Annotated in this window: 56 protein-coding genes (2 of these 56 running past the window's edge); 28 read left to right on the plus strand and 28 right to left on the minus strand. The window is 70.8% G+C overall.

The genetic code is table 11. The features are described from left to right. Together SHK19_RS11750 and SHK19_RS11755 are read right to left on the minus strand one after the other, a co-directional pair. Positions 1-725, minus strand: the 5' portion of a protein-coding gene (locus tag SHK19_RS11750; RefSeq protein WP_322936321.1) for an SCO6745 family protein. 109 nt of this gene lie to the left of the window's left edge; the window shows 725 of its 834 coding nt (coding positions 1-725); its start codon is at positions 723-725; its stop codon lies off the left edge, out of view. A 17-nt stretch (positions 726-742) separates the two neighbouring features. After that, complete coding sequence (locus tag SHK19_RS11755) at positions 743-1,267, minus strand: SixA phosphatase family protein (protein ID WP_322455150.1); 525 nt, start codon at positions 1,265-1,267, stop codon at positions 743-745. Positions 1,268-1,317: 50 nt separating this feature from the next. Between SHK19_RS11755 and SHK19_RS11760 the strand changes: the two genes are divergently transcribed. Then, positions 1,318-2,031, plus strand: coding sequence for a YwaF family protein (locus SHK19_RS11760; protein ID WP_322455151.1), 714 nt, complete (start codon positions 1,318-1,320; stop codon positions 2,029-2,031). Here SHK19_RS11760 and fabI read toward each other — a convergent pair. The 3 genes from fabI to SHK19_RS11775 all read right to left on the minus strand — a co-directional run bounded on the left by fabI (position 1,976) and on the right by SHK19_RS11775 (position 3,897). Continuing rightward, complete coding sequence (gene fabI / locus SHK19_RS11765; protein WP_322936322.1) at positions 1,976-2,770, minus strand: enoyl-ACP reductase FabI; 795 nt, start codon at positions 2,768-2,770, stop codon at positions 1,976-1,978. The two genes, SHK19_RS11760 and fabI, sit on opposite strands and share 56 nt — an antisense overlap. Before the next feature lies 1 nt (position 2,771). Beyond that, positions 2,772-3,497, minus strand: coding sequence for a 3-oxoacyl-ACP reductase FabG (gene fabG / locus SHK19_RS11770; RefSeq protein WP_322936323.1), 726 nt, complete (start codon positions 3,495-3,497; stop codon positions 2,772-2,774). A gap of 187 nt (positions 3,498-3,684) precedes the next feature. After that, positions 3,685-3,897, minus strand: coding sequence for a dodecin (locus SHK19_RS11775; RefSeq protein WP_322455154.1), 213 nt, complete (start codon positions 3,895-3,897; stop codon positions 3,685-3,687). A 224-nt stretch (positions 3,898-4,121) separates the two neighbouring features. On the opposite strand from SHK19_RS11775, the gene SHK19_RS11780 reads away from it, so the two are divergent. Next, a complete protein-coding gene (locus SHK19_RS11780) occupies positions 4,122-4,409 on the plus strand; it encodes a DUF3099 domain-containing protein (protein ID WP_322455155.1) in 288 nt (95 codons plus the stop codon). Next, positions 4,406-4,615 carry an acetone carboxylase gene (locus SHK19_RS11785; protein ID WP_322455156.1) on the plus strand — a complete coding sequence of 70 codons (210 nt, stop codon included), beginning with the start codon at positions 4,406-4,408 and terminating at the stop codon, positions 4,613-4,615. Before SHK19_RS11780 ends, SHK19_RS11785 begins: the two co-directional genes overlap by 4 nt. A 15-nt stretch (positions 4,616-4,630) precedes the next feature. Here SHK19_RS11785 and moaA read toward each other — a convergent pair whose 3' ends face one another. Next, positions 4,631-5,623: a GTP 3',8-cyclase MoaA gene (gene moaA / locus SHK19_RS11790; protein WP_322936324.1), complete on the minus strand. Its 993-nt coding sequence runs from the start codon at positions 5,621-5,623 to the stop codon at positions 4,631-4,633. A gap of 56 nt (positions 5,624-5,679) precedes the next feature. Here moaA and SHK19_RS11795 point away from each other — a divergent pair, with 56 nt between their 5' ends. Next, on the plus strand, positions 5,680-6,519 hold the full coding sequence (locus SHK19_RS11795) for an SURF1 family cytochrome oxidase biogenesis protein (protein WP_322936325.1): 840 nt from the start codon (positions 5,680-5,682) through the stop codon (positions 6,517-6,519). On the opposite strand, the gene SHK19_RS11800 is transcribed toward SHK19_RS11795, so the two are convergent. Next, positions 6,451-7,218 carry an SDR family oxidoreductase gene (locus SHK19_RS11800; protein WP_322936326.1) on the minus strand — a complete coding sequence of 256 codons (768 nt, stop codon included), beginning with the start codon at positions 7,216-7,218 and terminating at the stop codon, positions 6,451-6,453. The two genes, SHK19_RS11795 and SHK19_RS11800, sit on opposite strands and share 69 nt — an antisense overlap. 21 nt (positions 7,219-7,239) lie before the next feature. Between SHK19_RS11800 and SHK19_RS11805 the strand changes: the two genes are divergently transcribed. Beyond that, positions 7,240-9,192 (plus strand): hypothetical protein, encoded by a 1,953-nt coding sequence (locus SHK19_RS11805; protein WP_322936327.1) that lies wholly within the window; start codon positions 7,240-7,242, stop codon positions 9,190-9,192. A 10-nt stretch (positions 9,193-9,202) separates the two neighbouring features. On the opposite strand, the gene SHK19_RS11810 is transcribed toward SHK19_RS11805, so the two are convergent. From SHK19_RS11810 to SHK19_RS11825, 4 genes are all read right to left on the minus strand, one after another. Continuing rightward, on the minus strand, positions 9,203-10,957 hold the full coding sequence (locus tag SHK19_RS11810; protein ID WP_322936328.1) for a glycerol-3-phosphate dehydrogenase/oxidase: 1,755 nt from the start codon (positions 10,955-10,957) through the stop codon (positions 9,203-9,205). Positions 10,958-10,985: 28 nt separating this feature from the next. Then, positions 10,986-12,155 carry an ATP-binding protein gene (locus SHK19_RS11815; protein ID WP_322936329.1) on the minus strand — a complete coding sequence of 390 codons (1,170 nt, stop codon included), beginning with the start codon at positions 12,153-12,155 and terminating at the stop codon, positions 10,986-10,988. 81 nt (positions 12,156-12,236) lie between these two features. Beyond that, entirely contained in the window at positions 12,237-13,709 is a 1,473-nt protein-coding gene (gene glpK / locus SHK19_RS11820) for a glycerol kinase GlpK (protein WP_405030497.1), read from the minus strand. Between the two features lie 68 nt (positions 13,710-13,777). Continuing rightward, entirely contained in the window at positions 13,778-15,478 is a 1,701-nt protein-coding gene (locus SHK19_RS11825; protein ID WP_322936330.1) for a glycoside hydrolase family 9 protein, read from the minus strand. A 76-nt stretch (positions 15,479-15,554) separates the two neighbouring features. Here SHK19_RS11825 and SHK19_RS11830 point away from each other — a divergent pair, with 76 nt between their 5' ends. The 4 genes from SHK19_RS11830 (at position 15,555) to SHK19_RS11845 (ending at position 20,768) form a co-directional block, all read left to right on the plus strand. Further along, the gene (locus tag SHK19_RS11830; RefSeq protein WP_322936332.1) at positions 15,555-16,277 is read left to right on the plus strand and encodes an SDR family NAD(P)-dependent oxidoreductase; all 723 of its coding nucleotides are present in this window, start codon (positions 15,555-15,557) and stop codon (positions 16,275-16,277) included. 1 nt (position 16,278) lies between these two features. Further along, a complete protein-coding gene (locus SHK19_RS11835) occupies positions 16,279-17,385 on the plus strand; it encodes an S-adenosylmethionine:tRNA ribosyltransferase-isomerase (protein ID WP_322455166.1) in 1,107 nt (368 codons plus the stop codon). A gap of 63 nt (positions 17,386-17,448) precedes the next feature. Further along, entirely contained in the window at positions 17,449-18,222 is a 774-nt protein-coding gene (locus SHK19_RS11840; protein ID WP_322455167.1) for an ABC transporter ATP-binding protein, read from the plus strand. A 2-nt stretch (positions 18,223-18,224) separates the two neighbouring features. Continuing rightward, complete coding sequence (locus SHK19_RS11845; protein ID WP_322455168.1) at positions 18,225-20,768, plus strand: ABC transporter permease; 2,544 nt, start codon at positions 18,225-18,227, stop codon at positions 20,766-20,768. An 88-nt stretch (positions 20,769-20,856) separates the two neighbouring features. On the opposite strand, the gene SHK19_RS11850 is transcribed toward SHK19_RS11845, so the two are convergent. Beyond that, complete coding sequence (locus tag SHK19_RS11850) at positions 20,857-22,455, minus strand: ABC-F family ATP-binding cassette domain-containing protein (protein WP_322455169.1); 1,599 nt, start codon at positions 22,453-22,455, stop codon at positions 20,857-20,859. A 67-nt stretch (positions 22,456-22,522) separates the two neighbouring features. Between SHK19_RS11850 and ypfJ the strand changes: the two genes are divergently transcribed. Further along, positions 22,523-23,482, plus strand: a complete 960-nt coding sequence (gene ypfJ, locus SHK19_RS11855; protein WP_322455170.1) for a KPN_02809 family neutral zinc metallopeptidase — start codon at positions 22,523-22,525, stop codon at positions 23,480-23,482. A gap of 134 nt (positions 23,483-23,616) precedes the next feature. Here the strand turns inward: ypfJ and SHK19_RS11860 are convergent, their stop codons facing one another. The 3 genes from SHK19_RS11860 to SHK19_RS11870 form a co-directional block, all read right to left on the minus strand. Further along, entirely contained in the window at positions 23,617-25,431 is a 1,815-nt protein-coding gene (locus tag SHK19_RS11860) for a CehA/McbA family metallohydrolase domain-containing protein (RefSeq protein ID WP_322936334.1), read from the minus strand. Positions 25,432-25,504: 73 nt separating this feature from the next. Then, positions 25,505-26,440, minus strand: a complete 936-nt coding sequence (locus SHK19_RS11865) for an exonuclease/endonuclease/phosphatase family protein (RefSeq protein ID WP_322455172.1) — start codon at positions 26,438-26,440, stop codon at positions 25,505-25,507. A gap of 20 nt (positions 26,441-26,460) precedes the next feature. Continuing rightward, positions 26,461-27,360 (minus strand): phosphotransferase, encoded by a 900-nt coding sequence (locus tag SHK19_RS11870; protein WP_322936335.1) that lies wholly within the window; start codon positions 27,358-27,360, stop codon positions 26,461-26,463. A gap of 85 nt (positions 27,361-27,445) precedes the next feature. Between SHK19_RS11870 and SHK19_RS11875 the strand changes: the two genes are divergently transcribed. The 3 genes from SHK19_RS11875 to SHK19_RS11885 are packed head-to-tail and all read left to right on the plus strand — an operon-like array spanning position 27,446 to position 29,392. After that, positions 27,446-27,904 (plus strand): GNAT family N-acetyltransferase, encoded by a 459-nt coding sequence (locus SHK19_RS11875; protein WP_322455174.1) that lies wholly within the window; start codon positions 27,446-27,448, stop codon positions 27,902-27,904. Positions 27,905-27,932: 28 nt separating this feature from the next. Continuing rightward, a complete protein-coding gene (locus SHK19_RS11880) occupies positions 27,933-28,670 on the plus strand; it encodes a hypothetical protein (RefSeq protein WP_322455175.1) in 738 nt (245 codons plus the stop codon). Between the two features lie 8 nt (positions 28,671-28,678). Continuing rightward, positions 28,679-29,392 carry a flavodoxin family protein gene (locus SHK19_RS11885; RefSeq protein WP_322455176.1) on the plus strand — a complete coding sequence of 238 codons (714 nt, stop codon included), beginning with the start codon at positions 28,679-28,681 and terminating at the stop codon, positions 29,390-29,392. A 157-nt stretch (positions 29,393-29,549) separates the two neighbouring features. On the opposite strand, the gene SHK19_RS11890 is transcribed toward SHK19_RS11885, so the two are convergent. Further along, positions 29,550-30,158 carry an acVLRF1 family peptidyl-tRNA hydrolase gene (locus tag SHK19_RS11890; protein WP_322936336.1) on the minus strand — a complete coding sequence of 203 codons (609 nt, stop codon included), beginning with the start codon at positions 30,156-30,158 and terminating at the stop codon, positions 29,550-29,552. Positions 30,159-30,201: 43 nt separating this feature from the next. On the opposite strand from SHK19_RS11890, the gene SHK19_RS11895 reads away from it, so the two are divergent. After that, entirely contained in the window at positions 30,202-30,714 is a 513-nt protein-coding gene (locus SHK19_RS11895) for an SRPBCC family protein (RefSeq protein ID WP_322455178.1), read from the plus strand. An 87-nt stretch (positions 30,715-30,801) separates the two neighbouring features. On the opposite strand, the gene SHK19_RS11900 is transcribed toward SHK19_RS11895, so the two are convergent. From SHK19_RS11900 to SHK19_RS11950, 11 genes are all read right to left on the minus strand, one after another. Beyond that, positions 30,802-31,080 (minus strand): metal-sulfur cluster assembly factor, encoded by a 279-nt coding sequence (locus tag SHK19_RS11900; RefSeq protein ID WP_405030498.1) that lies wholly within the window; start codon positions 31,078-31,080, stop codon positions 30,802-30,804. Positions 31,081-31,198: 118 nt separating this feature from the next. Then, the gene (gene sufU / locus SHK19_RS11905; protein WP_322455599.1) at positions 31,199-31,657 is read right to left on the minus strand and encodes a Fe-S cluster assembly sulfur transfer protein SufU; all 459 of its coding nucleotides are present in this window, start codon (positions 31,655-31,657) and stop codon (positions 31,199-31,201) included. Between the two features lie 2 nt (positions 31,658-31,659). Further along, positions 31,660-32,940, minus strand: a complete 1,281-nt coding sequence (locus SHK19_RS11910; RefSeq protein ID WP_322455180.1) for a cysteine desulfurase — start codon at positions 32,938-32,940, stop codon at positions 31,660-31,662. 2 nt (positions 32,941-32,942) lie between these two features. Beyond that, positions 32,943-33,704 (minus strand): Fe-S cluster assembly ATPase SufC, encoded by a 762-nt coding sequence (gene sufC, locus SHK19_RS11915; protein WP_322455181.1) that lies wholly within the window; start codon positions 33,702-33,704, stop codon positions 32,943-32,945. Further along, positions 33,701-34,036 (minus strand): non-heme iron oxygenase ferredoxin subunit, encoded by a 336-nt coding sequence (locus SHK19_RS11920; RefSeq protein WP_322936337.1) that lies wholly within the window; start codon positions 34,034-34,036, stop codon positions 33,701-33,703. Before SHK19_RS11920 ends, sufC begins: the two co-directional genes overlap by 4 nt. After that, on the minus strand, positions 34,033-35,244 hold the full coding sequence (gene sufD, locus SHK19_RS11925) for a Fe-S cluster assembly protein SufD (protein WP_322936338.1): 1,212 nt from the start codon (positions 35,242-35,244) through the stop codon (positions 34,033-34,035). Before sufD ends, SHK19_RS11920 begins: the two co-directional genes overlap by 4 nt. Then, a complete protein-coding gene (sufB, locus tag SHK19_RS11930) occupies positions 35,241-36,659 on the minus strand; it encodes a Fe-S cluster assembly protein SufB (RefSeq protein WP_322455184.1) in 1,419 nt (472 codons plus the stop codon). The genes sufD and sufB overlap by 4 nt, the downstream gene beginning before the upstream one ends. Beyond that, entirely contained in the window at positions 36,656-37,333 is a 678-nt protein-coding gene (locus SHK19_RS11935; protein ID WP_322455600.1) for a helix-turn-helix transcriptional regulator, read from the minus strand. The genes sufB and SHK19_RS11935 overlap by 4 nt, the downstream gene beginning before the upstream one ends. Before the next feature lie 73 nt (positions 37,334-37,406). Then, entirely contained in the window at positions 37,407-38,372 is a 966-nt protein-coding gene (locus tag SHK19_RS11940) for a carboxypeptidase-like regulatory domain-containing protein (RefSeq protein WP_322936339.1), read from the minus strand. 92 nt (positions 38,373-38,464) lie between these two features. Beyond that, a complete protein-coding gene (locus SHK19_RS11945; protein WP_322455186.1) occupies positions 38,465-38,896 on the minus strand; it encodes a hypothetical protein in 432 nt (143 codons plus the stop codon). After that, on the minus strand, positions 38,893-39,255 hold the full coding sequence (locus tag SHK19_RS11950) for a hypothetical protein (RefSeq protein ID WP_322455187.1): 363 nt from the start codon (positions 39,253-39,255) through the stop codon (positions 38,893-38,895). Before SHK19_RS11950 ends, SHK19_RS11945 begins: the two co-directional genes overlap by 4 nt. Before the next feature lie 93 nt (positions 39,256-39,348). Between SHK19_RS11950 and SHK19_RS11955 the strand changes: the two genes are divergently transcribed. From SHK19_RS11955 to SHK19_RS11995, 9 genes are all read left to right on the plus strand, one after another. Further along, positions 39,349-39,987 (plus strand): hypothetical protein, encoded by a 639-nt coding sequence (locus SHK19_RS11955; RefSeq protein WP_322455188.1) that lies wholly within the window; start codon positions 39,349-39,351, stop codon positions 39,985-39,987. A gap of 24 nt (positions 39,988-40,011) precedes the next feature. Beyond that, positions 40,012-40,740, plus strand: a complete 729-nt coding sequence (locus SHK19_RS11960; protein ID WP_322455189.1) for a hypothetical protein — start codon at positions 40,012-40,014, stop codon at positions 40,738-40,740. Positions 40,741-40,946: 206 nt separating this feature from the next. Then, a complete protein-coding gene (locus SHK19_RS11965; RefSeq protein ID WP_322455190.1) occupies positions 40,947-41,585 on the plus strand; it encodes a hypothetical protein in 639 nt (212 codons plus the stop codon). Continuing rightward, positions 41,582-43,651 carry a GAP1-N2 domain-containing protein gene (locus SHK19_RS11970; protein WP_322936340.1) on the plus strand — a complete coding sequence of 690 codons (2,070 nt, stop codon included), beginning with the start codon at positions 41,582-41,584 and terminating at the stop codon, positions 43,649-43,651. Before SHK19_RS11965 ends, SHK19_RS11970 begins: the two co-directional genes overlap by 4 nt. 1 nt (position 43,652) lies before the next feature. Beyond that, the gene (locus tag SHK19_RS11975; RefSeq protein ID WP_322936341.1) at positions 43,653-45,239 is read left to right on the plus strand and encodes a TRAFAC clade GTPase domain-containing protein; all 1,587 of its coding nucleotides are present in this window, start codon (positions 43,653-43,655) and stop codon (positions 45,237-45,239) included. After that, the gene (locus SHK19_RS11980; protein WP_322455193.1) at positions 45,236-45,403 is read left to right on the plus strand and encodes a hypothetical protein; all 168 of its coding nucleotides are present in this window, start codon (positions 45,236-45,238) and stop codon (positions 45,401-45,403) included. The genes SHK19_RS11975 and SHK19_RS11980 overlap by 4 nt, the downstream gene beginning before the upstream one ends. 78 nt (positions 45,404-45,481) lie before the next feature. Beyond that, a complete protein-coding gene (locus SHK19_RS11985) occupies positions 45,482-46,411 on the plus strand; it encodes an ABC transporter ATP-binding protein (RefSeq protein ID WP_322455194.1) in 930 nt (309 codons plus the stop codon). After that, positions 46,408-47,190 (plus strand): ABC transporter permease, encoded by a 783-nt coding sequence (locus SHK19_RS11990; RefSeq protein ID WP_322936342.1) that lies wholly within the window; start codon positions 46,408-46,410, stop codon positions 47,188-47,190. Before SHK19_RS11985 ends, SHK19_RS11990 begins: the two co-directional genes overlap by 4 nt. Further along, positions 47,181-48,083 (plus strand): COX15/CtaA family protein, encoded by a 903-nt coding sequence (locus SHK19_RS11995; RefSeq protein WP_322936343.1) that lies wholly within the window; start codon positions 47,181-47,183, stop codon positions 48,081-48,083. Before SHK19_RS11990 ends, SHK19_RS11995 begins: the two co-directional genes overlap by 10 nt. A 303-nt stretch (positions 48,084-48,386) precedes the next feature. Here SHK19_RS11995 and SHK19_RS12000 read toward each other — a convergent pair whose 3' ends face one another. Beyond that, a complete protein-coding gene (locus SHK19_RS12000; RefSeq protein ID WP_405030421.1) occupies positions 48,387-49,373 on the minus strand; it encodes a heme o synthase in 987 nt (328 codons plus the stop codon). A 99-nt stretch (positions 49,374-49,472) separates the two neighbouring features. Here SHK19_RS12000 and tkt point away from each other — a divergent pair, with 99 nt between their 5' ends. The 5 genes from tkt to SHK19_RS12025 all read left to right on the plus strand — a co-directional run. After that, a complete protein-coding gene (tkt, locus tag SHK19_RS12005) occupies positions 49,473-51,584 on the plus strand; it encodes a transketolase (protein ID WP_322936344.1) in 2,112 nt (703 codons plus the stop codon). Positions 51,585-51,648: 64 nt separating this feature from the next. Then, the gene (gene tal / locus SHK19_RS12010; protein WP_322455198.1) at positions 51,649-52,743 is read left to right on the plus strand and encodes a transaldolase; all 1,095 of its coding nucleotides are present in this window, start codon (positions 51,649-51,651) and stop codon (positions 52,741-52,743) included. Next, on the plus strand, positions 52,740-54,377 hold the full coding sequence (pgi, locus tag SHK19_RS12015) for a glucose-6-phosphate isomerase (protein WP_322455602.1): 1,638 nt from the start codon (positions 52,740-52,742) through the stop codon (positions 54,375-54,377). Before tal ends, pgi begins: the two co-directional genes overlap by 4 nt. Then, entirely contained in the window at positions 54,374-55,108 is a 735-nt protein-coding gene (pgl, locus tag SHK19_RS12020; RefSeq protein WP_322936345.1) for a 6-phosphogluconolactonase, read from the plus strand. The genes pgi and pgl overlap by 4 nt, the downstream gene beginning before the upstream one ends. A 169-nt stretch (positions 55,109-55,277) precedes the next feature. Continuing rightward, positions 55,278-56,208 carry the 5' portion of a type IV toxin-antitoxin system AbiEi family antitoxin domain-containing protein gene (locus tag SHK19_RS12025; RefSeq protein ID WP_322936346.1) on the plus strand. It continues 38 nt past the right edge of the window, so 931 of the gene's 969 nt are visible here — the first part of the coding sequence; its start codon is at positions 55,278-55,280; the stop codon falls past the right edge of the window.

Below are 56,208 nucleotides of genomic sequence, written 5' to 3' on the forward strand. Positions count from 1 at the left end.
TCGGTCAGCGACTCGATCCGGTCCTTCGTCGCGCGGCCCGCGTCGGTCAGCCGGCCGGAGACGTCGACCAGGCAGCGGTCACGCAGGCCGTCCATGACCTCGACCAGCCGAGCCTTGGGAAGGTGGTGGATCCGGCCGAACGACTCGGCCGGGTAGATGCCCGCGGCCAGGGCGCTCAGCACATGGGCCTCGGTGCCGCCGACCTGCTCGGAGACCAACGCGACCGTGTGACCGTCCCCGCGGTGCTCGCGCAGCATGTTGGCCGCGTGCCAGAGCCGTGCCACCGGCTGCTCGGGCACCGGGAGCGAGCGAAGCCCGGCGTACATGACCCGTCCCTCGATCGGGGCGCTGATCGACGCCTGGGCGAGGAGCTCGGCGGCGCGTGCGAGCCCGGGCGTCTCCACGAGGTCAGCGAGGATCCGCCGCAGCGCCGCCACGCATCCCCTTTCCCGCGCGGCGTGCGCCGCCTCGGGCGTGGTCGTTTCCCAGACCTTCGGGATGTGGCGCGCGACCTCACCGTCGGCGAAGCTGTAGAACGCCGCGTGGACCACCTCTGCCGGCGCCCTCCCCAGCGGAGCAGCACGTCCGGCGAAGTAGCCGTCCCAGTAGTTGTCGAAGCCGAGCTCCGCCATCGCCTCGTTGGGCTCGTCCGAGAAGAAGTTGACCAGGGATATCGGCTCGGTGAGGTCGAAGAGGCGGCGCGCTACCGGCTGGGGATGTTTCATCCTGCGCACCCAGGCGGCTACTCGGCGGCGCCGCGGCCCACGGCGAACGCCGTCAGCCGGGCTCGTCCCATGGCGATTCGCGACCACGCGCCGGGGAGCTCGAAGATCGCGGTCGCGCTGGTCGGGTAGCCCTGCATCAGCCGGTCGACCGCGTCCGGGGGGCCCTCGCCGTCGTCGAGCAGCTGGGCCAGCATGCCGACCGTGGGGTTGTGCCCCACGACGACGAGGGTGCCGACGGCTTCGTCCGTCATGGCGACCACGTCGAGCACGCCGTCCTCGTCGGCACCGTAGAGCGCCCGGTCGAAGGTCGCCTCGGCCGACCAGCCGGCCGACTCCGTGAGGATCTCCCAGGTCTGCCGCGTACGAACTGAGGCGGACACCAGCCCGGCGTCGGCGGTCACACCCTGCTCGGCCAGCCAGGCACCCGCTGCCGCCGCGTCACCCCGGCCCCGCGCCGACAGCTCGCGCTCGAAGTCGGACGGGCCGTAGCCCTCGGCCTTCGCGTGCCGGACCACGACGAGCCGATGCGGGCTGCTGACCATGGCTGAATGCTAGGGGGTCGGTAGCGGCCCCTTTGAGGGAGGATGAACAGGTGTCGTCGTACGGACCCACCCACCTGGTGCCGCTGGTGCTCTTCGTCATCGGGCTGGTCGCCGCCGTGTGGCTCGGCCGGCAGCACCGGGCGGTCGACGGCCCGACCCGCTTCAGCCGCGCCGCCGCCGTGCTGGTGCCACTGGCGACGGTGCCGTTCCTGGTGATCGACCTGATCTTCAACTTCGACATCGCGGTAACCCTGCCGTTGCACCTGTGCGACCTGGCATGGATCGCGGCGAGCTGGGCCCTGTGGACGCACAAGCCGTTCCCGGTGGCACTGACCTTCTTCTGGGGGCTGACGCTGACCATCCAGGGCGTGATCACCCCGGCGCTCGGCGAAGACATCCCGCACCCGCGCTACTTCGCGTTCTGGGCCCTGCACCTGCTGATCGTCTGGGCCGCCGTCTACCTGGTGATCGGGCTCGGCAAGGTGCCGCGCTGGCGGGACTACGGCACGACGGTGGCGACGACGTTGGGCTGGGCGGCGGCGACGTACTGCCTGAACCTGGTCGCGGACACCAACTACGGCTACCTGATGCGCAAGCCGCGCAGCTCCATCCTCGACTTTTTCGGCCCTTGGCCGTGGTACGTCGTGCAGGAGATCGCCCTGATCGTGGCGGTCTGGGCGCTGATGACGTGGGTAGCGCAGCGAAGTGTCAAGCACCCATCGCGTGGAAGCCGCCGTCCACGTGCACGATCTCTCCCGTCGTAGCCGGGAACAGGTCGGACAGCAGCGCGCCGACGGCGCGCGCGGTCGGCTCGGTGTCGGAGTTGTCCCAGCCGAGCGGAGCGCGGGTCTTCCACAGGTCCTCGAGGTCGCCGAAGCCGGGGATCGCCTTGGCGGCCATCGTCCGGAGCGGCCCCGCCGACACCAGGTTGACCCGGATCCCGTGCGGACCGAGGTCGCGCGCGAGGTAGCGCGAGCAGGACTCGAGCCCGGCCTTCGCCACGCCCATCCAGTCGTACGCCGGCCACGCCACCGTCGCGTCGAAGGTGAGTCCGACGATCGACCCGCCGGCGGGCATCAGCGGTCGGCAGGCGACGGCCAGCGACTTCATCGAGTACGCCGAGACCTGCACCGCCTGCGCGACGTCCTCCCAGGGTCCGTCGAGGAAGTTGCCGCCCAGCAGCGTCTCCGGGTTGCCGTAGGCGATCGAGTGCACGACGCCATGGAGGACTGCATCCTCGCCGAGGTGCTCGCGCACCATCGCTGGCAGCGCTGCGAGATGGTCGACGTCGGTGACGTCGAGCTCGAGCACCGGGGGCGCCTCGGGAAGCCGCTTGGCGATCCGTCGGGTGATGCCGAGCGCCCGGCCGAAGTTGGAGATCAGGACCGTGGCGCCCTGCTCCTGTGCAAAGCGGGCCACGGCGAAGCCGATGGAGGTGTTGTGGGTGACACCGGTGACCAGGATGTTCTTGCCCGCGAGCAGTCCAGAACCATGGGCAGTCATGTCAGTGCCCCATCCCGAGACCGCCGTCGACCGGGATCACGGCGCCGGTGACGTAGCCCGACGCGGGGTCCGCCAACCACGTCACCGCCGCGGCGACCTCCTCCGGCCGTGCGTAACGGCCGAGGGGGATCTGGGTGCGGATCGCGTCCTTCTGCTCGTCGGTCAGCACCGACGTCATGTCGGTCTCGACATAGCCGGGAGCGACGACGTTCGTCGTGATCGACCGGGAGCCGAGCTCCCGGGCCAGCGACCTCGCCATGCCCACCAGGCCGGCCTTGGACGCCGCGTAGTTGACCTGTCCCGGCGACCCGAGCAGACCGACGACGCTCGAGATGAAGATGATCCGACCACGCTTGAGCCGGAGCATGCCCTTGGCTGCCCGCTTCGCCAGCCGGAAGGACCCGGTGAGGTTGGTTTCGATGACCGAGGACCAGTCCTCCTCCGACATCCGGAGCAGGAGCGTGTCGGCCGTGATCCCGGCGTTGGCGACGAGGATCTCGACCGGTCCGTGGGCCTCCTCCGCCGCGGTGAACGCCGCGTCGACGTCGGCCGGCACGGTGATGTCCGCCTTGATCTCGAGCGCGCCGTCGGGAGCGCCACCGCTGCGGGTGGTCACGGCGACCCGGTCGCCCTGGGCGAGGAAGGCTTCGGCGATCGCGCGGCCGATGCCACGGTTGCCGCCGGTGATCAGGACCGAGCGCGGCTCGGGAGCGGTCGCGGAGTTCACGCCTACGACGCTATCCGTCCGGTGGGGCGGCCTCGCCTCCAGTACCGAGCAACTTCTTCGGCTTCTTTTGTAAGAACCCGACAAATTGAATTGGCCGAGCGCGTCTCCGGTGCGGCGGTGGAGGCAGCAAGCTGCCGGGGCGCACCTCCCGCCGCGCTGCCGGCTGAAGCGCTAACCGTGCTGCGGGTTAGTCGTCTTCCAGACGGAAGCCGACCTTCATCGTGACCTGGAAGTGCTCGACCCGGCCGTCCTTGATCTGACCGCGGGTCCCGATCACCTCGAACCAGTCGAGATGACGCAGCGTCTTGCTGGCGCGCTCGATGCCGTTCTGGACTGCCTGGTCGACGCCGTCGGGTGACGTGCCGACGATCTCGGTGACCCGATAGGTGCGGTTGCTCATGCGGTTCAGCCTAGGGCGTGTCGCCCCGGTCTGTGCCGTTGCGAGCGGAGTTTCCGTCCGATCTGGCAAGGCGGCGGAGCGCGGGCATGCTGGGCGCACGTCAAGCGACGCCAACACAGCCAGATCGAGGCGGAAACGCCGCGGAGTAGGCGCAGGGCGGGGTGACGCGCCCTCGACCTGCCCTAGACCTGCTCACAGCGACCGGCGCGGCGTACGCTGAAGGCATGTCCGACACCCCGATCCGGATCACCACTGCCGGATCCGGCCCCGACGCCGACCTCGCCCGGCGGCAGCGGCGCTACGTCATCTCGATGTCGATCCGGACGGTGTGCTTCATCGGCGCCGCGATCGCCGGGATGGCCGGGATCAACTGGTTGTGGCCGATCCTGATCCTGGCGGCGCTGGTGCTCCCCTACGTCGCCGTGGTCAACGCCAACGCCGCCAACTCGCGCACCGACGCGCTGCCGCTCACGGACGGCGGCCGCAGCGACCGGCAGCTGGGCTCGAAGTGAGCCAGGCTCCCGCCAGCGAGCCCGACTACTGCTCCGCCAAGGGCTGCCGCGCCGACGCGACCTGGCAACTGCTCTGGAACAACCCGCGGATCCACACGCCGGACCGGCGCAAGGTGTGGCTCGCCTGCGACCAGCACAGGGAGTCGCTCGAATCGTTCCTCGGTGCCCGGGGCTTCCTCAAGGACACCGTGCCGCACGGCGCCTGACCGGCGCCTGGAATGTCAGCCGCCGATGGCCGACATCGGCCGGTCGGGCTGGAGGAACGTGGGGTCGTCGATCCCGTGACCCGCGGCCTTGCCGGCCATCGCGACCAGCCAGCGCTCGGCGAGATCCTCGTCGGTCGCTCCCCGGCGCATCGCCGTGCGCAGGTCGGACTCCTGCCGGGCGAACAGACAGTTGCGGACCTGGCCGTCAGCGGTGAGCCGCACGCGGTCGCAGTCACCGCAGAACGGCCGGGTCACCGATGCGATCACGCCGACCGTGGCGGGGCCACCATCGACGAGGAACAGCTCCGCCGGTGCGCTCCCCCGCGGCTCGGACGCCGGAGCCAGCGTGAACGCTCCGTCGAGGCGACCGAAGATCTCGTCGGCGGTGACCATTCCCTCCCGCGACCACCCGTGCTGGGCGTCGAGCGGCATCTGCTCGATGAACCGCAGCTGGTAGCCCCGCTCGAGACACCAGCGGAGCAGCTCGGGTGCCTGGTCGTCGTTGACGCCGCGGAGCAGCACGGCGTTGACCTTCACCGGACCCAGACCCGCCGCCTCGGCGGCGGCGAGGCCCTCGACGACGTCGTCGAACCGGTCGCGCCGGGTGATCTCCAGGAACGTGTCGGGACGCACGGTGTCGAGGCTGACGTTGACCCGGTCGAGACCCGCCTCGGCGAGCGAAGCGGCAGTGCGGGCGAGGCCGATCCCGTTGGTCGTGATCGACAGCTCGACGCCGGGGCCCACCGCGCGGGTGCGGCGGACGACGTCGACCAGGCCGCGTCGTACGAGGGGCTCGCCGCCGGTGAAGCGGACCTCACGGACTCCCAGCCGCTCGATCGCGATCGCGATCAGCCGCACCACCTCGTCGTCGGTGAGCTGGTCGTCACCCGGCAGCCAGTCGAGCCCTTCGGCAGGCATGCAGTAGGAGCAGCGCAGGTTGCAGCGGTCGGTCAGCGACACCCGGAGGTCGGTCGCCACCCGGCCGTAGCGGTCGACGAGGGGCTGCATCACCCCAGGATAGGCCGGATGTGGGCGGGTGCCCCTCACGCCCTACGGTGATCTCTGTGGGTGAGTGGCTGGCGTCGTGGCGATTCCTACTCAGCCGCCGGTGGCTGCTGTTCTTCGTCGCGATCGTCGTCCTCGCCTGCGGCACCTGGTGGCTCGGCGAGTGGCAGTTCGGCCGGCTCGACGACCGCGAGGCGCGCAACGCCGTGATCGAGGACAACGCGCACGCCGACCCGGTGCCGGTGGACGAGGTGCTGGCTCCCGGGGACGCCGTGTCGTCCGACGAGGAGTACACCGTCGTCGAGGCGACCGGCAGCTACGACGTCGACGACACCCTGATCGTCCGGTACCGCACCCGGGACGGCGCACCAGGGGTGCAGGTCGTCGTACCGCTGGTCACGGCGGACGGCACCGCCCTCGTCGTCGATCGCGGGTGGCTGCCGGACGAGGATCCGTCGGTGGACCCGCGCGACGCGGCACCGCCTCCTCCGGACGGCGAGGTGACCATCACCGGCTGGGTGCGCGCCGACGGCGAGGGCGACAGCACCGAGGTGTCGGACGGCGGGATGCGGGCGATCTCGAGCGAGGCGATCGGGGATGCCCTCGACCGGGAGGTCTACGGCGGGTTCGTGGAGCTCCTCTCCGAGGACCCCGCTCCCGCCGAGGCGCTCGAGCCCCCCGAGGAACCGGACACCGGCGAGGGCCCGCACTTCTTCTACGGCCTGCAATGGTGGTTCTTCGGAGTGCTCGCCCTCGGCGGCTTCGGCTACCTGGCCTGGGACGAGCGGAAGCACGGTCCGCGAGGCGAACGACGGCGGAGCCGCACCGGCTCAGAGCGAGCGGGTCATCCCGCCATCGACCGGCACCATCGCGCCGGTGACGAAGGACGCGGCCGGTGAGAGCAGGAACGCTGCCACCCGTCCGAACTCGGCGGGCGCGCCGTACCTGCGCAGCGGGATCTGCTCCTTCCAGTACGCACGCGCCGCGTCCTGGTCCCCCGTCGCGGCGTCCAGCTCGGCGACCCGCTCGGTGTTGACCCGCCCCGGCAGCAGCCCGTTGACGCGCACCCCGCGCGAGCCCAGCTCGTCGGCGAGGCCCTTGGCGACCATCGCCAGACCCGGCCGGAAGCCGTTGGACACCGTGAGACCCGGGACCGGCTGGCGGACGCTGGTGGAGAGCACCAGCGCGATCGAGCCGTCCTCGCCGAGCGCGGCGCCGATCTCACGGGCGAGCCGGACGCTGCCGAGGAAGACCGACTCGAATGCCGCGGTCCACTGCTCGTCCGTGATCGCACCCAGCTCACCGGGCGGTGGACCTCCGACGCTCACCAGGGCCCCGTCGAGACGGCCCCAGCGCTCCTGCGCGGCCGCGATCAGCCTTCCTGGCGTCGTGGGATCCGCGTTGTCGGCTGCCACGCCGAGTCCCCTGTTCTCACCGAGCACGCCAAGGGCGGTGACTGCCGCATCGACGCTCTCCTGGGAGCGACCCGAGACGACGACGCGCGCCCCTTCGGCCGCCAGCGCTTCCGCGGTGGCCCGGCCGAGGCCTCGCGTGCCACCGGTAATGATGAAGACGCGGTCGCGGAGTTCCAGGTCCATGGCGCCAGATTAGGACGTACTGTGACCGCCATGCTCCGCGGCGTGCAGACCCGCCGGGCGTCGATCTCGGGCGTCGCTCTCGTGATGGCGCTGCTCCTCTCCCTCCTCGTCGCTGCGCCTGCCCACGCCGTCAACGGGACACTGAGCGGCACGCTCACCGGACCGGACGGCGACCTCTACGACAAAGGCTTCAAGGTCGAGGTCTTCCAGGCCGACGGCGACCACTGGCAGCTCGCGGCGTCGCAGACGGTCTGGTCGGGCAGCGTGTTCGCGGTCTCACTGCCGCCGGGCAGCTACCGAGCGTGCTTCAGCGCAACCGTCGATGCCTGGGCCGAGGAGGCCGGGCAGCGGTGCTGGTCCGACGGCTACGACGTCCGGGGCGCGACCGACATCCTCATCACCGACGGCAGTACGACGACGATCGACCCCTCGCTCCCCAAGGAGGCGAAGGTGGTGCGGGGTCGGATCGTCGGGCCCGGCGGGGTCGGCATCCAGGCGTTCGTCGCGCCGTACCGGCAGCTGCCGAACGGGACCTGGGAGTGGCGCGGCGGCGACCAGAGCGACCCGGCGGACGGCACCTTCGCCCTGCGGGACCTCGACCCCGGTACCTATCGGTTCTGCCTCCTCGACGTGCCGCGCGACTACGTCTCGGAGTGCTGGGAGGAGGTCGCCAACCTGGGCGATGCGCAGGACGTGACGCTGGAGCCGGGCAACGTCTCCGCTCTCCACTTCCGCCTCGCCCGCAAGGCCGCGATCTCCGGAACGGTGACGCGCCCCCCAGGCTCGACGGAGCCCATGAGCGTCATCGCCTACCACCTCCGGTTCGGACAGTGGGCGTTCGCCGAGGCCGCCGGAGTGGCCCCGGACGGCAGCTACCGGATCGGTGCGCTGCAGGCCGAGGCCTACCGCGTGTGCGTCAACGGGTACGACGTCATCGGCACCTGTTGGCAGCAGGGCTCCGACCCCGCGCAGGCCTCGGACATCGTGCTGACCGCGACCCAGCAGCGCGCCGGCATCGACCTCGCGCCCGGACCGGCCGGCTTCGTCTCCGGCACCCTGCCCGACGTCTACCTCGGTGCCCAGGGCTACCCGAGCGTCACCGCGTGGCGCCAGGTCGGGGACACCTGGGCGGGCGTGGGAGGCGGCGAAGCCGTCCAGACCGGCATCGGCAGCGACTGGACCTACGAGATCGGCTCGCTCCCGAGCGGCACCTACGTCGTCTGCGTGGAGCACTCCGAACCCGAGTTCGTGACTGCGTTCCCCCGCACGTGCAACGGCGGTAGCCCGTCGCCGCAGGGCGGTGTCCCGTTCGAGGTCGTGGCCGGGACCACGACCAGCGGAATCGACATCGACACGGGACAGGCGGGCGAGATCCGTGGCGGTGTCTCGGGGGCACCGGGACGGGTCCGTGTCGACCTCTACGCGCCGACCGGCCGGCTGGCGCTGAGCCAGTGGACCGGGCCGAACAACCGCTACCGGTTCGGCGAGCTCCCTGCGGGTGACTACCGCGTCGGCTTCCACCGCGCGGTCGCCCGGACCTCGCTCGCGGCCGAGTGGTGGCACAACCGCGGCGACGGACTCGGTCACTCCGGGGCGACGCCGGTGCCGGTCGACGGTGACGTCGTGGAGGGGATCAGGGCGACCCTCGACGAGGGCGGCACCATCGACGGCCGGCTGCTCGGCAGCGCAGGCGAGCCGGTGCAAGGCTGCACCGTCCAGGCACGCGCCCGGGACCGCTCACTGGCTGTCCGGACGGCGATCAGCGACGTGACGGGCGCGTTCTCGATCGGCGGGCTCAGCACCGCGTCGTACGTCGTGCTCGTCCCGAAGGCCTGCAGCGGCGAACCGAGCGGGATCTTCTACGACACCGGCTCCCCCGACGGCACGACATCCCGAATTCGGCACGCCGACGACGTCGCCGTGACCCGCGGGCAGACCGCGGACCTGGGCGTCGACCTGCACACCAGCGGCTGAGGCGACCCGGTCAGCCGACGACGTCGTCGATCGCGTCGGCCACGTGCGACACCGGCACCACGTCGGGCGCACCCTTGCGCGCGGCGTCGGCAGTGTGGTCGTCCGGCTGCCGCTGGCTCTCCCGCTCGGCCTCGACCCGCTTGAGGTAGTGCTCGACCTCGCGGGCGCGCTGCTCGGAGTCCCAGCCGAGGTAGCCGCGGGCCAGGTCGGCGACGTAGGGCGCCGCACCGACGCCACGGTCGAAGGTCTCGATCGACACCCGCAGCCGTCGGGTCAGCACGTCGTCGAGGTGCCGGGCGCCCTCGTGGGTCACCGCGTAGACCGCCTCCGCCTGGAGATAGTCCTCGGCACCGGGCAACGGCTCGGCCAGGTCGGGCTCGGCGGCGACCAGGTCCAGCACCTCCAGCACGAGGGAGCCGTACCGCTCCAGCAGGTGCTCGATCCGGTTGATCGCGAGACCGGACTGGGCGGCGAGGCTGCGCCGCTGGTTCCACAAGGCCTGGAAGCCGTCGGCGCCGACCAGCGGGATCTGCTCCGTGACGCAGGGGCCTACCGCCTTGCCCTGCGAGATCTCCAGGCCGCGCACCGCCTCGTCGACGGCGTCGGCGGCCATCACCCGGTAGGTCGTGTACTTGCCACCGGCGACCACGACGAGTCCCGGCACGGAGTGCGCGACCGCGTGCTCGCGGGACAGCTTGGACGTCGCCGCGTCCTCGCCCGCCAGCAGCGGTCGCAGGCCGGCGTAGACGCCCTCGACGTCGTCGCGGGTCAACGGCACCTCGAGCACCTTGTTGACGTGCTCCAGCAGGTAGCCGATGTCGCGGGAGCTGGCGGCCGGATGGTCCTTGGACAGCTCCCAGTCGGTGTCGGTGGTGCCGATGATCCAGTGCCGCTTCCACGGGATGACGAACAGCACCGAGCTCTCGGTGCGCAGGATCAGCCCGGCCTCGCCGCGGATCCGGTCCCGCGGCACGACCAGGTGGATCCCCTTGCTGGCCCGCACCTTGAACTGACCCCGCTCGCGGGCCATGGCCTGGGTCTCGTCGGTCCAGACCCCGGTGGCGTTGATGACCTGGGAGGCACGGATCTCGAAGCGGTTGCCGGTCTCGAGGTCGATCACCTCGGCGCCGACGACCCGCTCGCTCTCCTTGATCAGCCCGACGACGCGGGTGCGGCTGGCGACCGCGGCGCCGTAGGTCGCGGCGGTGCGCGCCAGGAACATCGTGTGCCGCGCGTCGTCGACCTGCGCGTCGTAATATTTGATCGCCCCGACCAGAGCGTCCTTGCGCAGCGAAGGGAAAGCCTTGCGGGCGCCGTGCCGGGTGAGGTGGCGGTGCACGGGCGTGCTGGCGCCGTACCCGCTGGCCTTGGCGAGAGCGTCGTACATCGCGATCCCGGAGCCGGCGTACCACCGCTCCCAGCCCCGGCCGGTCAGCGGGTAGAGGAACGGGACCGGGCGGACCAGGTGCGGCGCCAGCCGCTGCATCAGCAGGCCGCGCTCCTTGAGCGCCTCCGCCACGAGCCGGAAGTCGAGCATCTCCAGGTAGCGCAACCCGCCGTGGACCAGCTTGGAGCTGCGGCTGGACGTGCCGGACGCGAAGTCGCGGGCCTCGACGAGACCGACCGTGAGGCCGCGGGTGGCGGCGTCCAGGGCGCAGCCGGCACCGACCACGCCGGCACCGATCACGAGCACGTCCAGGTGTTGGCCGGAGAGTCGCTTGAGCGCCGCGGAGCGCGCACGGGGCGAGAGTGCGGCCGGCGTCATGCTGTCCTCCTGGGGCGGCTCGGTCGGGTCAGTCTCCCTGATCGAGCGCGCGGATCCACGCGCCCATCCCGGGGGTGATGAAGTGGAGACCTCCGCCGGCCTCCCGGTAGATGGTGCCCTTCCGCAACAGTCTCGCCCGCAGGTACGACACGCTCGTCACCGGTTCCCCCAGTTCCGCCGCCACCAGGCCCCCGCGTGGGAGCTCACCCCGGCCGGCGACTGCGGCCATCGCGCGCAGGTACTCCTGCTCGCGCGGGCTGGCGTCATCCCACCGCGACCGGAACAGGTTCGCGAGGTCGGCCTCGATCTTCGGTACGGCGGCTCGGGCGTGATCCACCCCGATGGCGCGACTCGCGTGCGAGGCGCGCCAGGCGAAGTGGCCCGCGACCTGGATCGCGTAGGGATAGCCGCCCGCGTGGTCGAGCAGGACGTTTGCGGCACCGGGCGTCATCGGCCGGCCCGCTTGCTGCGCCGGACCGACGAGGGCCTCGCGGGCCTCGTTGGGCGGCAAGGTGTCCAGGTCGTGCCACTCGGCGCGCTCGAGGTAGGTCGGCAGCCGGCGGCGGCCTCGGCTCTCCCGCAGCGTCGGCAGTGCGGCGAGGGCGATGACGAGCGGCCACCCGTGGGGGACGTGCTCCTGGACCACGCCGAAGAACAGCGAGATGTCGCCGGGCTCGGCGTTCTGCAGCTCGTCCACCGTCAGCACCAGACCGGAGGACCGTCCGGCCGCGATCTGCATCGTCTCGGCGAGCGTGCCGCCGAGGGTGGGTGCCGCTCCGTCGGGCCGCTCCGCGTCGAACTGGAGCTCACCGCCGACGCCGAAGGCCTTCGCCTCGACCTTGCCGCCGGTCACGCGCAGCCGGCTCTTGCGTTGATCCAGGTCGGCGCCGGCCAACAGCCGACCCGCGCCGACCAGCCCGGCCTCGAGGTCCTCCAGGAACGGCCCGAGCACCTTTGCCTCGACGTGGACGGTCGGCCACCCGTGTCGCTCCGCGGCGAGGGTCGCGATCTCGCCGAGCGTCACGGTCTTTCCGACACCCCGCGGCCCCAGCAGGATCAGCGGCCGCGGCGTGCGGCCGTCGTACGCCGCGATGTCCAGCGCCTCTGCCGCACCGTCGAGGACGTCGGCGCGGCCGGCGAACACCAGCGGTGGCTGGTTGAACCCCGGACGGTATGGATTCTGCTGCCGCGCCGTCATCACGCCCCCTCTGGATCGGACCTTTGCGCGTTAGAGCACTTATAGCATCCTGACGCCGTTATAGCATGTTATAGCAAACGGTCAGACGTCGACCCAGTCGAGGGTGCGCTGCACGGCCTTCTTCCACCGCGCGTAGCCCTCCTCGCGCTGCGTCTCGTCCCAGGTCGGCTCCCAGCGGGTGTCCTCCGCCCAGTTGGCACGCAGCTCGTCGGTGTCGCGCCAGAACCCGACGGAGAGGCCGGCGGCGTACGCCGCGCCCAGGGCCGTCGTCTCGGGCACGACGGGCCGGCTCACGGGGACCCCCAGCACATCGGCCTGGATCTGCATGCAGAGGCTGTTGAGGGTCACGCCGCCGTCGACCTTGAGCACCTCGAGCTGGACTCCGGAGTCCTGGCACATCGCCTCGGCGACGTCGCGGGACTGGTAGCAGATCGCCTCGAGGGTCGCCCGGGCCAGGTGGGCGTTGGTGTTGAAACGCGAGAGCCCGACGATGGCGCCGCGCGCGTCCGAGCGCCAGTACGGCGCGAACAGGCCGGAGAACGCAGGCACGAAGTAGACGCCGCCGTTGTCGTCGACCTGCCGGGCCAGCGACTCGGACTCGGCCGCGCCGCTGATGATGCCGAGCTGGTCGCGCAGCCACTGGACCGCGGAGCCTGTGACGGCGATCGAGCCCTCGAGCGCGTAGACGCAGTGCTCGTCGCCGAACCGGTAGGCCGGCGTCGTGAGCAGCCCGGCCTTGGAGCGGACGATCTCGGTGCCCGTGTTGAGGAGCATGAAGTTGCCGGTGCCGTAGGTGTTCTTGGCCTCGCCGGGCGCGAAGCAGACCTGACCGACGGTGGCCGCCTGCTGGTCGCCGAGGATCCCGGTCAGCGGCACCTCACCGCCGAACGGGCCGTTCGCCCGGGTGACGCCGAACGGGCCGCCGGACTCCGAGGCCGACGACTCCCGGATCTGCGGGAGCATCTCGCGCGGCACCCCGAAGAACCCGAGCAGCTCGTCGTCCCAGTCGAGAGTCTCGAGGTCCATCAGCATGGTGCGGCTGGCATTCGTCACGTCGGTGACGTGCACCCCACCGTCGGGACCTCCGGTCAGGTGCCACAGCAGCCAGGTGTCCGACGTACCGAAGAGGGCGTCGCCGCGTTCGGCCGCTTTACGCGCACCGTCGACCTGCTCGAGGATCCACTGCAGCTTGCCGCCGGCGAAGTACGTCGCCGGCGGGAGCCCCGCGCGGTGACGGATCGTGTCGCCGCGCCCGTCGCGGTCGAGCGCCGCCGCGATCGCGTCGGTGCGGGTGTCCTGCCAGACGATCGCGTTGTGCAACGGACGCCCGGTGCGCCGGTCCCAGACGAACGTGGTCTCGCGCTGGTTGGTGATGCCGACGGCGGCGAGGTCGCCGGCGTCGATACGGGCCTTGCCGAGTGCGGTCTGCACGACGGCGGACGTCCGCTCCCAGATCTCCACTGGGTTGTGCTCGACCCAGCCGGCCCGCGGCAGTACCTGCTCGTGCTCCAGTTGGTGCCGGGCCACCTCGGCCCCCGCATGGTCGAACACCATGAACCGGGTGCTCGTCGTGCCCTGGTCGATGGCCCCCACGTATTCCGCCACGGACCCACTCTGGCACGTCACTCCGGAGACACGAGCGCGAAGTGCAGCGCGGCGGGCGCGGAGTAGCCGATCCCGACCTCGTTCATCACGTAGTCGTCCGCCAGGTCGCGGTAGGTCTGCTGGCGGGTGTCGAACGGGCCGAGGGTCAGGTCGGCTCCGCGGTTGTCGTTGATGTCGACGAGTGGTGCCGGGCCGCCGACGACGGCTCCGCCCAGGTCGAGGTCCACGGCCTGGACCCAGTGGTAGGGATCCTCGATGCCGCCGACCTCGGCCTGCCAGCGCAGGCCCCACGGGTTGACGCCGAGGAACCAGCCGGTCGCCCGGTCGAGCGCGGCGCCGGCGCCGGTCAGACCCGCGCGGGCGGCGAGGGCGAGCACCACCGCTCCCGACTCGCTCTGTCGCACCGAGGCCCACTGCGCCCACCCCGCCCGGCCGAACGCGGTCTCGGTCGCGACGACGTGCATCCACGCCGTGCCGCCGGCCTGCAGGATCCGGCACGCCGGTCGCCGGACCCCGGGACGCGCCGGGTCGTCGTCCGGCCGGAGCACGCCGCAGAGCTCGGCCGCTGCGATCGCGGACATCTGATAGCTGTCGGCGGCGACCAGCCAGCTCCGTTCGCCGTCGGAGGTCGCGCGCCGCAGGGAGGCGAGCGCGTCGCCGGCGTACGACGCCCTGCCGGTGGCGCGCCACAGCGCCGCTTGCGCGACCGCGAGGTCGTCGCGCCAGCTGTCCTGCTGGTAGCAGCAGTTGCGCCAGACCCTCCCGAGCGCCCGCGCCTTCGCGAGCCAGGCCTCCGCCTGCCGGACCAGCCGCCGACGAGGCTCGCCCGAGTACCGCAGCGCCGCATTGGCGAGGGCCGCGGACGTGATCGCAGCGACGTCGGACCCTCCCGTCTCGCGGGTGAGTACGTACGACGGCCGCCGGCTGCGGCGGGGGTCGGAGCTGCCGTCGTCGACGGTCGGGTCCCGGAAGCCCGCGTTGTGGTCGGCCGCGGTGTGCCCGACCTGGGCGACGAACACGTCGCGCCGGGGATGTGCCTTACGGAGCCAGCGGACCCCGATCCCGGTGAGATCGAGGATGACCGACGCTTGAGCAGGCTGGTTGGCGGCAGCGAGCTCGAGCATCAGCGTCGAGTACGCCGTGGTGACGGTGAACTTCAGCTGGTCGCCGGAGTCCATCCAGCCGCCCTCGACGTCGATCCGCTCGCCTCGCTGCGGCCCGTTCGCGATCGGCGACCGGCGGTCGTGCAGGTGGCTCGGTCCGTGCCAGATCGTCGGTTCGTCGCCGTCGGCGTTGGCCTTGAAGATCGAGAGCGCCGCCCCGAGGACGCCGCGGAAGAGGTGTTCGCCCACCTCGATGACGACCGACTTCTTCGTGCCGACGACCACCCGGTACACGCCTGGTTCGGTGATCGCCGACAGGTCCGCCAGCGCGGCGTACCGCCATGGCCTCGCCGGACCCGGCAGCGGCTCGAGCGGCCCGGTGTCGATGGCGGCGCCGTCGCTCGTGGAGACGACCGAGTAGGTGGTCCCGGCCAGCGGTGAGTCCGACGCCACGACCGCCGGGGGCACCTCCCCCGGCTCCGCGAACACCGGCACCCGGATGGTCAGCGGCGGTGCTGCGTGCGCCGGCGACGGGCTCGACGGCTCGGCGAACGGGATGACCACCAGGAGGCCGACCGCCAGGGCGAGGAAGGTCCTGCGTCGGCGCGATGTCATCCGCCCATCGTGCGGTCGCAAGTCGATCCTGTCGAGCACTTGACCTCAAGTTAACTTCAAGTTTCACCATGGAGTCATGACTAAGGAAACCGCACTCGTCTCAGGCGGCAGCGCCGGGCTCGGCCGCGCCCTGGTGGCTGCACTCAGCGAGCAGGGCTGGCACGTCGTGACCGACGGCCGCGACCCCGCCCGTCTCGACACCCTTCGCGAGCTCCCCGGAGCCGACCACATCACCGCCGTCCCCGGTGACGTGACCGACGCCGACCACCGCGACGCCCTGCTGGCCGCGGTCGACGGCCGGCTCGACCTGCTGGTCCACAACGCCAGCGCCCTGGGCCCGGCCAGCGGCGACACCCGGCACCGACTCCTGGTGGACGTCACCCCCGACGACCTCCAGTACGTCTGGCGGCACAACGTCGGCGCCCCCCTGATCCTGACGTCCCTGCTGCTTCCCGTGCTGACCGGGTCCCGCGGCGTGCTGCTGTCGATCTCGTCCGACGCAGCAGTGGAGCACTACGCGGGCTGGGGCCTCTACAGCGCGTCGAAGGCGGGCCTCGACCACATCACGCTGACCTTCGCAGCCGAGAACCCGGAGATCACGGCGTACGCCGTCGACCCGGGTGACATGCGCACGCAGATGCACCAGGACTGGTTCCCGGGTGAGGACATCTCGGACCGGCCGCTCCCGGAGACCGTGGTGCCGCACTTGCTGGCGCTGCTGGGGAGTCGGCCCCCGTCGGGCCGCTACCGGGCCGCCGACTTCCCTGCGCTGCGCGTCGCCGAACGGACGGGAGCCTGACATGACGCTCCTCGACGAGCGCCCCACCACCAGCTTCAGCGCCCCGCGGAGCGCGTTCGCCCCGGCCCCGGCCGAGCGGAGGGGTGTCGCCCGGGACCGGGTGCGGCTCCTGGTCGCCGACGGCAGCCGCGGGCTCACCCACACCCGCTTCGCCCACCTGGCCGAGCACCTCCGCGCCGGCGACGTCGTCGTCGTCAACGATTCCGCGACCGTCGCTGCCCAGCTCGACGCCCAGCTGGTCACCAGGGCGGACCGGCACGGTCCCGTGGTCGTCCACCTCGCCGCCCCGTTGCCCGACCCTTCGACAGGCTCAGGGCAAGCCTGGGTCGTGGAGGTACGACGCGCGCCCGACGCCGATCGCGCAGTGCTCGACGCGGAGCCCGACGACGTGCTCGAGATCGCTGCCGGCGTGGTCCGGCTGCGCCTCGTCGCGCCCTACCCCGAGCCGGGATCCTCCCCCACCGGGACCGGTAACCGGCTGTGGCAGGCGAGCGCCGACGGCGACCTGGCTGCGGCCGCCCGCCGCTACGGCCGACCGATCTCCTACGGCTACCTCGCAGACCGCTACCCGCTGAGCGACTACCAGACGGTGTTCGGCCGTCGGCCCGGCAGCGCCGAGATGCCCTCGGCGGGCCGTCCGTTCACGGCCGACCTGGTGACCCGACTGGTGGCGGGCGGAGTGATGGTCGCCCCGGTCACGCTGCACACCGGCGTGTCCTCGCAGGAGGCCGGCGAGGCACCGCAGCCGGAGCGGTTCGAGGTGCCGGCGGCGACCGCCGCGGTGGTCAACGCCGCGCGCGCCGGCGGCGGACGGGTGATCGCGGTCGGCACCACGGTCACCCGAGCGCTCGAGTCCGCTGTCGAACCGACCGGTGACGGCAGCAGGCTGGTCGCCGCGCGAGGATGGACCTCCCGAGTGGTGACCCCCGCGGACCCGCCGCGGATCGTCGACGGCCTGGTCACCGGGTGGCACGACCCGGAGGCGTCCCACCTGCTGCTGGTCGAGGCGGTCGCCGGCCCCGAGCTCACGCAGCGGGCGTACGCCGCGGCCGTCGACGCCCGCTACCTCTGGCACGAGTTCGGGGACTCCGCCCTGCTGCTGCCCTGACCCAGGGACGCCTCAGGGGATATCCCGATGCGGCGTCACCAGCGATCAGGCAAGGTAAACCTTATGACGAGCGCCCCCCATCGCCCGCCTGTTGCCGCTCGTGCAGTCGACCTGCGCAAGGTCTACGGGTCCGGCCAGTCGGAAGTCCACGCCCTTGCCGGCGTCACCGTCGATCTCGAGGCCGGCAAGTTCACCGCCATCATGGGCCCGTCGGGCTCGGGCAAGTCGACGTTGATGCACTGCCTGGCGGCCCTCGACAACCCGACGGCGGGCACGGTCGAGGTCGACGGCACCTCCCTGACCGGCCTCAGCGACAAGGCGCTCACCGCACTGCGCCGCGATCGGGTCGGGTTCGTCTTCCAGGCGTTCAACCTGATCCCCACCCTGACCGCGCAGGAGAACATCCTGCTCCCCCTCGACCTCGCCGGCAGGAAGCCCGACCAGGCGTGGTTCGACACCGTGGTGGACGCGGTCGGCCTCAGGGACCGGCTCGGCCACCGGCCGAGCGAGATGTCGGGCGGCCAGCAGCAGCGGGTCGCGTGCGCCCGGGCGCTGGCGAGCAAGCCGTCGATCGTCTTCGCGGACGAGCCGACCGGCAACCTCGACAGCACCTCCGGCGCCGAGGTGCTGTCGTTCTTGCGGCGCAGCGTCGACGAGTTCGGCCAGACCGTGGTCATGGTGACCCACGACGCCGTCGCGGCGTCGTACTGCGACCGGGTGATCTTCCTCGCCGACGGCCAGGTCGTCGACGAGATCGACAACCCCGACCGGGAGCAGATCCTCGAGCACATGACCGCGCTCCAGACCCTTGTCGCGGCCGCGCCTGGGACCGTCTGACGATGTTCAGGCTCACCCTGCGCAACCTGCTGGCGCGCAAGCTCCGGCTGGTCATGAGCGGCCTGTCGATCGTGCTCGGTGTCGCCTTCCTCTCGGGCGTCCTCGTCTTCAGCAACGGCCTCTCGTCCACCTTCGACGGCATCATCTACGGCTCGACGCCCGACGGCGTCGTGCGGACCAAGGACTTCTCCGAGTTCGACGCGGGCTACTCCGGCACACCGAAGAACGTCGTGACGCCCGAGACCATCGAGAAGCTCGAGGCGCTTCCCGAGGTCGACCGTGCCGACGGCGACATCGCCGGCTTCGGCATGAGCCTGCTCGCCTCCGACGGGACGCTCGTCGGCGGCACCGGTGCACCGACGCTGGCCTTCAACTACCACGACGGCCCCAACATGGACGGGGGGTCGATCCTCAAGCTCGACAGCGGCCACTGGCCGGAGGCCACCGACGAGATCGTGCTCGACACTGCCGCGGCCGAGAACGGCGACTACCAACTCGGCGACGAGGTGCAGCTGCTGGCCCCGTACGGCGAGATCGAGCAGACCGCGACCCTCGTCGGCACCGCCGAGTTCAACGGCGGCGGCACCGCGGGGGCGACGTTGCTCATCTTCTCGACCGAGGGCGCCCAGCGGCTGTTCCTCAACGGCCACGACGTCTACAACCGGGTCAGCCTGACCGCGGCGGAGGGCGTCACCCAGGAGGAGCTGGCCGACGCTGCCCAGGAGGTGATCCCCGATGACTTCGAGGCGGCCACCGGTGACAAGGTCGCCGACGAGTCCCAGGCTGCCATCGGGGAGTTCCTCGGCATCATCAGCATCTTCCTGCTGATCTTCGCGGGGATCGCCGTGCTCGTCAGCGCCTTCATCATCCTCAACACCTTCACCATCCTGGTCGCCCAGCGCTCGCGGGAGCTCGCCCTGCTGCGCGCTCTCGGCGCCGCTCGCGAGCAAGTGACCCGTTCGGTGATGCTCGAGGCGCTGGTGCTGTCGTTCGTCGCCTCGACGATCGGCATCGGCGTGGGTTGGCTGCTCTCACGAGGCCTGGCCGCCCTTTTCCGCGCGATCGGGCTCGACATCGCCAGCAACGCGCTCGACCTGACCGCGACCGCTGTCGGCATCAGCTACGCCGTCGGGGTCGTCGTCACGATCGTCGCCGCCTACTTCCCCTCGCGACGTGCCGGACGAGTCGCTCCGGTCGCCGCCATGCGGGCGGAGTCGCCCCACGCACCCGCTCCGCTCGGACGTCGCGCCGCGGTCGGCGGTGTTCTCCTCGTGGTGGGCGCCGCGCTCGCCATCTGGGGCGTGGTCGGCGCACCGGGTCCCGACGCGCTCTGGGTCGGCATCGGCGCGGTGATCTGGATCCTCACCGTCGCGGTGATCAGCCCGGTCATCGGCAAGCCCGTGCTGGTCGGCTGTCGCGCCCTGTTCGGACGCCTCTTCGGAGCGCCCGGCCGGCTCGCGGGCGAGAACGCCCTGCGCGACCCTCGTCGCACCGGCGCCACCGCGTCGGCGCTGATGATCGGGCTCGCCCTCGTGTCGACGATCGGCGTGCTCGCGGCGTCGATGAACAAGTCGATCGACGACCTGGTCGACGAGGAGTTCACCGCCGACTTCCTGGTGCAGAGCACGAACTTCGTGCCGTTCTCGACCACGGTCGGGGACGCTCTCGAGGACGTCGACGGCGTCTCCGTCGTCAGCCGGCAGCAATGGGTCGGCGCCAAGCTGGACGGCGACAACGAGACGGTCGCGGGCAACGACGACGCCTTCACCGACGTCTACGACCTCGATGTCAAGGAGGGCCGGACCGACCTGCACGGCTCGGAGGCCTTCGTCTTCGACGATTTCGCCGACGACCACGACGTCAGCCTGGGCGACGAGCTCGAGCTGAGCTTCCCAGGCGGCTCCAAGCTCCAGCTCGAGGTCGTCGGGATCGTGGGGTCGTCCGAGGTGACGGCGCCGATCAACGTCCGGCTCGACCAGATCGAGAAGGCCGGACTCACCCGACAGGACACCAGCGTCAGCATCCTGATCGAGGACGGGGCCGACGCGGAGGCGGTGCAGGACGACCTTGACGACGCCGCGTCCGACGTGCCGATCGTCGCGGTCTACGACAAGGAGGAGTTCAGCGACGCGATCCGCGACCAGGTCAACCAGCTGCTCTACATCATCTACGGGCTCCTGGCGCTGGCGATCGTGATCGCCGTCTTCGGCATCGTGAACACCCTCGGCCTCAGCGTCATCGAGCGGACCCGCGAGGTCGGCCTGCTGCGGGCGATCGGGATGAGCCGGAGCCGGCTGCGGCGGATGATCACCCTCGAGTCCGTGGCGATCGCGGTCCTGGGTGCGGTGCTCGGGCTCGGCCTCGGCCTGACGATCGGCGTGACGCTGCGCGAGACGCTCAAGGAGGACCTGAGCAGCCTGGCCCTGCCGCTCTCGCAGCTGGTGGTCTTCCTCGCGATCGCGGTCGTCGTCGGTGTCCTCGCCGCCGTGATCCCGTCGATCCGGGCCGCCCGGATGAACGTGCTCGAGGCGATCGCCGAGGAGTAGGACTCACAGTCTCGATACGCCCTCGCCTAGCGGCTCGGGCTACTCGACCAGCGATCGTGTCGGTCGCGTAACCGGGTGAATCGAGACCTCAGGCGAGTGCGACCAGGTCGGCGTAGTCGACGTTCCAGAGGTCTTCGACGCCGTCGGGGAGGATCAGCACGCGGTCCGGCTCGAGGGCGTGCACGGCGCCCTCGTCGTGGGTGACCAGTACGATCGCGCCCTCGTAGGAGCGGATCGCGGCCAGCACCTCCTCGCGGGAGGCGGGGTCGAGGTTGTTGGTCGGCTCGTCCAGCAGCAGGACGTTCGCCGCCGAGACGACCAGGCTGGCGAGCGCGAGGCGCGTCTTCTCGCCGCCGGACAGCACGCCGGCCGGTTTGTAGGCGTCCTCGCCGGAGAAGAGGAACGACCCGAGCACCGACCGGGCCTCGGTGTCGGTGAGCTGCGGCGCCGCCGACTGCATGTTCTCGAGCACCGTGCGACCGACGTCGAGCGTCTCGTGCTCCTGGGCGTAGTAGCCGAGCTTGAGACCGTGGCCGGGCACCACGGCGCCGGTGTCGGGTTGGTCGAGCCCGGCGAGGATCCGCAGGAGCGTGGTCTTGCCGGCACCGTTGAGGCCGAGGATGACGACGCGGGAGCCCTTGTCGATCGCGAGGTCGACGTCGGTGAACACCTCGAGGGACCCGTAGGACTTCGAGAGCTCGGCGGCGGTGAGCGGTGTCCTGCCGCACGGCGCCGGCTTCGGGAACGCGATCCGGGCGACCTTGTCGGACTGCCGTTCGGCCTCGACGCCGGCGAGCATCCGCTCGGCCCGCTTGAGCATCGACTGCGCGGCCTGCGCCTTGGTGGCCTTCGCCCGCATCTTGTTGGCCTGGTCGGTGAGCGTCTTCGCCTTCGCCTCGGCGTTGGTCCGCTCGCGCTTGCGCCGCTTCTCGTCGGTCTCGCGCTGCTGGAGGTATGCCTTCCAGCCCATGTTGTAGGTGTCGATGACGGCCCGGTTGGCGTCGAGGTGCAGCACCCGGTTGACCGTCGTCTCGAGCAGGTCGGTGTCGTGGCTGATCACGACCAGTCCGCCGGTGAATGCCTTGAGGAAGTCGCGCAGCCAGACGATCGAGTCGGCGTCGAGGTGGTTGGTGGGCTCGTCGAGGAGCAGCGTCTCCGCATCGGAGAACAGGATCCGGGCCAGCTCGACGCGGCGCCGCTGGCCGCCGGACAGGGTCTTGAGCTGCTGCCCGAGCAGCCGGTCGGTGATCCCGAGGCTGTGCGCGATCGTCGCCGCCTCCGACTCGGCGGCGTAGCCGCCGCCCGCGTGCAGGTCGGCGTCGGCGCGCTCGTAGCGCCGCATCGCCCGCTCCCGCACGGCCGGCTGGTCGCTGCCCATCTCGACCTCGGCCGCCCGCAGCCGTCGTACGACGTCGTCGAGGCCACGCGCGGACAGGATCCGCTCGCGGGCCAGCTGGTCGGGGTCGCCGGAGCGCGGGTCCTGCGGCAGGTAGCCGACCGGGCCGGTCGCCGTCACCGAGCCGTCAGCGGGCAGCGCCTCGCCGGCGAGGATCTTGGTCAGCGTGGTCTTGCCGGCGCCGTTGCGGCCGACCAGACCGACCTTGTCACCGGCTGCCACACGGAAGGTGACGTCCTCCATCAGGAGCCGAGCACCGGCTCTGACCTCGAGCTGGTGAACCGTGATCATGACGTGGCTCAGTCTCCCACGGGGCGGGCGGGCCGGCCCAAACGGGACGTTCCTCTAGGGTGCTCGTGTGGTGCGATTCAATCCGAAGGCTCGGCTCGACAGGTCTCGCGTCCGCGATGTGCGCGGCGGTGGCGGCGGCCTCGGCGGCGGCACCGGCATGCGCCTTCCGATCCCGGGCGGCGTCGCGGGCGGAGGCGGCATCGGCGGCATCATCCTGGTGATCGTGCTGGTGGTGCTGACCCAGTGCACGGGTGTCAGCCTCAACCCTTTCGGCGGCGCCGACTACAGCACGTCCCGCCTGAGCGATGCCCAGGACAGCGGCCGGTACGACCACTGCGAGACCGGCGAGGACGCCAACGAGGACCACGACTGTGCTCGGGTGGCGATCGAGAATTCCCTGACCGACTACTGGGACTCTGAGCTCGGCGAGCAGTTCAGGGCGATCGAGACCCTGACGACGTTCGAGGGTTCCGTCAGCACCGGCTGCGGCGGTGCCGACTCCACGGTGGGCCCGTTCTACTGCCCGGCGGACGACTCGATCTACCTCGACACCACGTTCTTCGACCAGGTGCTCGAGCGCCAGCTCGGCGGTCCCGACGGCGGATTCGTCGAGTTCTACGTCCTCGCCCACGAGTACGGGCACCACATCTCGAACCTGCTGGGATTCATGGGTCAGGTCCGCACCCAGGAGACTGGCCCGACCTCGCCCGGCGTGCGGCTCGAGCTGCAGGCGGACTGCTACGCCGGCATGTGGGCGCACCACGCCACGACGACCGAGGACGAGGCAGGCGAGGTGCTGATCGAGGACCTCTCGCAAGAGGACATCGACCTCGCGCTCGAGGCGGCGTCCGCCGTCGGCGACGACTACATCCAGAAGAAGACACAGGGCCAGGTGACCGAGGAGTCGTGGACCCACGGCTCGTCGGCCCAGCGCCGCCACTGGTTCACGATCGGCTACGAGAACGGCTCGCTCGACCAGTGCGACACGTTCGCGGCGTCGGAGGCCGAGGTCCTCGGCGAGGGCTGAGCTCGGCCACAAGCTCGTCATCCGCAGCTTGCCGTGTTTGGCGGTGGGTGGCGGCTCGCTTGTCCGGCCGGCTCACTTCGGCTCGCACGACGCGTTGATGACCTGAATCTCGCCGGGAGCTAGCGAGACCAGGCCTAGTCGTCCAGGCGTCGTGCGCGCGGCACAGCTACCCGGGCTCGCCGGTTGAGCACCCAGAACGGGTTCCCGTAGCCGAGCAGGACCCCGTCGGCGTCGTGGACCTCGACTCGGACGTAACGCCCTTGCCGTCGGGCCACGTTGATCCGCACGGGCCCGTTCGCGAAAGCGGCCGCAGGCATGGTCACGGTCTTGATCAAGGGGACCGTCGCCCCGGTCCTGTCGCAGGCTCCCAGGATCATCCGGACGGTGGAGCCGGGTGGGAGGGCTTCGGCACGGACGTTGACCCTGACCCGCCGAGCCCGGGTGCGCAGCACCTGTCCCATGACGGAACGTCCGCCCGCGCGAAGGTCGAGGCGGCCGCCCGGCCACCGGGCCTGCTGATGGCACCAGGCCCTGCCTGCCGCAAGCGACGCCAGCAGGTCGCGCGTGCCAGTCGACCTCGCCCAGACGGAAGTGAGGAACAGGTGCGGCTTCTCGGCCCAGTTGCGTCCCTCGTGGTCATCGATCTGGCTCGTCGCGGTCAGGAAGATCGCGTTGCGGGCCGCGACGTCGAAGAGCCCCATCCGGTTCCGGGTGATGACGAGGTCTCCCTGGGCGTTCGCCACCTCCATGAGGTCGGCTCCGAGGGCTCTGGTCCGCACCAGCTCGTGGGGCTTCGTGGGCGGGTGGTTGTACTGCACCAGGGCGCCGCGGTCGTGGTACCACCGGATGGCCTTCTTCGCTTCTGCAACGGAGTTGTCGCGCACAGGGGCTTTTCCGGTGGGCGGGTAGGTGTACAACTCGAAGTCCTCCATGAAGACATTGAGGTGCCGGATCATCGACAGCTCGGCGCCGAGGACCTGGGTGATCTCCGGGTACGCCGGGGCGAGTCGGCGCATCAGGTCCCGCTGGGTCCGAACCGGCCACTCGAGCTGGTCGCGAGTGCGGTGGAAGACGAGGTGGTCGAAAACCCCGGACCCGACAGCACCGTTGCGGGCATGCACCCCGAACCGCAGCCTGGCCAGACCCGAGTCCTCCGCGACCAGGTCCGGCCAGAACGCCCGCACGTCATCGATCATCCGCAGCGTCAGCGTCTGCCACCCGTCCTCGGGAGCGACCTCGACCACGCCGACCAGTGGCCCGTCGAGGCGTCGGCCCGGTTCGGATCCCACGCGGTAGTCCAGCGTGTAGACACCGGCCGGACGGCCACCCGTCGCCGGTCGGTAGGACGTCTCCACCTGCACGACCAGGGCAGCGTCGGTCCCGACCGTTTCCGCGAGCACGTCGACAGTGATGGTGGTGTCGGAGATGTTCGTCGAGTAGAAGGCATTCCCACCCTTCCCGAAGAGGTAGGACCCAGACCACCCGGGACCGGTCCCGCCGGCGGTTACCCGGAGCGCCCGGCCGGGCTCGTCAGGGCTGCGCGGCTCGCTGACGAAGGCGTACGTCGCGCCCGTCACCGTCCCCTCGTTCTGGACGATCCACTGGAGCCCACCGTCCTCGGCGGTGCCGTCGAAGGCGATACCGTCGTAGTAGCCGTAAGCCTGCATCCGCCAGTCATGGTCGGTCCACCACACGACGTCAACGCCGGCGCTCCGGGCGGCCTCCAGCTGGGCCATCATGCTCGCGCCGCCGCCACCCGAAACGTTGCTCCCGCCCTCGCTGAAGCAGGAGTGGATGTGCATCGCCATGCTGACCGCGTCGTACCCACCTGCGCGAGCGGCGGACGGTGCGGCGGTCGCCACCTTCGGGCCGCCCAGGGCCGCGGTCGCCCCCGCACTCAGTCCGGCACCGAGCAGTCCGCGTCTTGAGACCTTGCTGTCCTTCTTCACGATTTCTCCCGACAGTGAGGTGGTGGCTCTCGACGGTCGTCAGGGACGACACCGAGGCGTGAAGCCGCGCGTGTCACCGCTCGTACCAGCGGATCCGCGCCACCAGCGGCCGGTGGTCGGAGTGGTAGCCGTCGAGCGACCGATGCCCGACGTACTGACCGGATCCAGGGTCCTTCGCCCTCAGCCGCAGCGTCCGGTCGGCGATCCACACGTAGTCGATCCAGCGTGAGCCGCGCGTCGGCTCGACGCCGTCGAGCCCGAGGATCTCGTACGACGACGCGGCGTGCTCGTGCTGCGTGTCCCAGACCCCGCCGTCGGGGCGCGCTCGGTAGTCGTCGTAGAAGTCGAAGTTGAAGTCGCCGGTGCCGACGACGATGTCGCCGGGCACCGCGTCCCAGACGTCGGCGAGCTCGCGCAGGTGCTCCTTCGCGCGGTCCGCGTTCGCCGTGTCCTGGAACCCGTCGCCGGTCTCGATGCCCTGGTTGAGGTGGGTGTCGACGACGGTCAGCAGCCGGCCGCTCCCCCGGTGCCGCAGGGTGACGACGACGTAGCCCCGCGGCGGGAACGGCAGGTCGGTCTGCTGCTTGCCCGCGCCCCCGTGCACCTCCGTCCACGACCCGTCGACCAGCTCGAACTGGTCACGCCGCCACGAGACCGCCAGCCAGAACGGCCCGTTCGGCTCCCACAGCTGCCAGGTGTCCCAACCCTGGCGGGCCAGCCGCCGCCGCACGGCCGGGAAGTAGTCCGCTCTCGTCTCCTGCCACCCGATGACGTCGACCTGCCGGTCACCGATCAGCCGCAGCGCGTCCGCCATCGCCTCGTCGCGCGGCAGGTGGCGGTAGACGTTGAACGACGCCACCCCGAGGGTGTCGACGACCCGGCCCGGGAGCCGGGTGACCGCGGCGGACCGCGGGAGCTCGGCCGGATCGCCGTCGTCGTCGCTGTCGGCCGCCGAGCACGCCGCCAACGTGGCGACGACCAGCAGCAGGGAGACGACTCGACGCGTCACGGTCGCGGGCTCAGCGCGGTTCACAGCTGCAGGAGCGCTTCCATGTGGGGGAACTGCCGCTGCAGCGTGCGCAGGTGCGGGGCGACGGCGGGGTGTCGGTACTTCGAAGCCAGCGCGCCCTCCCCCGTCGCTGCCCGGGCGAGCGCCCACTCGGCGCGACTGAGCGCGGTGTAGACGGCGACGATCTGCGCCCCGAGCACCACCTGGTCGCGGTTGGCGTCCGGGATGCCCAACAGGTAGGCGTCCAACAACGGCTCGAACCCCTCCCGCGCCGAGAGCGAGAGGTAGCCGAGGTCGCCTCCGACCGGGCCGGTGCCGACCGTGCCCCAGTCGATGCCGATCGCGTCGTCGCCGTACCGCCCGGGCAGGTTGCGGGCAGTCGGGTCGCCGTGCTGCGGCACCTGCGGGAGTCCGTCGAGCAGGTCGAGCATCGCGCCGCGGTGCCGCCAGAGGTGGTCGGCGACGTCGGCGACGGTGGTCCGGTCGAGCGTGGGCCAACCGCCGCGGCGGGCGACGCGGTCGATCCGGTCGCGCATCAGGTTGCGAGCGAGGAACCGTGGCCGCGGCAGGTCGGCGGCGGCGAACCGACCCATGCACAGAGCGAGGAACAGGCCGCTGGACGAGGCGTCCTCGACCCAGTCCCGGACGATGGTGATGCCCTCCGGATCCTCCTCCACCGACGCGGTCGTGCTGCGCAGGCCGGGCGTCGCCTCGGTGAGCCCGGTGACGATGACGTCCGCCTCGCGCCGCCAGTAGCCGATGTGGCCCGGCTCGCTGACTGCTGCCGGGTCGCCGGGTCGGGGCGCGGCGAGCCGCTTGATGACGACCGGCCGACCCGCGAGCGCCGTACGCCACACTCCGACGGTTGACGTCCCGGAGCCACCGGGAAGCACCACCCAGTCGGGCTCCGGCTGCCACATGCCACGGACGCTAGCCGATGTCCCGCCCGCGGACGCCGAACCGACCCGCGAACGGCTCGGGCGCGGCGGCAGAGACAATGGGCGGATGCAGATCTCGGTCGACGACCCGCTCCGGCCGGACGTCGTGGCCCTGCTCGAGGGGCACCTCGCCGACATGCGGGCGACATCGCCGCCCGAGAGCGTCCACGCCCTCGATCCGAAGGCTCTGGTCGGACCGGGGCTGTCGTTCTGGACGTTGCGGGACGACGGCGTCCTGCTCGGATGCGCGGCGCTCAAGGAGCTCGACCCCGGGCACGCCGAGATCAAGTCGATGCGTACGGCGCCCGCGGCCCGCCGCCTGGGCGTCGCCAGCCGGCTGCTCGACCACGTGCTCGCGGTCGCCCGCCAGCGGGGCTACATCAGGCTCAGCCTGGAGACGGGCACCCAGGACTTCTTCGCTCCGGCCCGTGCGCTCTACCGGTCGCGGGGCTTCGAGGAGTGCGGCCCGTTCGCGACGTACGTCCCGGATCCGCACAGCGCGTTCTTCTCAAGACCGCTCCCGTGAGGTCTCGGATCCAGTAGCGTTCCGGCTCATGCGCACGTCTCGCACCGCCGCCGTCGCGACCGTCCTTGCACTCTCCCTGTTGACCGCCTGCGGCGACGGAGGCGACGACTCCGACTCCTCCGACGATCCGGTGACAGAGACGGTCACGGAGGCGCCGTCCGAGACCACCTCGGCGCCGACCGATGCCTCGACGACCGCCGAGACGGACGTGACCCCGATGGACCCGACGGGCGACATCACACAGGAACAGGTGGACGCGGCGCTGCTCACGCCGGAGGAGGTGGGTCCGGGGTTCGTGGCCGGCACCTACTCCGACGAGAACTCCCCGCCGCTGTGCGACCCGTCCTCGCCGCCGGTCGAGGAGGTGGTGCCGTCGCAGATCAGCAGTGGCACCCAGATCGACCACGTCGACGGCAACGCCGCGATGCAGGAGGAGATCGTGATCTACGCGACGGAGGCAGAAGCGACCGAGGCGTTCACCGTCGCCTCCGACGGCCTCGCCTGCAGCGAGGGCACGCTGGACGGTGAGACGATCACGATCAGTGCCCCGGAGGACGTCACGAGCCAGGTGAACCAGAGCGGGCTCGGCACCAGCACCGCGTGGGGTGTCTCCTCCGAGAGCTTCGACGGCGTGCTGGTCGCAAGCCTCGCCGGCCGGGTCATCGTCGCCACGCAGTTCGCGTCCGCTCCCGGCACCGACACCTCGGCCCTGCCCAACCCGGTCGAAGTCGCCGCGACCGCCTGGGCCAAGGCACTCTCGAACTAGGGCAGGCCATGACCGACTGGGACTTCAGCGGGCTGCGAGCGACGTACGTCAATTGCACGCTGAAACGCAGCCCGGAGCCGAGCCACACCGAGGGTCTGGTCGACGCGAGCGCGGCGATCATGTTCAAGCACGGCGTCACCGTCGAGGTGATCCGGGCGGTCGACCACCCCATCGCCACCGGCGTCTACCCCGACATGCGTGAGCACGGCTGGGAGACCGACGCCTGGCCGGACATCTACCCGCAGATCCTCGAGAGCGACATCCTCGTCATTGCCGGCCCCATCTGGCTGGGTGACAACTCCTCCGTGACGAAGCAGGTCATCGAGCGCCTCTACGCGCTCAGCGGCGAGCTGAACGACAAGGGCCAGTACCTCTTCTACGGCCGGGTGGCCGGCTGCCTGATCACCGGCAACGAGGACGGCATCAAGCACTGCGCGCAGAACGTCCTCTACTCGCTGCAGCACATCGGCTACACGATCCCGCCCAACGCCGACGCCGGCTGGATCGGCGAGGCCGGCCCCGGTCCTTCGTACCTCGACCCGGGGAGCGGGGGGCCGGAGAACGACTTCACCAACCGCAACACCACCTTCATGACCTGGAACCTGATGCACCTCGCGAAGATGCTCAAGGACGCCGGCGGCGTGCCGGGCTACGGCAACCAGCGCACCGAGTGGGACGCAGGCACCCGGTTCGACTACGAGAACCCGGAGTACCGGAGCTAGGCACGTCTCGTTATCCGGCGGCGTCGCGAGCGGCGTTTCCGGCCGATCTGGCAAGGCGGCGGAGCGAAGTCGTGCTCGTCCGCCCATCGAGCGACGCCAACGCAGCCAGATCGAGGCGGAAACTTCGCGTAGCAGGCGCGGGATAAGGAGACGTGCCCTAAGCGTTCTCGACGTCGACCACCACGGCCTGGGCGTCGACGACCGCGGAGTCGAGCACGGCTCGCCTCGGGTCGGGTACGTCGAGCCACGGTCCGACGACGGCGAACTCGACCAGGCGAGCGTCGGCCAGCACGGCGTCCACTGCCGAGCGGTCCCCGCCGGTGACCAGCGGGCCGCGGTGGCCGGCGAGGATCCGTGCGGCGTGGTCGGCCGCGGCGGCGTACGCCTCGCGCGCCTGGTTGTCGCGGCGGCGGGCGAACCGCTGCTGCGACTGCCCGCCCGCCTTGGTCCGGCCCTGGACGTGCCGCTGGCCCACCTTCGACTCGACCACTTGGTCCCCCGCCATCCGCGCCACCGCGAACCCGCCCTTGCGGACCAGCAGCACCGCCCAGGACTCCGGCGGTGCGGCAGCGGCGACGAAGGCGTCCACGTCGGCCGGGCCGTCGTACGCGCGCTCGAACGGCAGGCGGGCGGCGAACGTGGACTCGTCCGCAGCGGCACCGCGGAGCGCGCCGGCCGCCACGGCGAGCGCGGCCGCTCCGTGGCGGACGACAAAGTTCTCCACCCATCGCGGCACGCGGTCGCGCGGGACGAGGATCCGGGTCACGAGACCCGACGCTACCGACGAGAACGTGTTCTAGTCTCGTCGCATGCCGACGATGCACGAGTGCCAGCTGGTCGACGTCGACTTCGTCGACACCGCGCGCTACCGCTACGCCAACAGCGTCGACCTCGCGATCACCCCGGAGCAGCTGTTCGAGGTGTTCGAGGACGCCGATGCCTGGCCACACTGGGCGAAGGTGATCACGAAGGTGACCTGGACCAGCCCGCCTCCGCGCGGCGTCGGCACGACGCGAGTGGTCGGCATGCGCGGTGGCCTGGTCGGTGACGAGGAGTTCCTGCTCTGGGAGCCCCCGACCCGGATGGCCTTCCGGTTCAACGCCTCGTCGGAGAAGACGGTGCGCGCGTTCGCCGAGCGGTACGACGTCGAGCGGAGGCCGGCGGGCTGCCGCCTCACCTGGACCCTCGCTCTCGACGTCGCGGGTCCGTCGCGCTACTTCATGCCGCTCGGGAAGCCGGTCATGAACCTGACCTTCCGGTGGTTCCTCAAGAAGCTGCGGCGCTACACCGACGAGAAGTACGGCGTCCGCGAGGCGGTGTGACCGTCACCGGGTTTCGACACGGCGGTCGCCGACGCTCGTCCCTCGCGGCGGCGCGCCTGCTCAACCTCTTCGGCTGGCGTAGCCACCTCAGACATTAAATCCCAGCGCGCGCAGCTGCTCGCGGCCGTCGGGGGTGATCTTGTCCGGGCCCCACGGCGGCATCCAGACCCAGTTGATCGCGACGTCGCCGACGATGCCCTCGAGGGCGCTCTCGGTCTGGTCGGTGATGACGTCGGTCAGCGGGCACGCCGCCGAGGTGAGCGTCATGTCGAGCACGACGTTCGACTCCTCGTCGAGGTGGACGTCGTAGACGAGGCCGAGGTCGACGACGTTGATCCCGAGCTCGGGGTCGACGACGTCCTTCATCGCCTCGGTGACGTCCTCGACGGTCGTGGTCGAGGTGCCGGCGGCCCCGGCCGTCGGACCAGCCTCGGGGACCTCGGGCAGGTCGCCGTGGTCGACCTGGCCCTGCTGCTGGATCTGGTCAGTCATTGCTGCTTCCCTTCGTCGACTGCAGCGTGGCGTCCTTCCAGGCCATCCACGACAGCAGAGCACACTTAATGCGAGCCGGGAACTTCGCGACGCCGGCGAAGGCGATCCCGTCCTCGAGCACGTCCTCGTCGGGCTCGACCTCGCCCTTGCCCTGCATGAGGGTCAGGAACTCCTCGTGCACGGCCATCGCGTCATTGACGCTCTTGCCGACCACAAGGTCGTAGAGCACCGAGGCCGACGCCTGCGAGATCGAGCAGCCGAGCGCGTCGTACGACACGTCCTCGACCACGCCGTCGGTCAGGTGCACCCGCAGGGTCACCTCGTCGCCGCAGGTCGGGTTGACGTGGTGGACCTCGGCCTCGTGCGGCTCGCGGAGGCCCTTCCCATGCGGGTTCTTGTAGTGGTCGAGGATGATCTCCTGATACAGGACATCCAGGTTCTGTGCAGTCATCATCAACCCAACTTGAAGTACGAGCGGGTGTATTCCAGGCCGTCGACGAGCGCGTCGATCTCGGCCGGCGTCGTGTAGAGGTACGACGACATCCGGGTCGAGCTCTGGACCCCGAACCGCGCGTGCGCGGGCTTGGCGCAGTGGTGGCCGGCTCGTACGGCGACGCCGCGCGAGTCGAGCACCTGCGCGATGTCGTGCGGGTGGACGCCGTCGAGCTCGAACGCGATCGCGCCACCGCGCAGGGTCGCGTCGTTGGGCCCGAGGATCGTGAGCCCGGGCACCGTGGCCAGCCCGGCGAGCGCATAACCGGTGATCGCCTGCTCGTGCGCGTGCACGGCGTCCATCCCGAGGTGGCTCAGGTAGTCGACGGCTGCACCGAGTCCGACTGCTTCGACGATCGGCGGCGTGCCGGCCTCGAACTTGTGCGGGATCGGGGCGTACGTCGAGCTCGCCATCGTGACGGTCTCGATCATCTCGCCACCACCGAGGAACGGCGGCAGCTGGTCGAGCACCGCCCGCCGGCCCCACAGGACGCCGATCCCCGTCGGACCGACCGTCTTGTGGCCCGTGAACGCGATCAGGTCCGGTCGCTCGTCGTCCGACATCGCAGCAAGGTCGATCGGCAGCTGGGGCGCGGCCTGGGAGGCGTCGACCACGACGAGCGCACCGACCTCGTGCGCGCGCCGGGTGATCTCGGCGACCGGGTTGATCGTGCCGAGCATGTTGGACACCCACGTCAGCGAGACGACCTTGGTGCGTTCGGTGATCAGGTCGTCGACCTGCGTCAGGTCGAGCTGACCGTCCTCGGTGATGCCGAACCAGCGCAGCGTCGCGCCGGTGCGCTGGGTGAGCAGCTGCCACGGCACGATGTTGGAGTGGTGCTCCATCTCGGTGATGACGACCTCGTCACCGGCCCGCACCTGCCTCTCGCCGGCCCAGGCAAGCGTGTTGGCGGCGAGGTTGAGTGCCTCGGAGGCGTTCTTGGTGAAGACGACCTCCGCGCGCTCGGGGGCGCCGATGAACGCGGCCACCTTGTCGCGCGCATCCTCGAACGCCACCGTCGCCTCCGCACCGAGCTGGTGCATCGCGCGCGCGATGTTGGCGTTGTGCCGCTCCAGGTGATCGACCATCGCATCGATCACCACCTGCGGCTTCTGCGAGGTGTTGGCGCTGTCGAGGTAGACCAGCGGTCGTCCGCCCGCGAGCACGCGCTCGAGTATCGGGAAGTCCTTGCGGACCACCTCGAGCTCCGGGAGCAGCCCCACGGGATTGGACGCATTCATGCTCAGACCGCCGCAGCCTTGACGTACTTGTCGTAGCCGTTGGCCTCGAGCTCGTCGGCGAGCTCCGGACCACCCTCGTCGGCCACCCGGCCGGCGACGAAGACGTGCACGAAGTCGGGCTTGATGTACCGCAGGATCCGCGTGTAGTGCGTGATCAGCAGGACGCCCTTGTTCTCGCGCTTGCGGAACTCGTTGACGCCGTCGGCCACGACCTTGAGCGCGTCGATGTCGAGGCCGGAGTCGGTCTCGTCGAGGATCGCGACCTTGGGGTCGAGCAGGTCGAGCTGGGCGATCTCGTGCCGCTTCTTCTCACCACCGGAGAAGCCCTCGTTGACCGAGCGCTGCGAGAACGACGCGTCGAGGTTCATCCGCTCCATGACGCCGTTGACGTCCTTGACCCACGTGCGCAGCTTCGGCGCCTCGCCGTCGATGGCGGTCTTGGCGGTGCGGAGGAAGTTGGCGACCGAGACGCCGGGGACCTCGACGGGGTACTGCATCGCGAGGAACAGACCAGCACGGGCGCGCTCGTCGACCGTCATCCCGAGCACGTCCTCGCCATCGAGGAGGACCGTGCCCTTGGTGATCTCGTAGCGAGGGTGACCGGCGACCGAGTAGGCCAGCGTCGACTTGCCCGAGCCGTTGGGGCCCATGATCGCGTGCGTCTCGCCGTCCTTGATGGTCAGCGTGACGCCCTTGAGGATCTCCTTGGGGCCGTCCTCGGTGTTGACCTGGACGTGCAGGTCCTTGATCTCGAGGGTGCTCATGCGGGGGTGACTCCGTTCAACGTGGTGGTGGTGTCGACGAAGAGCTCATCGCCGCGCACCTCGACAGGGAAGGTGGCGACGGGCTCGGTCGCGGGAAAGTGGGTGGGCTTGCCGGTGCGCAGCTCGAAGCACGAGCCGTGCAGCCAGCACTCCACCGTGCCATCGGCAACCTCGCCCTCGGAGAGGGCGACCGCTGCGTGCGAGCACTGGTTCTGCAGGGCGAAGAACTCGTCGCCGTCTCGAGCGACGGCGAGGTCGTACTCCCCAAGGGTGACCGCGAGGGCCTCGTCCTTGGGCACGTCGGCCAGCGCGCAAGCGCGCTCGAACGTCATACCTCTCCTTCGGTCGTCGAGTAGCCCGAGCCGCCAGGCGAGGGCGTATCGAGACGCAGGACGTTCTTCGCGAGCTCGTCCTCGACCGTCGCGAGCAGCTTCTCCTCCAGCTCCGGTACGCCGACGCGGCGGATCAGGTCGTTGAAGAAGCCGTGCACGACGAGCCGCCGGGCTTCCGGCTCGGAGATGCCGCGCGAGCGGAGGTAGAACAGCTGCTCGTCGTCGAAGCGTCCGACCGCCGAGGCGTGACCGGCACCGGCGATCTCGCCGGTCTCGATCTCCAGGTTGGGGACCGAGTCGGCGCGACAACCGTCGGTGAGGACCAGGTTGCGGTTCTCCTCGAACGTCTCGATGTCCTCGGCGACCTTGCGGATCAGGACGTTGCCGATCCAGACGGTGTGCGCCTTCGCGCCCTGCAACGCGCCCTTGTAGACCACGTGGCTCTTGGTCTTCGGTGCGTTGTGGTCGACGAAGAGCCGGTGCTCGAAGTGCTGGCCCGCGTCGGCGAAGTAGAGGCCGAACAGCTCGGCGGACCCGCCCGGACCGGCGTAGTCGACGTTGGTGCTGGTGCGGACGAGGTCGCCACCCAGGGTGAACTCGAACTGCCGCAGCGTCGCGTCACGGCCGACCCGGATGTTGATCTGCTCGGCATGCACGGCGTCGTCGTCCCAGTCGTTGACGTGGACCAGGTCCAGCTGGGCGCCATGGCCGACGAGCACGGTGGTGAACGCGTCGAACGTGGTGCTGCCGGTGTGCTCGACCAGGACCGTCGCCCGCGCGTGGGCGCCCACCCGGAGCACGAGGTGGCCCCACACGACGTCGTCGACCGACGCCCCGTGCAGCTGCACGCGCACCGGGCCGTCGAGGTCGGCCTCGGCCGGCACGTCCACCAGGATCGCTCCCCCGGCGTTGGCCACCGCGAGCGCGCCGAGGCGGTCGAACGCGGGCGTCACACCCAGCGCCTTCGCCTCCTCGGTGGAGATCGTGGTCACCGTGACGCCAGCAGGCAGCTCCTCCTTGACGTCGAGGTGACCGTCCGAGGGGACGCCGTCGAGCAGCCCACGGAGCCGCTTGAGAGGCGTGAACCGCCAGATCTCCTCACGCCCGCTCGGGACCGGATGAGCGTCGACGTCGAAGGTCGGCTCAGGGTGGAGGTGGCTCTCGACGTGCCCTTGCTCGAGCGCGTCGTTCAGTACGGCCGCGGTCACCCAACGGCTCCTTCCATTTGCAGCTCGATCAGTCGGTTCAGCTCGAGGGCGTACTCCATCGGGAGCTCCTTGGCGATCGGCTCGACGAAGCCGCGCACGATCATCGCCATCGCCTCGTCCTCCTGCATGCCTCGCGACATCAGGTAGAAGAGCTGGTCGTCGGAGACCTTCGAGACCGAGGCCTCGTGGCCCATCGACACGTCGTCCTCGCGGATGTCGACGTAGGGATAGGTGTCGGACCGGCTGATCTGGTCGACCAGCAGCGCGTCGCACAGCACGTTTGACTTCGAGCCGTGCGCACCCTCGTTGATCTGGATCAGCCCGCGGTACGACGTACGCCCGCCGCCGCGCGCCACGGACTTGCTCAGGATCGAGCTGGACGTGTGCGGAGCCGCGTGCACCATCTTGGCGCCGGCGTCCTGGTGCTGGCCCTCCCCCGCGAACGCGATGGACAGCGTCTCGCCCTTGGCGTGCTCACCCATCAGGTAGACGGCGGGGTACTTCATCGTCACCTTGGAGCCGATGTTGCCGTCGACCCACTCCATGGTGGCGCCGGCCTCGCAGACAGCGCGCTTGGTCACCAGGTTGTAGACGTTGTTGGACCAGTTCTGGATGGTCGTGTAGCGGCAGCGGCCGCCCTTCTTGACGATGATCTCGACGACCGCGGAGTGCAGCGAGTCGGACGAGTAGATCGGCGCGGTGCAGCCCTCGACGTAGTGCACGTAGGCGTCCTCGTCGACGATGATCAGCGTCCGCTCGAACTGACCCATGTTCTCGGTGTTGATCCGGAAGTAGGCCTGCAGCGGGATGTCGACGTGGACACCCTTGGGCACGTAGATGAACGATCCGCCCGACCACACCGCGGTGTTGAGCGCGGCGAACTTGTTGTCGCCGACCGGGATCACCGTGCCGAAGTACTCCTGGAACAGCTCCGGCTGCTCGCGCAGGGCGGTGTCGGTGTCGAGGAACAGCACGCCCTGGGCCTCGAGGTCCTCGCGGATCGAGTGGTAGACGACCTCGGACTCGTACTGGGCCGCGACGCCGGAGACGAGGCGCTGCTTCTCGGCCTCGGGGATGCCGAGCTTGTCGTAGGTGTTCTTGATGTCCTCGGGCAGGTCGTCCCACGTGGCTGCCTGCTTCTCCGACGACCGCACGAAGTACTTGATGTTGTCGAAGTCGATCGCGCTGAGGTCGGACCCCCAGGTGGGCATGGGCTTGCGCCCGAAGAGCTTGAGGCCCTTCAGCCGGAGGTCGAGCATCCACTGCGGCTCGGACTTCTTCGAGGAGATGTCGCGGACGACCTCCTCGTTGAGGCCGCGCTTCGCGTCGGCGCCGACGTCGTTCTTGTCGGACCAACCGAACTCGTAGCGACCGATCCCCTTCAGCTCGGGATTGAGGTCTTCGATGGAGGTCATGAGGTGACCTGCTCCTTCTCTCTGTCGGTCGAGGGGGTGGCCGGGATGCACGTGGTGCAGACGCCGTCGCCGTGGGCGATGGTCGCCAGCCGCTGGACATGGGTGCCGAGGACGCGGCCGATCGCCTCGGTCTCGGCCTCGCACAGCTGCGGGAACTCGTGGGCGACGTGGGAGACGGGGCAGTGCTGCTGGCACAGCTGCTCCCCCACGACCGGCAGCTGTCGGACGGATGCCGCGTAGCCCTCGTCGGTGAACACCATCGCGAGCACCTCCGCCGGCGTCGCCTCCGGGTGCTCGGCCGCGACCTGCGGGAATCGCTCCTCGATGAAGGACGCCCGCCGCTCCGCGAACGCCTTGACGGCCGCGGGACCGACCGTCTCGGCCAGGAACCTGATCGCCTCGGCGGCGAGGTCGTCGTACTGGGCCTCGAAGCCGTCGCGTCCGTGCTCGGTGAGCGCGAACACCTTGGCGGGACGCCCGCGGCCGCGATGGCCGGCGGGACGCTGGTCGCGGGCCTCGACGGCGCCCTCCTCGACCAGGTGGTCGAGGTGACGGCGCACGGCGGCCGGGGTCAGGTTGAGGCGCTCAGCGAGCGCCGCCGCGGTGGAGGGGCCGTTGACCAGGATCGACCGCGCAACGCGTTGGCGCGTCGGTGCGTCGATGACCGGGTCCATGTTTTCCACAACAACAGTGTGACGTTAATGCTTCCGGCCCTTCAAGCAAGGCAACCCTAACTGCCGCCAGGCGTCACCTGCGCACCCGGATGGAACGCCACGGCCGCGGCCCGACATTCCGGTTCCCCGAGTCGTCGACGACCACCAGCGAGATGCCGTAGCTGCCCGGCGGCAGCCGTCTGGTCAGCCACCAGCCGGTCCGCGGCTCACCCGGCTTCGTCATCCTGACGACGTGGCGCTGGTAGCGACCCCAGCTGCCGTTCAGGCGGAGCCAGCGCCCGGTGGCGCGGTTGCGGATCGCGACCTTCACCTTGGCGACGGCGGTGTCGTCGTACGCCCAGCCGCTGACCTTCAGCCGGCGATCGCCGCTCACCCCGGTGATCGCTCCACCGGGGACCTCGTCCACCGGTGGGGCCGGTGGGGCCACGAAGTCGTGGGTGAGGTCCCCCTCGGTCGCGGTGAAGACGTACTCCTCGCCCCAGTCGCCGACGTTCACGTAGACCGTGTACCGCACTCCGGGGTAGAGGCGGTCGATCCGGTACCGGCCGGCGTCGTCCGCGGTGAAGTAGTCGTAGGCCCCGGCGCCGGGCACGTCCCAGACGAACATCATCTCGGCGCCGGCAGCTGGCGCTCCGTGGCCGTCGTAGACCGTGCCCGAGATGGAGCCGCGGGTGGCGTACGCCCGGAAGACGACGTCGTCGTACACGCCTGGCTGGAAGGTCCGCCACCCCGCGAACTCGCCCGAGGGAAGGATCGCCGTGACCCACGGGAAGCCCGCGGTGCAGGTGAACGAGTAGCGCCCCGCTGCATCGGTCGTCGCGAGCACGGCCGGGCTCTGGCTGTGGTCGGCCTCCGGACAGTCATCGGTGTCCGGGTCGGGGACGACCTCGATCGTCGCGCCCTGGACCGGCTGACCGTCGTGGCCCAGCACGACGCCGCTGACGGTGACCGTGTCCACGGCGTACGTCGGCGACGCCGTGGCGCCGAGCCCGACGACGACCAGGACGACGGCAAGGCACAGCCGCTGAAATCCGAGCATGTCCACTCCCTTGCGTCCGCCACAGGCGCGGCCGGACCGCTCAAGTCAACGACGCGGCCCGGCATTCAGGAGGTATTTGGCGAGCAACACGATCAGATCGGATAACCAGCAGCACGGGGTCGCGTGTGCCGCAGCCAGGCGAGGCCGGCGAACGGCAGCACCAGCGGCAGGAACCCGTAGCCCTGCCCGAAGTGCGACCAGACCGTCTTGTCGGGGAACAGGTCGGTCGCGGCAAGACTGAGTGCGCCGACCGACAGCACCCCCAGCAGCTCGACGCACACGGCAACGGCAGCGAGCCGCCAGCCGGTGCGGCCGCCCAGGAGCAGCGCGGTCGTGGCGACCAGGTAGACCACGGCCGCGAACAATGAAAGTGAGTACGCCAGCGGCGCCTTGCCGGCATCGGCGCTGAGCTGGACCAGCGACCGGCCGGTGGCGGCGACCGCGAAGACGCCGTAGCCGAAGACGAGGGCGCGGCCCCACCCGACGGCCAGCGCGTTCGGCGGCTCGATGTCGACCCGGCTCACGCCGCACCCGCCCAGATCGCGTCCAGCCGCACCTCGAGCGCGACGACCGTCAGCACGGCGAGCAGGACGACGGCGGTGCCGGCGCGGGTGCGCTCGGCCAGTGACCAGAACGCGCCGATCGGCAGAGCGAGGGCGACGCCGACGAGATAGCTCACGAACAGGGTCCCGTCGACGTCACGCTCGGTGTTGGCCAGGGCGACGCAACCCGCCACCAGCTGGCCGAGCAGGACCAGCTCGGTGACGCCGAGGAGCACGAACATGCTGTCCTCGGCGGCTCGGTCGCGGACCAGGTGGACGACCAGGACGATCACCGTGATCCCGCAGAGCACGAGAACCGCGCCGAGAACCCAGGGACTCACGGCAGGAAGCCTAGTGACCGTGGAGAGGGGGTCGGTTCCCGCACCTGACAATCGGCTGACACGGTTGAGCGAGGGCGTTACGATCCGACCACCATGCCGCCTCCCGACACCGCTCCATCGGGTCCGAGCACCTCAGGTTCGCTTGCCGAGGAGCTCCGCTCGCTGTACGAGATGCGCCAGCGCGCCGAGTCCGAGATCGCCGACTCCCTGGCGACCCGCCGGGACGCGCTGAGCGAGGCGGACCAGATCGTCGCGCTCGCTCAGGAGGCGGCGATCGCCGTCCAGGAGGAAGCGGCCTCGAAGGTGTCGCTCGCCTCCGCCGAGGCGCGGGGCCGAGCCGAAGAGATCATCGCGGAGGCCACGGGAGCTGCGCGCTCGATCCTCGCCGAGGCCGAGGTGGATGCCGAGCGGATCCGAAGCGACGCATCGGCGACGTCCATACGGGCGGAGGAGCTCGAGACGTCGGCCGCCGAGCTGATCGAGACCGCACGCCGGATGGCCGAGTTCGAGCGCGAGGCGTCGGCACGCGAGACCGCCGAGCTCCGCGCGGCCGCCGTGACCCACGTCACCGCGGAGAGCAACAGCGCCCTCGACCAGCTCGACCAGGTCGCGGCGGGGCTCAACGACGCGATCAGCGCTGCGTCGGCACGACTCTCCGACGTCCTCGCGGCGCTGTCCGGCGCACGGGAGTCGATCCCCTCAGTCGATCGCGATGAATCCGGCGAGGACTGATCCCGTGTGGGTAACCTGGGTGCCGTGACCACACCCCTGGGAGGCGGGACCGCCGACCTCGTTGCCGAGCTCCGGGCTCAGGCCGAGGCCGCGGTGGCGCGCGCTGCCGAGACCAAGGAACAGGTCGCTCGCGAAGTGGTCGAGGTCCGCGAGCAGGCGAGAGCGGTCGCGGCCGCCCTCGAGGCGGGAGCGCGCCAGTCCGCCGAGACGATCATCTCCGACGGAGAGCAGTCGGACGCCGCCGCACTCGCCGACGCACGCGCCGCAGCCGCCTCCGCGATCGCGGAGGCCGAGGCCCAGGCCGCGAGCATCCGGGTCACCGCTGCAGAGGCCGCCGACGATGCGGCAGCGGCGCTGGCTCGAGCGGAGGTACGCCGCGAATCGGCCGCCGTCCAGGCAGACGCGCTCCGGGCGACCGCGCGCCGCGAGGCTGCCTTGCACCGCCGGCAGCAGCTCGACGAGATCCACCAGACCGCGCACGGCCACCTCGATGCCACCTCCGACGTCGTCTCCGGGCTGTGTGTCGCCCTCGACGACCTCTCGACGACTCTTTCCGGGATCCCTTCCACGAACGCCGGGCTCCGCGCCGACCTCGACTCGTCGAGCCGGGCCGGGACCGATCCGGCTCCGGAGGCCTCAGCGGCACCGGACGCCGACACCACCGGCACCGACCCGGCGAACGGCGTACCTCCCCGTCACTTCGGCCGGCCGGGCGGCGCCGCGGATCGGCTGCGCCGGGTGCGCAACCGCTGACCCACCATCCCGACGTTCAGGACGGCGGACCGCCCCGCCGGGAAACGGGTCCGCTCCGTCCATCGGTTTCGGATCTGATAACTCGAAATTCTGTCGCCCACGACATCGTGTACAAGAATGCCGAGGTTGGGCACGCCCTTCTTCCGGCGCGGCCCGCTCCAGACGCAGCTCCACGGCACACCTTTCATGCTCCACACGGGGGATCCATGACCACCCACACCGGCTCGGGCCCCGACCCGACCGCGCACGAGATGCGCGAGGTGTTCGACCTGAAGAGCCGCGCCGAGCAGGAGCTCGCCCAGGCAGCAGAGATCCGCAGGGCTGCTCTCACCGAGGCCGACGCGATCGTGCTGCAGGCGCAGCGGATCGCCGACGGCGTCGCCGGCGACGCCGAGACCCAGAAGACGCTCGCCGCCGCCGAGGCGAAGGGACGCGCTGAGCAGATCCTGGCGGACGCCAGCGCCCGCGCCGAGGAGATCGCCGCCGCCGCGACACGACAGGCGGAGGAGGCGGCGGCCGATGCCGCGGCCGCTCGCGAGGACGCGGCGCGGAACAAGGCCGAGGCCGAGCAGCTGCTGGCTGAGACCCGTCGCGCGGCCGAGACCGACCGGGCCGCGGCCGAGCGTGAGTCCCGCGCACTCATCGACGCAGCAACCGCCGACGCCGCGGTGCACGCCGACACCGCCCTCCGCGACCTCGTCTCCATCACGTCCTCACTGCGCGACTCGATGGCGGCCGCCTCGATCCGACTCGAGGACGTCCTCCAGCAGCTCGGCGACGTGACCCAGAAGTTCGCCGACGCCCGGAACCGCGAGTCCTCGGGATCCTCCCGCTTCCGGCGATGACGGGAGTGCTCGACGTCGCCGTCTACTCGGACACGACGGCCGACGAGTCCGTCGACGGGGTCGACGGGTTCAACTTCCGGGCGCTCAGCGCGGGCATCACGGTCGAGGATCGCCGGCGCATCCGCGAGGAGCTGCTCCACCGGGTGCACCCCACGTGGGACCACGACCACGACGAGCTGGCCCATCCCCCGACCTGCGCCTACAGCCGCCACGGCGGCCGGCACTACCTCGCCCGGGGCCACTCGACGGGGCTCACGCTCAGCGGACGCTCGGGCAACGTGGTCACCCAGGTCGTGGTGACCGACGACATCGTCGACTTCGGGGGCTACCGCCCAGCACAGCTCTACGCAGCGTCCGCGTGGAGCCTCGCGGCGACGCCGAGTGGTGAGCTCGAGCCCTGGCCCGTCCCGTCGGCGGTCCGTCCCGACTTCGAGGCCGAGGCACTCCGGGTGATGCTGAGCCACGACCCGTGGGCCGTCCGCGTCCTCCCCCGCTACCTGACCATGCTCGAGGCCGCCGCCAGCGATGTTCCTCGGCGGGTGGTGCTCATCCACCGCGACCTGGACGTCGTGATGCGGTGGATCGCGGCGGGTTCGCTCCTGCTGGACGACGAGAGCACGGCGAGGCTGACGTTCCGCGCCCTCGTGGACGACCCGTCGCGCACCGACGCCGCCGTCGTCGGCCTCAGCCCCGAGTTCGAGCTCGAACCCGTCGTCGGCGCCCGCGTGGTCGACCTCGAGCGGCGGACGGTCAGCGACGTCCAGCCCAGTGACAGCAGTCTGGCGCGGGTCGCCGCGCTCCTCGACGGGGCGTCGGCGGCGGAGCGGCCGGCGTTCGCTCTCGCGGCCCGCTGGGAGGCGGCTGCCGGACCCGAGCTCGCCGCACGAGCCGCGTCCGCGCTGCACGGCGCCATCCCGACCGCCGATGCCTGGACGCTCGCCCTGGAGCTGCTCGAAGCGCTCGACGACGCCGGCGCCACCGACGCGCTGCTGCGCCCGGAGCCCTCGATCATCGACGCGCTGGCGGACTGGTCGCCGAGCACGCCCGACGAGATCACGGCAGCACGGGACACCCGCGACCGGATGCGGACCATCGGTGCGACGGACATCGCCGCGGTGCTCGACCGAGTCTCACGAGACGGGCTGCAGCGACTGGTGAGCCGGCTCGCCGGAGACCTCGACGCCCACGAACGGGCCGCCGAGCTGTCCGTGGTCAACGGCTCGTGGGACTGGCTGGCCGACGAGCCCGACGCCGCGGCCGTCCACCCCTGGCTCGCCGCCGCCGCCGTCGGGCGGCTGCCGCGCGAGCAGCGCGCCGACGCTCTGGCACACGTCAGGCTCAGGACCAGGACCTGGCCGATCGCGATCGGTCGCCCCATCCTGCCCCGCGACAACCTGCTGGTCGCGGCGTGGTTGCGGCACCAGGGCCTCGACGTCCGGCTGGCCGCTGTGGTCCGCAACGCCGTGGTGGCGCTCCGCAACGGTCAGGGGTCGAGCAACCCGTCGTACGACGAGCTCCTCGACGCCGTGCTGCACGCGCCCTACTGGGGCTCGGACTTCCCCGACGAGGAACTGGCCGAGCTGGCGATGGACTATGCCGCCGTCCACGAGCGGATCGAGGCGGCGCGCGCCCGGGTGCAGGACCGGGCCAATCCCGCACTCAAGCCGCTGCTCGGCGACCTGGCTGACTGGGGGCCGGCCGTCGCTCCCCACCTCGGCGCCTGCCTGATCGACGCGGTCGACGCCCGCGCGGTCGAGTACGTCGCGGGCGAAGCCGGGAGCTGGGCGGGCGAGGGCGTGCGGACCGCGCTCCGGAGCCGGTTCGCGACCGACGGGAAGTCCGACGTCGTGCTGCGCGCCGTCAAGGTGGCCGACAGCCCGCATCCCTCGATGGCGACCGGCGCGCTGGAATTCCTGACCGAAGACGTGAAGTCGACAACGCTGACCCGGATCCGCGGAGAATGGGAGCGTCCGGAGCGGGACCGACTGGATGCCCTGCTCCGCTCCGCCGGCCCCGAACGGCGGCGGGGCCGCGGCGGACGGTTCGGCAAAGCCAAGGGAGCCTGAAGTGCTGTTCGCAAGTATCGCGGCCTGGTGGGCGGCCTCGGCGATCATCGCCGGTGCTGCCGGCGCCGTCGTTGGGGTCGTCGTTCCCGCGCTCTGCTACACCGGCCGGCTCTCCCGTCCTGACATCACCACCCCGGACGCCGTTGCCGACGGCAGGGTCCTCCAGACCTCCCACGGCGCGCACAGCCGGTTCGGCTGGGACCGCGCGTGGCCGCTCTACCTGCCGCACCAGGGCCTGCGCGACGCGGCAGCGGTCCGCTCTGGCGCTCAGGACCTGGGCACGCGCACGATCGCATTCGCACGGTCGCTGTGGTGGCGTCCGGGTGAGGGCGCGGTGCGCACCGCCGTCTCGGTCGTCACCGCCGTGCTCTGGGTGATCGTGGTCCTGCCGGCGCTGGTGGGTGCCCTCGTCGGCCTCGTGGTCTCGGTCGGCGCCTGGCACCTGGTGATCGCCGTGGCGGGTGGAGCGCTTGCCGTCGCGCAGGCCGCGACGATCGGGGCCCGCCGGACGATCGAGGCCACCCTGCGGACGCAGCGCCGGACCACCTCACGGTGCCCGCGTTGCTATGCGGTCGATCACACCCCGAGCTACCTGTGCACCAACACGGGGTGCCTGGTGATCCACCGCGACCTGAGCCCGGGGCCGCTCGGGGTGTTCCACCGGCGGTGCTCCTGCCAGGCGATCATCCCGGCCACCGTCCGGGCGGGGGGCCAGCACCTGGTCGCCGTCTGCCCGACCTGCCGGCGCGAGCTGCCCAGGGGCAGCGGCACCCGCCAGGTGATGTTCCTGCCGGTCATCGGCGCCGTCGCCTCCGGCAAGACCCAGTTCCTTTCCGCGGCGGTCATCAGCATCGCCGACCGGGTCAAGGCCCACCACGGTGAGTTCACGGCGATCTCACCGACGTCGCGCGCCTTCCTCAAGGCCGCCGAGGCCGCCGTCACGACCGGTCGGCGCGTCGCGAAGACTCCGTGGGACGACCGTCCCGAGGGGCTGCCGTTCCGGCTGACCCAGGGCACCGTCGACAAGGAGGTGCAGCTGATGGACGCCGCCGGCGAGGCGTTCGCCGACGAGGACCGGTCTCGTGCGCTGGTCTACTTCGACACCTCCGACGTCATCCTGCTCATGCTCGACCCACTCGCCCTGCCCAAGGTGATGCCCCTCTACGACGCCTCCGATCTCGCGGGATCGGTGTCCGTCGCCGACGGCGACCCGACCCGGGCCTACCGCAGCGTGGTCCAGCGGCTGAAGGCCGAGCAGGTCGACCTGACCGGCAAGCACCTCGGCGTCGTGGTGAGCAAGGCCGACATCGTCCACGAGCTCATGGGCGAGGACGTCCTCGACGCGGCTGACGGCGGCGCCGTGCGCCGCTGGCTGTCCAACCGTGGCCTCGACGACTTCGTGGCGACCATCGAGAGCGACTTCGGCACCGTCGGCTACTTCGCCGTCGACAGCTACAGCCAGCGCGACCAGGACGATCCGTTGCACCCGTTCAACGTCCTCGACTGGGCATTCCACGAAGCCGGCTTCTGGGTCGAGGCGATGGCGCGACCGGACGCCGACAACGAGCTGGAAGGGGCTCTCAAGTGAGCACTCCTCGGGACGACGTGCCTCCGCACTACCGTGCGCTCCGGGTCCTGTGGACGGTGCTGCAGGTCGGGCTGCTGCTGGTCCTGTTCGCGCTGGTGTTCCAGGCCGTCCCGCCCGGTGAGCTGATCGGCGACGTGACCGACTGGGCCCGCGATCTGCTCTGACCCACCCGGCCGACGACGTCGTTCCACGGCTCCGGGGGCGGTCCGGGAGCAACCGGCCCGCTCCGTAGACTGACGCCCGTGCCGGCCGTCGTTGAGATCACCGATCTCCGCATGTCGTACGGCGGGAAGGTGGCCGTCGACGGGCTGTCGCTCGAGGTCGCGGCCGACACGATCACCGCCGTGCTCGGCCCGAACGGAGCCGGCAAGACGACGACCCTGGAGACCTGCGAGGGCTATCGCCGGCCGCACGAGGGCAGGGTCCGGGTGCTCGGGCTCGATCCCGTTGCCGACCGTCGGGCACTGATGCCACGGATCGGGGTGATGCTCCAGGCCGGCGGTGCCTGGAGTGGGGTCCGCGCGGACGAGATGCTCCGCCACGTCGCCCGGCTGCACGCCCACCCGCTCGACATCGGGTTGCTCATGGACCGGCTCGCCCTGCACGACTGCGGTCGGACGCCGTATCGCCGGCTGTCGGGTGGGCAGCAGCAGCGGCTGGGCCTCGCCATGGCGCTCGTCGGCCGACCGGAGCTGGTCTTCGTCGACGAGCCCACCGCCGGCCTCGACCCCCAGGTACGCCGCACCGTCTGGGAGCTGCTCGAGGAGCTGCGGGCCGACGGCGTGACCGTCGTGCTGACGACGCACTACCTCGAGGAGGCCGAGCGGCTCGCCGACCAGGTGCACATCCTCGACAAGGGAAAGCTGGTCGCCAGCGGCTCGCCGCTCGAGCTCACCCGGGGCGGCACCGTGGCCACCATCCGGCTCGTCGTCACGCAGCCGTTCCCCCCGGGTGCTCCCGAGTCGCTCGCCTCGGCACTAGGGGCGGCCACCGAGCTGGTGGTGCTCGACCGGCACAGCCTCCAGGTCTCCGGACCGGCGGACGGCTCGACCCTGGCGGTCGTTTCCCGCTGGTGCGAGGAGCACGGCGTGCTCCCCGAGTCGCTGACGCTCGGCCAGCGCAACCTCGAGGACGTCTTCCTCGAGCTCACCGGACGCGAGACGACCACGTGAATACCCCGCAAGACCTGAGCGTCGGCACCTTCGCTCCCGCGCCGGGCGCCGCCCCCCTCGGACGGCAGGTGCTGGCCCAGGCGGCGATGGAGACCCGGCTGCTGCTGCGCAACGGCGAGCAGCTGCTGCTCGCCGTCGTGATCCCGCTGCTCGTCCTCGTCGGCGCGGTCCGGGGAGCGCCCCGGCTCGACCTCGACTCCCCGCACACCTCGGTCGACGTGCTGACCCCGGGGGTGCTGGCGCTGGCCGTGATGTCGACGGCCTTCACGTCGCTGGCGATCGCGACCGGGTTCGAGCGGCGGTACGGCGTCCTCAAGCGCCTCGGCGCTGCTCCCCTGACCCGGGGCGCGCTCCTCGGCGGCAAGATCGGCGCGCTGCTGTGCGTGGAGGTGCTGCAGTTCCTGGTGCTCGGGGCCGCCGGTCTGCTGCTCGGGTGGTCGCCCGACATCGACGTGGTGGGGCTGGTCCTCGCGGTCCTGCTCGGGACGGCGGCGTTCGCGGGGCTCGGCATGCTCCTGGCGGGCACGCTGCGGGCGGAGGCGACCCTCGCGGCGGCCAACCTGGTCTACCTGCTGCTGCTCGCGGGCGGCGCCGTCGTGCTCCCCGCGGCGGCTTACGGCGAGCTCGGCGACGTCGTCTCGTGGCTGCCGTCGGGCGCGCTCGGCGAGGCCATGCGCGCTGCCTGCGAAGGCAGTGTCGCCGTCCGTGAACTGGTGGTGCTCGCCGCGTGGGCCGTCGCCGGCGGCGCCGCGGCGGCCCGGTGGTTCCGGTGGGAGTGACCGCGGCGGTGCGCACCGCCCCGTCCCGGCTCCTCGTCCCTCTGTCCTGGGCCAACCTGGTCGCGAACATCGGGATCGTCCTCACCGGCGGTGCCGTCCGGCTGACCGGCTCCGGCCTGGGCTGCCCGACCTGGCCCCGGTGCACCGAGGAGTCGTACGTCGTGCACGACGAGCTCGGGATCAACGGCGCGATCGAGTTCGGCAACCGGATGCTGACCTTCGTGCTGGTCGCGATCGCCGTCGCCTGCTGGGCCGCCGCACTCGCCCACGCGCGGCGGGACTGCGGCGGCGACCGGCGTCCCCTCCTCATCGCCACCGTCATCGCGCTCGGCATCCCCGCGCAGGCTGTCATCGGCGGCATCACCGTCCACACCGACCTGAACCCCTGGGTGGTCGCGCTGCACCTGCTGGTGTCGATGGCGATCATCGGCGCCTGCGTCCTGCTGCTCGACCGACTGGTCGGCCGGCCCCGGGCGTGGGCGCTGCCCTGGACGCGCCGCGCCGCCCTCGCCACCTTCGTCGCCGGGTGGGTGGTGCTCTACCTCGGCACCGTGGTCACCGGCTCCGGTCCCCACAGCGGCGACGAGGACTCGCGCCGGACCGGGCTCGACCCCGGGACCATGTCCCACGTCCACGCGTGGGCGGTCTACGTGTTGGTCGCCCTGACCATCGCGACGGTCGTGCTGGCGCGTCGCGACGGCAACCTGCCGCTGCGCACCGCCGCCCTCGCGCTGCTCGCCGTCGAGGCCGGGCAGGGAGTCGTCGGCTACACGCAGTACTTCCTCGACCTGCCGATCGCGCTGGTCCTCCTGCACATGCTCGGGGCCGCTCTCACCGCGGCCGCGCTCGCCTGGGTCGCGATCTCCACCTGGGCACACCAGCCCACAGGCTGAGGAGCGGGCCGGCCCGACGGCACCTCCCCGGGACGTTGGCGTTGGAGCGCGCCGACGTCCCGAGGGGCGTGCATCGTCGTCCAAGGAGGGCTCGACCGGCGACCGGGGCACCGGTCCACCTGCCGAACGGCGTCCCGCGAGGAACACCTGACACGATGGAACCAGGATTTTCGGAACCGGTCACGTCTTTGCCACACGTCGCGATCACATCCGATATCGGATGTTAAACCTGACCGTGGAGCGCGGTTTCGTCAGCGTTCGGCGGCGGTCACCAGCGGATTCGCAAGTGCCGGCGAGGGCCGCTCAGCGCAGCAGCGGATCGATGGCGACGGCGACGAACAGCAGCGAGAGATAGAGGTTGCTGCTGTGGAAGAGGTGCATCGGGCGGATGACGGAGAGGTCCTCGGTGTCCCGCGCGCGACGCTCCAGCTGGTGGGCCTGCACCAGGAAGACCGCACCGAGCACAGCCGCGGCGATCGGGTACAGCAGCCCGGTGCCGGCCACCGGCCACAGCACCAAGCTGGTCGCGACCATGACCCAGCTGTAGGCGATGATCTGCCGGGCGACCGTGCGGGCCGAGCGGACCACGGGCAGCATCGGCACGTCGACCTGCTTGTAGTCCTCGCGGTAGCGCAGCGCGAGCGCCCAGGTGTGCGGCGGCGTCCAGAAGAACACCACCCCGAACAGGACGACGGGTGCCCAGGCGAGCTCGTTGGTGACCGCGGTCCAGCCGATGAGGGCCGGGAAGCAGCCCGCGATGCCGCCCCACACGATGTTCTGGGTCGTCCGTCGCTTGAGCAGCATCGTGTAGCCGAAGACGTAGAAGGCGTTGGCCGCCACCGACAGCCCCGCCGACAGCGGGTTGACCCACGCGTAGAGGATCACCGTGGACAGGATCCCGAGCACAAACCCGAACACCAGCGCCGCTCGCGGGCTGATGATGTGCCGCGGCAGCGCCCGGCGGCGGGTGCGACGCATCTGCTCGTCGATGTCGCGGTCGTAGACGCAGTTGAAGACCGACGCGGAGCCCGCCGACAACGCGCCACCGAGCACGGTCGCGACGACCAGTCCGAGGCCCGGCACCCCGCCCGCGGCGAAGAACATCACGGGGACCGTGGTGAGCAGCAGCAGCTCGATCACGCGGGGCTTGGTCAGGCTGACGTACGCCATGACGACGTCGCGTGCCGACGCCCGCTCCAGCGCGGCTCCCGGCTCGACGACGCCGTTCACTCCGACGACCAGCCGGGCGGCTGGGCGGTCAGGGTCGACGGTCGTCACAGGGAACCTCACGGCGCGGGGTTAGAGCGGCCCGAGTCTATCCGTGTTCGGGCTCGGTTCCGCCATCTGGCCCCTGTCGGGCCGTCGAGGGCGCTGAGTAGGCTCGTGGGCATGATCCCGGAGCTCGAGTGGACCGATCTGGACCGCAAGGCGGTCGACACCGCGCGCGTCCTGGCGATGGATGCCGTGCAGAAGGTCGGGAACGGCCACCCCGGCACTGCGATGAGCCTGGCGCCGGCGGCGTACCTCCTCTTCCAGAAGGTGATGCGCCACGATCCCGCGGACCCCAACTGGATCTCGCGCGACCGGTTCGTGCTCAGCGCCGGCCACAGCTCGATCACGCTCTACACCCAGCTCTTCCTCGGTGGTTTCGGTCTCGAGCTCGACGACCTGAAGTCGCTGCGCACCTGGGGTTCCAAGACCCCCGGGCACCCCGAGTTCGGCCACACTGCCGGCGTCGAGGTGACCACCGGCCCGCTCGGCCAGGGGCTGGGCAACGCGGTCGGGATGGCGATGGCCGCCCGTCGCGAGCGCGGTCTCCTCGACCCGGGTGCGGCCCCCGGCGAGTCGCTGTTCGACCACCACATCTATGCCATCGCCTCCGACGGCGACCTCCAGGAGGGCGTCAGCAGTGAGACGTCCTCGATCGCCGGCACCCAGAAGCTGGGGAACCTGACGGTCATCTACGACGCCAACCGGATCTCCATCGAGGGCGACACCGACATCGCGTTCAACGAGGACGTGGCCAAGCGCTACGAGGCCTACGGCTGGCACGTCCAGACAGTCGACTGGACCAAGGGCGGCGACCACACCAACGGTGCCGACTACGCCGAGGACGTCCCCGCGCTGTACGAGGCGATCAAGGCCGCCGACGCGGTGACCGACCAGCCCTCGATGATCGTGCTGCGGACGATCATCGCCTGGCCCGCGCCCAACGCGCAGAACACCGAGGCCGCGCACGGGTCGGCGCTCGGTGACGACGAGGTCGCCGCGACCAAGGAGGTGCTCGGGTTCGACCCGGCGCGGAAGTTCGAGGTGCCGGACGACGTCCTCGAGCACACCCGCTCACTCCTGCAGCGCGGCAAGGCGTGGGGCGCCGAGTGGGACCTGAAGTACGACGCCTGGGCCGCCGAGCACCACGAGCAGGCTGCGCTGCTGTTCCGGATGAAGGGTCGGGCGCTGCCCGAGGGCCTGGAGGACGCCCTGCCGAGCTTCCCCGCCGACGCCAAGGGCGTCGCCACCCGGGCTGCATCCGGCCAGGTCATCAACGCGATCGCTCCCGTCATGCCGGAGCTGTGGGGAGGGTCGGCCGACCTCGCCGGCTCCAACAACACGACCATCAAGGGCGCGCCGTCGTTCCTCCCGAAGGATCGTTCGGTCGAGGACTGGAAGGGAGACCCGCTCGAGGGTCGCGTCCTCCACTTCGGCATCCGCGAGCACGGCATGGGCGCGATCATGAACGGCATCGCCGCCCACGGCGGCACCCGGGTCTTCGGCGGGACCTTCCTGACCTTCTCCGACTACATGCGTGGCTCGGTCCGGGTGGCGGCACTGATGCAGGCGCCGGTCATCTACGTCTGGACCCACGACTCGATCGGCCTCGGTGAGGACGGTCCGACGCACCAGCCGGTCGAGCACCTCTGGGCGCTCCGCGGGATCCCGGGGCTCGACATCGTGCGCCCGGCCGACGCCAACGAGACGGCGGCGGCGTGGTTGCAGATCCTCAAGAACACCGACCGTCCGGCCGGGCTGATCCTGACCCGCCAGAACGTCCCGACGTTCCCGCGCGGCGAGGACGGCTTCGCGACGACCGCCGACGTCGGCAAGGGCGGCTACGTGCTGGTCGAGGCCGACGGCGCCCAGCCCGACGTGATCCTGATCGGCACCGGGTCGGAGGTCCAGCTGGCGGTGCAGGCGCGCGAGCTGCTCGCGGCCGACGGCATCAACGCCCGCGTCGTCTCGATGCCCTCGATCGAGTGGTTCGAGCAGCAGACCCAGGCCTACCGCGACGAGGTCATCCCGCCGACCGTCAAGGCGCGCGTCAGCGTCGAAGCCGGCATCAAGCAGGGCTGGCGGGAGTACGTCGGCGACGCCGGTCAGATGGTGAGCCTGGAGCGGTTCGGCGCCTCCGCCGACGGCGCCCGCATATTCAACGAGTTCGGCTTCACCGGCGAAGCCGTCGCACAAGCCGCCAAGGACAGCATCGAGGCTGCGGCCAGGTAGGCACGACCATCGACCCCGACGCATCGACGAGCTCGGCGAGCGTCTGCTCACAAAGGAGAACCCCATGAGTGACCGTCTGAAGGCACTGGCCGACGCCGGTGTGTCCATCTGGCTCGACGACCTGTCGCGCGAGCGGATCGAGACCGGCAACCTGGCCGACCTCGTCGCCGAGAAGTCGGTCGTCGGCGTCACGACCAACCCGACCATCTTCGCGTCGGCGATCTCCGACGGCGAGCGCTACGACGAGCAGGTGCGTTCCCTCATCAAGGAGGGCGCCGACGTCGACAAGGTCATCTTCGAGCTGACCACCGAGGACGTCCGCAACGCCTGCGACGTGCTGGCCACGGTGGCCGACGGTTCATCCTCCGACGGCCGGGTGTCGATCGAGGTCGAGCCCATCCTGGCGAACGACACCGACGGCACCATCGCCTCGGCAAAGGCGCTGTGGTCGGCCGTCGACCGCCCCAACGCACTCATCAAGATCCCCGCGACCCTCGAGGGACTGCCGGCGATCACCGCCGCGATCGCCGAGGGCATCAGCGTCAACGTGACGCTGATCTTTTCCACCGAGCGCTACCGGACCGTGATGCACGCCTACCTGTCCGGACTGGAGCAGGCGAAGGACAACGGCCTCGACCTCGCTCAGATCCAGTCGGTCGCGTCGTTCTTCGTGTCCCGGGTCGACACCGAGATCGACAAGCGACTGGACGCCATCGGCTCCGACGAGGCGCTCGCGCTGCGCGGCAAGGCCGCCGTCGCGAACGCCCGGCTCGCCTACGCCGCGTTCGAGGAGGTCATTGCGTCGGACCGCTGGCAGGCTCTGGCCGCAGCCGGAGCCAAGCAGCAGCGTCCGCTCTGGGCGTCGACCGGCGTGAAGAACCCGGACTACTCCGACACCCTCTACGTGACCGACCTCGTGGTCTCCGGCACCGTCAACACGATGCCGGAGAAGACCATGGAGGCGTTCGCCGACCACGGCGAGGTGAAGGGAGACCAGGTCTCCGGTCGGGCGCAGGAGGCAAAGGCGCTCTTCGACCAGCTCAGCGAGGTGGGGGTCGACCTCGACGACGTGTTCCTCGTGCTGGAGACCGAGGGCGTCGACAAGTTCAAGAAGTCGTGGCTCGAGCTGGTGGAGACCGTCAAGGGCCAGATGGGCTGACGGTGGACCCGACGACGACCCCGGCATGGGAGCGGTTGACCGACCTCGCCGCCGCGGGCACGCCGGACCTGCGCACCGCGTTCGACGAGGACCCCGCCCGCGCCGAGCGGCTCACCTTCGACGCGGGTGACCTCCACGTCGACCTGTCCAAGAACCTCGTCGACGACTCAGTCCTCGGCGCACTCGTCGACCTGGCGCGTGCGGTGGGGCTCGAGGAGCGCCGCGACGCCATGCTCGCCGGTGAGCACATCAACGTGACCGAGGACCGCGCGGTGCTCCACACCGCGCTGCGGCAACCGCCCGGCGCGCAGCTCGAGGTCGACGGGCAGGATGCCGTGGGTGACGTGCACGCCGTGCTCCAGCGGGTCTACGCCTTCGCCGAGCAGGTGCGGTCGGGCCAGTGGCGCGGCGCCACCGGCGAGCGCATCCGCACCGTCGTCAACATCGGGATCGGCGGGTCGGACCTGGGGCCGGTCATGGCCTACGAGGCGCTCAAGCCCTACCGCCAGGACGGGATCGAGTGCCGCTTCATCAGCAACATCGACCCCACCGACGCGGCCGAGAAGCTGTCCGGCCTCGATCCGGCGACGACGCTCTTCATCGTCGCCAGCAAGACCTTCGGGACGCTCGAGACGCTCACCAACGCGCGGTTGTGCCGCAGTTGGCTGCTCGACGGGCTGGACCAGGCACCGGGGGCCGTCGCCCGGCACTTCGTCGCCGTGTCGACCGCCCTCGACAAGGTCGAGGCGTTCGGCATCGACCCGGCCAACGCCTTCGGCTTCTGGGACTGGGTCGGTGGTCGCTACTCGGTCGACTCCGCCATCGGCACCTCGCTGGTGATCGCGATCGGCCCGGAGCGGTTCGCCGAGTTCCTCGCCGGCTTCCACACGATCGACGACCACTTCCGCGAGCTGCCCCTCGAGCGCAACGTGCCGGCGCTGATGGGGCTGCTGAACATCTGGTACGTCAACTTCCTGGGCGCGCAGACGCACGCCGTACTCCCCTATGCGCAGTCGCTGCACCGGTTCGCTGCCTACCTCCAGCAGCTGACCATGGAGAGCAACGGCAAGGGCGTGCGCTGGGACGGCTCTCCGGTGACCACCGACACCGGCGAGGTGTTCTGGGGTGAGCCGGGCACGAACGGCCAGCACGCGTTCTACCAGCTCATCCACCAGGGCACCCGGCTGATCCCGTGCGACTTCATCGCCGTCGCCAACCCGGCGTACCCGCTGCAGGACGGCGACGTCGACGTCCACGAGCTGTTCCTCGCCAACTTCTTCGCCCAGACCAAGGCGCTGGCGTTCGGCAAGACCGCCGACGAGGTCCGGGCCGAGGGCACGCCCGAGGAGATCGTCCCGGCCCGGGTGTTCACCGGCAACCGGCCCACGACGTCGATCATGGCGCCGGAGCTGTCGCCGTCGGTCCTGGGGCAGCTGATCGCTCTCTACGAGCACATCACCTTCACCCAGGGCGTCATCTGGGGCATCGACAGCTTCGACCAGTGGGGAGTCGAGCTCGGCAAGCAGCTCGCGCAGCAGATCACCCCCGCGGTGGCGGGCGACGACGCGGCGATCGCGCAGCAGGACCCCTCGACCCGCGCGTTGATCGACTACTACCGGAGGCACCGACCTTGATCGCCGACCGACCGCCCCCCTTGATCGAGGTCCAGCCCGACGCGGAGACCCTGGCCACCGCTGTCGCCGGCGAGCTGCTCAACCGCATCGCCGATGCGCAGGCGGCCGGAAACGTGCCCCACATCGGCCTGACCGGCGGCACGATCGCCGACGCCGTCCACCGCGAGGTCGCCCGGATGGCCGCGGACTCCGGCGTCGACTGGGGCACGGTTCACTTCTGGTTCGGCGACGAGAGGTTCGTCGCGGCCGACTCCCCCGATCGCAATGCCCTCCAGGCCCGTGCGGCGTTCCTCGACGCGGTCGCCGCGACGCGGGTGCACGAGGTGCCGGCCGCCGACCAGGTTGCGGACGCGGAGGCCGCCGCGGCGGCGTACGCCGACGACGTGCGGACCGAGGGCGGTGGCGCCTTCGACGTACTCATGCTCGGAATCGGTCCGGACGGCCACGTCGCGTCGCTGTTCCCCGGCCATCCGGCTCTCGAGGTCGCCGACACGGTCGCGGCCGCGGTCCACGACTCCCCCAAGCCGCCGCCCGACCGGGTGACCCTCACCTTCGAAGCGCTTGAACGCTCGCACGCGGTCTGGTTCCTCGCCTCCGGCGACGCCAAGGCGGGCGCCGTCGCCCGCGCCCTCGCTGACGACGGCACCGTGGCCCAGACCCCCGCCCGCGGCGTCCGCGGCCTGGTCGAGACGACGTTCTTCCTCGACCACGCCGCCGCCTCCCGCCTCTGACGCCGACCCGGCTCATCTCAACGCCGACCCGGCTCATCTCAACGCCGACCCGGCTCATCTCAACGCCGACCTGGCTCGTTTGAACGGGCCGGGTCGGCAAATCACGCGCTCATCCACAGGTCCGCGAACGCCAGGTGTACGCCTGACTGCTCACGGGCAGCCCGCGTCCATGACGATCGCCAAGCTCATCGCAGAACCGTTCCTGCCACCCAGCGTCCCCCTGCCTCTCGATCGGCCGTTCACCTATCAGACCGCTCGGTCCGAGGCAGGTCTCTCTCAGCGGGACCTCACCGAACTCGTACGCGCCGGACACCTGCGGCGTCCCATCAAGGGTGTGTACGTCGTCGCGAGCCTGCCTGACTCCTTGGAGCTTCGGTGCGAATGTCTCAAGCTGGTCACACCTGCTGATGCCGTCGTTTGCGACCGCCATGCAGGCTGGCTCCACGGAGCGGAGATGGTCCTCGCGCCCAACGAGCACCTGAGTGTGGCGCCGTTGTCGATGTTTCTCCCACCCGGTCGTCGGCTGCGCAACGACCTGACCACTAGCGGCGAGCGGATGCTGCGCCCAGGCGACGTCGTCGAGATCCGGGGGCTGAGGGTGACGACGCCGATCCGGACAGCCTGGGACCTTGGCCGCAACCGCTGGCCGGAGCGATCCCTCGCCGGCATGGACCAGATGTTGCGTCTGGGCGTCTTCAGCAAAGACGAGCTGGTGGCCGGCGTGAGCCGCTTCCGCGGTATGCGGTGGGTGCGTGTGCTTCGCGCACTCGTCGTGTACGTCGACGGCCGCGCCGAGTCCCCACCCGAATCGGTACTCCGCCTCCGCTGGATCGAGGTGCACCTACCTGCTCCGATCCCCCAGATGGAGGTGTGGGACGGCGACGAGCTCCTTGCTCGACTCGACTTGGCGAACGAGGAGCTCTGCTTCGCTGCCGAGTACGACGGCGACGAGTGGCACTCGACCCCCGAGCAGCGCACCCACGATCGTGAGCGCCGACGGGCGGTCGAGGAAAGGGCCCGCATCCTCGTCCAGCCGTTCACCAAGGAGAACTTGTTCGGACACAGGCAGGACGCCGAGAAGCTCCTGCTTGCGGGAGCGG

The sequence above is a fragment of the Nocardioides bizhenqiangii genome (assembly GCF_034661235.1).
Taxonomy (GTDB): Bacteria; Actinomycetota; Actinomycetes; order Propionibacteriales; family Nocardioidaceae; genus Nocardioides; species Nocardioides bizhenqiangii.

Excerpts from the sequence above, each read along its gene's own strand:
- SHK19_RS11755 (WP_322455150.1), bottom strand. The coding sequence starts at position 1,267 with ATGGTCAGCAGCCCGCATCGGCTCGTCGTGGTCCGGCACGCGAAGGCC.
- fabI (WP_322936322.1), bottom strand. The coding sequence starts at position 2,770 with ATGACTGCCCATGGTTCTGGACTGCTCGCGGGCAAGAACATCCTGGTC.
- SHK19_RS11775 (WP_322455154.1), bottom strand. The coding sequence starts at position 3,897 with ATGAGCAACCGCACCTATCGGGTCACCGAGATCGTCGGCACGTCACCC.
- SHK19_RS11780 (WP_322455155.1), top strand. The coding sequence starts at position 4,122 with ATGTCCGACACCCCGATCCGGATCACCACTGCCGGATCCGGCCCCGAC.
- moaA (WP_322936324.1), bottom strand. The coding sequence starts at position 5,623 with ATGCAGCCCCTCGTCGACCGCTACGGCCGGGTGGCGACCGACCTCCGG.
- SHK19_RS11800 (WP_322936326.1), bottom strand. The coding sequence starts at position 7,218 with ATGGACCTGGAACTCCGCGACCGCGTCTTCATCATTACCGGTGGCACG.
- SHK19_RS11810 (WP_322936328.1), bottom strand. The coding sequence starts at position 10,957 with ATGACGCCGGCCGCACTCTCGCCCCGTGCGCGCTCCGCGGCGCTCAAG.
- SHK19_RS11815 (WP_322936329.1), bottom strand. The coding sequence starts at position 12,155 with ATGACGGCGCGGCAGCAGAATCCATACCGTCCGGGGTTCAACCAGCCA.
- glpK (WP_405030497.1), bottom strand. The coding sequence starts at position 13,709 with ATGGTGTTCGACCATGCGGGGGCCGAGGTGGCCCGGCACCAACTGGAG.
- SHK19_RS11825 (WP_322936330.1), bottom strand. The coding sequence starts at position 15,478 with ATGACATCGCGCCGACGCAGGACCTTCCTCGCCCTGGCGGTCGGCCTC.
- SHK19_RS11830 (WP_322936332.1), top strand. The coding sequence starts at position 15,555 with ATGACTAAGGAAACCGCACTCGTCTCAGGCGGCAGCGCCGGGCTCGGC.
- SHK19_RS11835 (WP_322455166.1), top strand. The coding sequence starts at position 16,279 with ATGACGCTCCTCGACGAGCGCCCCACCACCAGCTTCAGCGCCCCGCGG.
- SHK19_RS11840 (WP_322455167.1), top strand. The coding sequence starts at position 17,449 with ATGACGAGCGCCCCCCATCGCCCGCCTGTTGCCGCTCGTGCAGTCGAC.
- SHK19_RS11845 (WP_322455168.1), top strand. The coding sequence starts at position 18,225 with ATGTTCAGGCTCACCCTGCGCAACCTGCTGGCGCGCAAGCTCCGGCTG.
- SHK19_RS11850 (WP_322455169.1), bottom strand. The coding sequence starts at position 22,455 with ATGATCACGGTTCACCAGCTCGAGGTCAGAGCCGGTGCTCGGCTCCTG.
- SHK19_RS11870 (WP_322936335.1), bottom strand. The coding sequence starts at position 27,360 with ATGTGGCAGCCGGAGCCCGACTGGGTGGTGCTTCCCGGTGGCTCCGGG.
- SHK19_RS11875 (WP_322455174.1), top strand. The coding sequence starts at position 27,446 with ATGCAGATCTCGGTCGACGACCCGCTCCGGCCGGACGTCGTGGCCCTG.
- SHK19_RS11880 (WP_322455175.1), top strand. The coding sequence starts at position 27,933 with ATGCGCACGTCTCGCACCGCCGCCGTCGCGACCGTCCTTGCACTCTCC.
- SHK19_RS11885 (WP_322455176.1), top strand. The coding sequence starts at position 28,679 with ATGACCGACTGGGACTTCAGCGGGCTGCGAGCGACGTACGTCAATTGC.
- SHK19_RS11895 (WP_322455178.1), top strand. The coding sequence starts at position 30,202 with ATGCCGACGATGCACGAGTGCCAGCTGGTCGACGTCGACTTCGTCGAC.
- SHK19_RS11900 (WP_405030498.1), bottom strand. The coding sequence starts at position 31,080 with ATGAAGGACGTCGTCGACCCCGAGCTCGGGATCAACGTCGTCGACCTC.
- sufU (WP_322455599.1), bottom strand. The coding sequence starts at position 31,657 with ATGACTGCACAGAACCTGGATGTCCTGTATCAGGAGATCATCCTCGAC.
- SHK19_RS11910 (WP_322455180.1), bottom strand. The coding sequence starts at position 32,940 with ATGAATGCGTCCAATCCCGTGGGGCTGCTCCCGGAGCTCGAGGTGGTC.
- sufC (WP_322455181.1), bottom strand. The coding sequence starts at position 33,704 with ATGAGCACCCTCGAGATCAAGGACCTGCACGTCCAGGTCAACACCGAG.
- SHK19_RS11920 (WP_322936337.1), bottom strand. The coding sequence starts at position 34,036 with ATGACGTTCGAGCGCGCTTGCGCGCTGGCCGACGTGCCCAAGGACGAG.
- sufB (WP_322455184.1), bottom strand. The coding sequence starts at position 36,659 with ATGACCTCCATCGAAGACCTCAATCCCGAGCTGAAGGGGATCGGTCGC.
- SHK19_RS11935 (WP_322455600.1), bottom strand. The coding sequence starts at position 37,333 with ATGGACCCGGTCATCGACGCACCGACGCGCCAACGCGTTGCGCGGTCG.
- SHK19_RS11940 (WP_322936339.1), bottom strand. The coding sequence starts at position 38,372 with ATGCTCGGATTTCAGCGGCTGTGCCTTGCCGTCGTCCTGGTCGTCGTC.
- SHK19_RS11955 (WP_322455188.1), top strand. The coding sequence starts at position 39,349 with ATGCCGCCTCCCGACACCGCTCCATCGGGTCCGAGCACCTCAGGTTCG.
- SHK19_RS11965 (WP_322455190.1), top strand. The coding sequence starts at position 40,947 with ATGACCACCCACACCGGCTCGGGCCCCGACCCGACCGCGCACGAGATG.
- SHK19_RS11970 (WP_322936340.1), top strand. The coding sequence starts at position 41,582 with ATGACGGGAGTGCTCGACGTCGCCGTCTACTCGGACACGACGGCCGAC.
- tkt (WP_322936344.1), top strand. The coding sequence starts at position 49,473 with ATGATCCCGGAGCTCGAGTGGACCGATCTGGACCGCAAGGCGGTCGAC.
- tal (WP_322455198.1), top strand. The coding sequence starts at position 51,649 with ATGAGTGACCGTCTGAAGGCACTGGCCGACGCCGGTGTGTCCATCTGG.